The 57671-nt window shown below is 64.8% G+C and carries 49 protein-coding genes and 5 pseudogenes; 21 read left to right on the top strand and 33 right to left on the bottom strand.

The features are described from left to right. Window positions 1-107: 107 nt before the first annotated feature. Both ACZ6DL_RS19250 and ACZ6DL_RS19245 read right to left on the bottom strand, forming a co-directional pair. Entirely contained in the window at window positions 108-314 is a 207-nt protein-coding gene (locus tag ACZ6DL_RS19250) for a hypothetical protein (protein WP_466052785.1), read from the bottom strand. A 497-nt stretch (window positions 315-811) separates the two neighbouring features. Beyond that, window positions 812-1408: a TetR/AcrR family transcriptional regulator gene (locus ACZ6DL_RS19245; RefSeq protein WP_466052784.1), complete on the bottom strand. Its 597-nt coding sequence runs from the start codon at window positions 1406-1408 to the stop codon at window positions 812-814. Between the two features lie 91 nt (window positions 1409-1499). Here ACZ6DL_RS19245 and ACZ6DL_RS19240 point away from each other — a divergent pair, with 91 nt between their 5' ends. Then, window positions 1500-2702: an MFS transporter gene (locus tag ACZ6DL_RS19240; protein ID WP_466052782.1), complete on the top strand. Its 1203-nt coding sequence runs from the start codon at window positions 1500-1502 to the stop codon at window positions 2700-2702. 9 nt (window positions 2703-2711) lie between these two features. Here ACZ6DL_RS19240 and ACZ6DL_RS19235 read toward each other — a convergent pair whose 3' ends face one another. Next, a complete protein-coding gene (locus ACZ6DL_RS19235) occupies window positions 2712-3038 on the bottom strand; it encodes a hypothetical protein (RefSeq protein ID WP_466052780.1) in 327 nt (108 codons plus the stop codon). 394 nt (window positions 3039-3432) lie between these two features. Here ACZ6DL_RS19235 and ACZ6DL_RS19230 point away from each other — a divergent pair, with 394 nt between their 5' ends. The 5 genes from ACZ6DL_RS19230 (at window position 3433) to ACZ6DL_RS19210 (ending at window position 7559) form a co-directional block, all read left to right on the top strand. Further along, window positions 3433-4110, top strand: a complete 678-nt coding sequence (locus ACZ6DL_RS19230; RefSeq protein ID WP_466052778.1) for a hypothetical protein — start codon at window positions 3433-3435, stop codon at window positions 4108-4110. Window positions 4111-4508: 398 nt separating this feature from the next. Further along, entirely contained in the window at window positions 4509-4943 is a 435-nt protein-coding gene (locus ACZ6DL_RS19225) for an RDD family protein (protein ID WP_466053266.1), read from the top strand. Between the two features lie 297 nt (window positions 4944-5240). Continuing rightward, complete coding sequence (locus ACZ6DL_RS19220) at window positions 5241-6473, top strand: hypothetical protein (protein ID WP_466052776.1); 1233 nt, start codon at window positions 5241-5243, stop codon at window positions 6471-6473. Next, the gene (locus ACZ6DL_RS19215; RefSeq protein WP_466052774.1) at window positions 6470-6967 is read left to right on the top strand and encodes a hypothetical protein; all 498 of its coding nucleotides are present in this window, start codon (window positions 6470-6472) and stop codon (window positions 6965-6967) included. The genes ACZ6DL_RS19220 and ACZ6DL_RS19215 overlap by 4 nt, the downstream gene beginning before the upstream one ends. A 22-nt stretch (window positions 6968-6989) precedes the next feature. Next, window positions 6990-7559, top strand: coding sequence for a DUF3558 family protein (locus tag ACZ6DL_RS19210; RefSeq protein ID WP_466052772.1), 570 nt, complete (start codon window positions 6990-6992; stop codon window positions 7557-7559). A gap of 340 nt (window positions 7560-7899) precedes the next feature. Here the strand turns inward: ACZ6DL_RS19210 and ACZ6DL_RS19205 are convergent, their stop codons facing one another. Further along, window positions 7900-8376 (bottom strand): transposase family protein, encoded by a 477-nt coding sequence (locus ACZ6DL_RS19205; RefSeq protein WP_466052771.1) that lies wholly within the window; start codon window positions 8374-8376, stop codon window positions 7900-7902. A 6-nt stretch (window positions 8377-8382) separates the two neighbouring features. On the opposite strand from ACZ6DL_RS19205, the gene ACZ6DL_RS19200 reads away from it, so the two are divergent. The 3 genes from ACZ6DL_RS19200 to sigJ all read left to right on the top strand — a co-directional run bounded on the left by ACZ6DL_RS19200 (window position 8383) and on the right by sigJ (window position 11004). After that, the gene (locus tag ACZ6DL_RS19200; RefSeq protein WP_466052769.1) at window positions 8383-8640 is read left to right on the top strand and encodes a Tn3 family transposase; all 258 of its coding nucleotides are present in this window, start codon (window positions 8383-8385) and stop codon (window positions 8638-8640) included. A 253-nt stretch (window positions 8641-8893) separates the two neighbouring features. Beyond that, window positions 8894-10087 carry an NAD(P)/FAD-dependent oxidoreductase gene (locus ACZ6DL_RS19195; protein WP_466052767.1) on the top strand — a complete coding sequence of 398 codons (1194 nt, stop codon included), beginning with the start codon at window positions 8894-8896 and terminating at the stop codon, window positions 10085-10087. Then, window positions 10084-11004 carry an RNA polymerase sigma factor SigJ gene (gene sigJ / locus ACZ6DL_RS19190; protein WP_466052765.1) on the top strand — a complete coding sequence of 307 codons (921 nt, stop codon included), beginning with the start codon at window positions 10084-10086 and terminating at the stop codon, window positions 11002-11004. The genes ACZ6DL_RS19195 and sigJ overlap by 4 nt, the downstream gene beginning before the upstream one ends. A gap of 599 nt (window positions 11005-11603) precedes the next feature. Here the strand turns inward: sigJ and ACZ6DL_RS19185 are convergent. From ACZ6DL_RS19185 to ACZ6DL_RS19150, 8 genes and pseudogenes are all read right to left on the bottom strand, one after another. Further along, on the bottom strand, window positions 11604-12233 hold the full coding sequence (locus tag ACZ6DL_RS19185) for a TetR/AcrR family transcriptional regulator (RefSeq protein ID WP_466052764.1): 630 nt from the start codon (window positions 12231-12233) through the stop codon (window positions 11604-11606). Between the two features lie 72 nt (window positions 12234-12305). Next, on the bottom strand, window positions 12306-13043 hold the full coding sequence (locus tag ACZ6DL_RS19180; protein ID WP_466052762.1) for a hypothetical protein: 738 nt from the start codon (window positions 13041-13043) through the stop codon (window positions 12306-12308). A gap of 423 nt (window positions 13044-13466) precedes the next feature. Then, window positions 13467-14261 (bottom strand): hypothetical protein, encoded by a 795-nt coding sequence (locus ACZ6DL_RS19175; protein WP_466052760.1) that lies wholly within the window; start codon window positions 14259-14261, stop codon window positions 13467-13469. Window positions 14262-14460: 199 nt separating this feature from the next. After that, window positions 14461-15119, bottom strand: a pseudogene (locus tag ACZ6DL_RS19170) (CoA-transferase). 165 nt (window positions 15120-15284) lie between these two features. Beyond that, window positions 15285-15677 carry a hypothetical protein gene (locus ACZ6DL_RS19165; RefSeq protein ID WP_466052758.1) on the bottom strand — a complete coding sequence of 131 codons (393 nt, stop codon included), beginning with the start codon at window positions 15675-15677 and terminating at the stop codon, window positions 15285-15287. Between the two features lie 132 nt (window positions 15678-15809). Further along, window positions 15810-17081, bottom strand: a complete 1272-nt coding sequence (locus ACZ6DL_RS19160) for a PucR family transcriptional regulator (RefSeq protein WP_466053264.1) — start codon at window positions 17079-17081, stop codon at window positions 15810-15812. A 245-nt stretch (window positions 17082-17326) separates the two neighbouring features. Next, window positions 17327-17773 carry a MarR family winged helix-turn-helix transcriptional regulator gene (locus ACZ6DL_RS19155; protein WP_466052756.1) on the bottom strand — a complete coding sequence of 149 codons (447 nt, stop codon included), beginning with the start codon at window positions 17771-17773 and terminating at the stop codon, window positions 17327-17329. 303 nt (window positions 17774-18076) lie between these two features. After that, on the bottom strand, window positions 18077-18250 hold the full coding sequence (locus tag ACZ6DL_RS19150) for a hypothetical protein (protein WP_466052754.1): 174 nt from the start codon (window positions 18248-18250) through the stop codon (window positions 18077-18079). Window positions 18251-18833: 583 nt separating this feature from the next. On the opposite strand from ACZ6DL_RS19150, the gene ACZ6DL_RS19145 reads away from it, so the two are divergent. After that, entirely contained in the window at window positions 18834-21089 is a 2256-nt protein-coding gene (locus ACZ6DL_RS19145; protein ID WP_466052753.1) for a SulP family inorganic anion transporter, read from the top strand. Window positions 21090-21304: 215 nt separating this feature from the next. On the opposite strand, the gene ACZ6DL_RS19140 is transcribed toward ACZ6DL_RS19145, so the two are convergent. Continuing rightward, on the bottom strand, window positions 21305-22702 hold the full coding sequence (locus ACZ6DL_RS19140) for an ABC1 kinase family protein (protein ID WP_466053262.1): 1398 nt from the start codon (window positions 22700-22702) through the stop codon (window positions 21305-21307). Between the two features lie 175 nt (window positions 22703-22877). Between ACZ6DL_RS19140 and ACZ6DL_RS19135 the strand changes: the two genes are divergently transcribed. After that, window positions 22878-23540, top strand: a complete 663-nt coding sequence (locus tag ACZ6DL_RS19135; RefSeq protein ID WP_466052751.1) for a TetR/AcrR family transcriptional regulator — start codon at window positions 22878-22880, stop codon at window positions 23538-23540. 642 nt (window positions 23541-24182) lie between these two features. Continuing rightward, on the top strand, window positions 24183-25409 hold the full coding sequence (locus ACZ6DL_RS19130; protein WP_466052749.1) for a PucR family transcriptional regulator: 1227 nt from the start codon (window positions 24183-24185) through the stop codon (window positions 25407-25409). 136 nt (window positions 25410-25545) lie between these two features. Here ACZ6DL_RS19130 and ACZ6DL_RS19125 read toward each other — a convergent pair whose 3' ends face one another. The 4 genes and pseudogenes from ACZ6DL_RS19125 to ACZ6DL_RS19110 form a co-directional block, all read right to left on the bottom strand. Further along, complete coding sequence (locus ACZ6DL_RS19125) at window positions 25546-26178, bottom strand: TetR/AcrR family transcriptional regulator (RefSeq protein WP_466052747.1); 633 nt, start codon at window positions 26176-26178, stop codon at window positions 25546-25548. Window positions 26179-26260: 82 nt separating this feature from the next. Next, window positions 26261-26884 (bottom strand): TetR/AcrR family transcriptional regulator, encoded by a 624-nt coding sequence (locus ACZ6DL_RS19120; RefSeq protein WP_466052745.1) that lies wholly within the window; start codon window positions 26882-26884, stop codon window positions 26261-26263. Window positions 26885-27383: 499 nt separating this feature from the next. Then, window positions 27384-27953 (bottom strand): zinc-binding dehydrogenase, encoded by a 570-nt coding sequence (locus ACZ6DL_RS19115; RefSeq protein WP_466052743.1) that lies wholly within the window; start codon window positions 27951-27953, stop codon window positions 27384-27386. Window positions 27954-28023: 70 nt separating this feature from the next. After that, window positions 28024-28236: pseudogene (locus ACZ6DL_RS19110) on the bottom strand (alcohol dehydrogenase catalytic domain-containing protein); the annotation flags it as partial. 481 nt (window positions 28237-28717) lie between these two features. On the opposite strand from ACZ6DL_RS19110, the gene ACZ6DL_RS19105 reads away from it, so the two are divergent. The 4 genes and pseudogenes from ACZ6DL_RS19105 to ACZ6DL_RS19090 all read left to right on the top strand — a co-directional run bounded on the left by ACZ6DL_RS19105 (window position 28718) and on the right by ACZ6DL_RS19090 (window position 31070). Further along, window positions 28718-29014: a putative quinol monooxygenase gene (locus ACZ6DL_RS19105; RefSeq protein ID WP_355078074.1), complete on the top strand. Its 297-nt coding sequence runs from the start codon at window positions 28718-28720 to the stop codon at window positions 29012-29014. Between the two features lie 786 nt (window positions 29015-29800). After that, window positions 29801-29944, top strand: a pseudogene (locus ACZ6DL_RS19100) (general stress protein); the annotation flags it as partial. A 146-nt stretch (window positions 29945-30090) separates the two neighbouring features. After that, window positions 30091-30345: a hypothetical protein gene (locus ACZ6DL_RS19095; RefSeq protein WP_466052741.1), complete on the top strand. Its 255-nt coding sequence runs from the start codon at window positions 30091-30093 to the stop codon at window positions 30343-30345. Further along, entirely contained in the window at window positions 30345-31070 is a 726-nt protein-coding gene (locus ACZ6DL_RS19090; protein ID WP_466052739.1) for a hypothetical protein, read from the top strand. The genes ACZ6DL_RS19095 and ACZ6DL_RS19090 overlap by 1 nt, the downstream gene beginning before the upstream one ends. A gap of 241 nt (window positions 31071-31311) precedes the next feature. Here the strand turns inward: ACZ6DL_RS19090 and ACZ6DL_RS19085 are convergent, their stop codons facing one another. From ACZ6DL_RS19085 to ACZ6DL_RS19060, 6 genes are all read right to left on the bottom strand, one after another. Continuing rightward, entirely contained in the window at window positions 31312-32100 is a 789-nt protein-coding gene (locus ACZ6DL_RS19085; protein WP_466052737.1) for a hypothetical protein, read from the bottom strand. Window positions 32101-32367: 267 nt separating this feature from the next. Next, window positions 32368-33345 carry a porphobilinogen synthase gene (gene hemB, locus ACZ6DL_RS19080; RefSeq protein ID WP_466052736.1) on the bottom strand — a complete coding sequence of 326 codons (978 nt, stop codon included), beginning with the start codon at window positions 33343-33345 and terminating at the stop codon, window positions 32368-32370. After that, window positions 33342-34133: an aspartate/glutamate racemase family protein gene (locus ACZ6DL_RS19075; RefSeq protein ID WP_466052735.1), complete on the bottom strand. Its 792-nt coding sequence runs from the start codon at window positions 34131-34133 to the stop codon at window positions 33342-33344. The genes hemB and ACZ6DL_RS19075 overlap by 4 nt, the downstream gene beginning before the upstream one ends. A 10-nt stretch (window positions 34134-34143) precedes the next feature. Then, entirely contained in the window at window positions 34144-35280 is a 1137-nt protein-coding gene (locus ACZ6DL_RS19070; RefSeq protein WP_466052733.1) for an FAD-dependent oxidoreductase, read from the bottom strand. Further along, on the bottom strand, window positions 35277-35987 hold the full coding sequence (locus ACZ6DL_RS19065; RefSeq protein ID WP_466052731.1) for a maleate cis-trans isomerase family protein: 711 nt from the start codon (window positions 35985-35987) through the stop codon (window positions 35277-35279). Before ACZ6DL_RS19065 ends, ACZ6DL_RS19070 begins: the two co-directional genes overlap by 4 nt. Before the next feature lie 5 nt (window positions 35988-35992). Continuing rightward, window positions 35993-36340: a hypothetical protein gene (locus tag ACZ6DL_RS19060; RefSeq protein ID WP_396946193.1), complete on the bottom strand. Its 348-nt coding sequence runs from the start codon at window positions 36338-36340 to the stop codon at window positions 35993-35995. Between the two features lie 798 nt (window positions 36341-37138). Between ACZ6DL_RS19060 and ACZ6DL_RS19055 the strand changes: the two genes are divergently transcribed. Continuing rightward, window positions 37139-40075, top strand: coding sequence for a helix-turn-helix transcriptional regulator (locus ACZ6DL_RS19055; protein WP_466052729.1), 2937 nt, complete (start codon window positions 37139-37141; stop codon window positions 40073-40075). A gap of 283 nt (window positions 40076-40358) precedes the next feature. On the opposite strand, the gene ltrA is transcribed toward ACZ6DL_RS19055, so the two are convergent. The 5 genes and pseudogenes from ltrA to ACZ6DL_RS19030 form a co-directional block, all read right to left on the bottom strand. Further along, window positions 40359-41807 carry a group II intron reverse transcriptase/maturase gene (gene ltrA / locus ACZ6DL_RS19050; protein WP_466052727.1) on the bottom strand — a complete coding sequence of 483 codons (1449 nt, stop codon included), beginning with the start codon at window positions 41805-41807 and terminating at the stop codon, window positions 40359-40361. A 536-nt stretch (window positions 41808-42343) separates the two neighbouring features. Then, on the bottom strand, window positions 42344-42928 hold the full coding sequence (locus ACZ6DL_RS19045) for a transposase (protein ID WP_466053260.1): 585 nt from the start codon (window positions 42926-42928) through the stop codon (window positions 42344-42346). A gap of 332 nt (window positions 42929-43260) precedes the next feature. Then, window positions 43261-44491, bottom strand: a pseudogene (locus tag ACZ6DL_RS19040) (IS256 family transposase). A 301-nt stretch (window positions 44492-44792) separates the two neighbouring features. Beyond that, complete coding sequence (locus tag ACZ6DL_RS19035; protein WP_466052725.1) at window positions 44793-45449, bottom strand: response regulator; 657 nt, start codon at window positions 45447-45449, stop codon at window positions 44793-44795. A gap of 227 nt (window positions 45450-45676) precedes the next feature. After that, complete coding sequence (locus tag ACZ6DL_RS19030; protein ID WP_466052723.1) at window positions 45677-46225, bottom strand: flavodoxin family protein; 549 nt, start codon at window positions 46223-46225, stop codon at window positions 45677-45679. 358 nt (window positions 46226-46583) lie between these two features. On the opposite strand from ACZ6DL_RS19030, the gene ACZ6DL_RS19025 reads away from it, so the two are divergent. Together ACZ6DL_RS19025 and ACZ6DL_RS19020 are read left to right on the top strand one after the other, a co-directional pair. Continuing rightward, entirely contained in the window at window positions 46584-47366 is a 783-nt protein-coding gene (locus ACZ6DL_RS19025) for a sigma 54 modulation/S30EA ribosomal C-terminal domain-containing protein (protein WP_466052721.1), read from the top strand. Then, on the top strand, window positions 47363-47839 hold the full coding sequence (locus ACZ6DL_RS19020) for a pyridoxamine 5'-phosphate oxidase family protein (protein WP_466052719.1): 477 nt from the start codon (window positions 47363-47365) through the stop codon (window positions 47837-47839). Before ACZ6DL_RS19025 ends, ACZ6DL_RS19020 begins: the two co-directional genes overlap by 4 nt. Before the next feature lie 329 nt (window positions 47840-48168). Here ACZ6DL_RS19020 and ppsA read toward each other — a convergent pair whose 3' ends face one another. From ppsA to ACZ6DL_RS18995, 5 genes are all read right to left on the bottom strand, one after another. Further along, a complete protein-coding gene (gene ppsA / locus ACZ6DL_RS19015) occupies window positions 48169-50478 on the bottom strand; it encodes a phosphoenolpyruvate synthase (protein ID WP_466052718.1) in 2310 nt (769 codons plus the stop codon). Window positions 50479-50884: 406 nt separating this feature from the next. Continuing rightward, a complete protein-coding gene (locus tag ACZ6DL_RS19010) occupies window positions 50885-52639 on the bottom strand; it encodes a GAF domain-containing sensor histidine kinase (protein WP_466052716.1) in 1755 nt (584 codons plus the stop codon). A gap of 301 nt (window positions 52640-52940) precedes the next feature. After that, window positions 52941-53315 (bottom strand): spore germination protein GerW family protein, encoded by a 375-nt coding sequence (locus ACZ6DL_RS19005; protein ID WP_396987470.1) that lies wholly within the window; start codon window positions 53313-53315, stop codon window positions 52941-52943. Window positions 53316-53633: 318 nt separating this feature from the next. After that, window positions 53634-55364 (bottom strand): sensor histidine kinase, encoded by a 1731-nt coding sequence (locus ACZ6DL_RS19000; RefSeq protein ID WP_466052714.1) that lies wholly within the window; start codon window positions 55362-55364, stop codon window positions 53634-53636. A 171-nt stretch (window positions 55365-55535) separates the two neighbouring features. Further along, window positions 55536-56192 (bottom strand): response regulator, encoded by a 657-nt coding sequence (locus ACZ6DL_RS18995; RefSeq protein WP_466052712.1) that lies wholly within the window; start codon window positions 56190-56192, stop codon window positions 55536-55538. 299 nt (window positions 56193-56491) lie between these two features. Here ACZ6DL_RS18995 and ACZ6DL_RS18990 point away from each other — a divergent pair, with 299 nt between their 5' ends. Beyond that, the gene (locus tag ACZ6DL_RS18990; protein ID WP_466052711.1) at window positions 56492-57244 is read left to right on the top strand and encodes an SDR family NAD(P)-dependent oxidoreductase; all 753 of its coding nucleotides are present in this window, start codon (window positions 56492-56494) and stop codon (window positions 57242-57244) included. Window positions 57245-57254: 10 nt separating this feature from the next. After that, window positions 57255-57671, top strand: a pseudogene (locus tag ACZ6DL_RS18985) (Acg family FMN-binding oxidoreductase); the annotation flags it as partial.

Genomic DNA, 57671 nt, shown 5'->3' with positions numbered 1-57671 from the left:
ACAGCTACCAGCTGTAGTCGGTCACCGAGAGATCCCATCGGCCTCCTAGCGGGTGCGGCGGCATCGATCTCGTCGCGGGCGCGGAACCACCCCGATCCTGTATCCCCTTAGCGGCGAAACAGTTCGAACTGGTTACCGGTTTGACGGCAGAACCAGGTCTTACCCAGCCCTTCTTGACCGAATTCGGCCACTCCATTCGCGACACAAGCTCCGTGAGTGGAGTAGTAGTCAACGGTTTCATCAGCCGCCGCCGTACCAGCCGCGCCGAAGGAGAAGGCCGCGATCATCGCCCCACTGATCAGATACTTCGACATGGCGGGGAAGTCTATAGCGTCACACTACTGCGCCGCGCCTGAAATACGTTGTCTAGGAGCAGGTTCCGTCGGTGTCGAGGATAGGGCTGCCGAGGCAGGACTGGGTCGACCGTGACAGCACGGTCGGATTCGGAGTTGTGGCATTGATTGCCACGGAACTGATCAGCTCGTCCTGGCCAGCCGCACGCAGCTTCGCTCCCAGCTCGGAAATCACCGAGCTCGTCGACAGAACTGTCGAAGCACGACAACCCGCACACCACCGCCGCACTCGGAATCAACCCAGATCAGCACCCAGAATAGGTCCGGCCACGATCAGAGCCCCGATGGCCGAAGACGATCCCGGTTCGAGGTTGCGGCTGGGTGCGGGCGGCTGGTCGAGGTGAGCGTCGGCGGAGCTCCATCCGGCACCTGCATAAAAACCACCCGCACACGAACCGAGTCCGCAGCATCGGGTCGTTCGGTACCGGTAGCGACCATCCGTGCAGGAAGCCGCCTGCTCAGTGACCCGTCGGACCCAGGGCCCGGATCGCGACATCTATCGCGGTGGTCAGACGGTCGAGGTCGTGGCCGGCGCGTTCCCGCACACGGAGGCCGAGGACAGTGGTGAACAACAACTCCACTGCATCGTCGAGGTCGAGATCGGAGGACAGTTCCCCACGAGCGCGCCCCTCGGCCAGGGCCGAGCGCAGGGCCCGCCGGGTGACCTCGAAAGCGGCCTCGGTCCGCTGATGGATCTGGTCGTCGGTGGTGCCGAGTTCGGTGGCGGTGTTGACCACGAAGCATCCGCGACCGGGCTCGCCGTTGGCCGGGCAGGTGATCAGCCACAGCATCCATTCCCGCAGCACCGCACGCACCGGGCGGCCGCCGGTATCCAGCCGCCGCTCGGCCTCGGCGGAGTCGGTGGACCGGTAGTGGTCGAGTGCGCGCAGGAACAGGGTGTGCTTATCCGTGAACGTCCGATACAGGCTGCTCGGTGTGAGATTCAGCGCGACACCCAGATCGCGCACCGAGGTGGCGTAGTAACCGCCCCGCCAGAACAGTTCCGTCGCCGTGTTGACCGCATCCTGCTCATCGAACTGCCGGGGACGTCCCATGAGTCCATCCTACGCCACTTGTGTAGCGATCGCTCCCATATTAAGTTCTGGGATATGGGAGCGATCGCTCCCATATCGACAGGAGGCTCCGATGACGACCGCAGAACACAGCCCCGCTAGAGCGCGAGAACCGGAAGTTCCGGAGAGGAGTCACTGGACAGCGGTCGCCGGGGTGGCGCTGGGTACTTTCCTGCTGGTGACCGCCGAGCAGTTGCCGATCGGTCTGCTCACCTCGGTAGGGTCCGCGCTGTCGGTCTCCGAGGGAGCGGCGGGGCTGATGGTCACGGTGCCCAGCATCGTGGCCGCGTTGGCGGCAGTGCTGGTCCCGGTCGTCGTCGGTTCGCTGAACAGGCGCATCCTGCTGGTCGGACTGATGGCCTTGATGACCGTCGCCAACCTGGGCTCGGCCCTGGCGCCGAACTTCGCCGTCCTAGTGGGGTCTCGGGTGCTCGTCGGAATCGCGATCGGTGGATTCTGGGCCGTCGCCGGCGGCCTCGCCGTGCGCCTCGCAGTCCCCGAAGACGTACCACGGGCAACCGCGGTCATTTTCGGCGGTGTCGGAGCCGCAAACGTCTTCGGCGTGCCGCTCGGCGCCTTGGTCGGCGACCTCACGGACTGGCGGATCGCCTTCTCCTCGCTGAGCGTCTTGGCGCTGGTCACCCTGATCGCCCTGCTGGCGGTGCTGCCGGGACTGACTGCCGCGGAGGCTGTCCGGCCGAAGCTTCTATGGGCGCAGTTCAGCAGCCCAGGAGTGCGCGTCGGCATCATCGCGACGGTGCTCATTGTGTTCGGGCACTTCGCCGCCTACACGTTCGTGAGCCCGGCACTGCAGCAGCTGTCGGGTATCGACGAGCGCTACATCGGCCCGCTGCTGTTCGCATTCGGTGTGGCCGGCATGATCGGCAACTTCGTCGCCGGCTCGGCGCTCTCCCGCAGCACGTACCGAACTGTGCTGACCATCGCCGTGGCCTTGGCAGTCGCGATGCCGCTGTTCCAGCTTCTGGGCGGAACCACGGTCGGCGGTATCGTCCTGTTGATCGCTTGGGGTCTCTCCTACGGCGGTGCGTCCGTGGGCCTGCAGACTTGGATGATCAAGGCCGCCCCCCGCGCGGTGGAAGCGGCGTCGTCGCTGTGGGTGGCGGTGTTCAACCTGTCGATCGGTCTCGGCGCGCTGATCGGCGGCGTCATCGTCGATTCGCTCACCCTCCAGGGCGTGCTGTGGCTCGGCGGTGTCTGCGCCCTGCTGGCCGCCGTGGCGATCTGGACCGCCCGTACCGACGACGCCCTGCGATAACCGGGCCCTTCATTTGAGCTGCTCCACGACGCCAACGCCGTCAGCCGGTTCTCCGGCCGATGTGCAGTGGTCAGGCCAGGTCGGGGTCTCATCGAGCATCGACGAGAGTGCTGCGCTCACAGTGTTGGCCGCAGCGATCCGGGCATCGAGGGCGTCGAGCAGGGCGTCGAGCTCGTTCCCGGACAAGTGCGCGGCGGCGATCGCGGCAGCCGCGCCGGGGTACTGGAGTGCAGGGGTGCAGCCGCCCGACTCGACCGAGAACTCGGGATCGCCGTGACGCTGCGCGAATTTCTCACTACCCCGACGATCGCCGGACTCAGTAACAACCAACCGCACAACGCGCTCGACCTCTTGAACCCGTTGTTACCTGCCTTGCCGATCGACGAGCAGTTCCGGATCGTCTGGCGATGCCCCCGGCCGACCGGGGGAATACGAATTCGACGCGCGGGTCGGACGACCGAGTCTTCGCACGACGTCGAGCCGACAATTTGTCAGCGCATTCGAGCTCAGTCCGGGCGACAGAATCTACTGGCTGAGCCGCCATGGGAACGAACAGGGCCGGAACGTGTCGGCTGTCTGGGATTCCGAGGACAAACCTGGAACCGTCTGCGTTCTGTTCGATCAGCTGATGTTGGGAGACACTTTCTGGCCGGAGGAGTTGTTCGTCCGGAAGGTGTCCACGGAGCGGCGGTGATGGTGCAGCCGGCAGACTGTCTTGACTCGTCGTGGGATGATCTGCCTGCGCGTGATGACCTTCGCGGCCTCACTGCGCCGCAGCGAGGCCGCGGCGCTGTCCCTCGGGGACCTGTCGCTGGTCGACAGCCCCGAGCGTTCCGGGTATCAATCCCCGATACAGTTGCCGGAGACCCCCGGCCGCGCGGTCGATTCGTCACCCCGACGAAGATGTACCAGGGTGCGAGAGCGTCCGACCGATGCCGCCCTACCCCCCGGGTCCCTTACGGTGCGGCGCCTGCGTCGTTCACCCTGCGGAGCATTCAGTAAGGGCCTGGTACCCGCGTCCTGGCGAATCACTGTGCGCGGCAGGCTACTTGCGCCGCTCGCGCTTGTTCGGTGCGATGGCAAGATGTCCGATATGGGCAGCCCTACCAAGATCATGATCCGTGGCGAGCACGTCGAGATCACTGCCGACCAAGTCTTTCTTGCCACCCGCGACCAGACGCCGGACAAGCCTCACACCTATGGCGTGCTTGTCAACGGTGTCCTCTGGCCCCCGCTCCAGCTGATCGCACTGGCGACAGGTGTCCCGGGCAACTCCGGCGAGACGCGCAACTACAACTCGCACACGGCGTTGAAAGCCCTGAACGAGCTGGGATTCGCCACCTTCGAAGAAGTCACCTACTCGGGCAACGGCAACGTCGTGGTACGCGAGAACCGCAAGCGCGGGTAACCGGCCGCCGCGACCCCAGCTGTTCCAGCACGGGACTTCTTGGATCTTCGTTTCATCGAATCTTCAGCGCGGAATCGACGTCTCCTTGTGTAAAAGTGCCTGTACGACGGGCACTGGTGCGTCCCCGCCCGTCTGTATGACCATGGCGGGGGAGTCGCAGTACTCAGGAGGTTTCTTGTCGGCGACATCTCCCGGGGGCAGCTCGTGGGACCGAGGCTGCATGCATCGCTGGGCGGCCGGTGTGAAGCTGACGCAGCCTTGCGGCCAGCAGAGAAGGAACCAGATGGAGGTAAGTTGCGTCCAATCCTGTGTGACCACTCCGCAGCTACCAATCTCGATCAAACACAAGTTCTCCGGAGGATCGGATCGAAGCGATGACAGACTGTCGAGAGCTGTTGGTGGAGGACACCCCACCAGTTCAGAACTTCCGCGAGCAGGCTGGAGCGGCGCGCGCCGACACCGCCGAATTCATGACAGGGCAACGCCCACCCGGCCAGGACTGGACGCGGGTCGGATTCGTCGTCTTCGCTGCTGCGTTCGTTCTCGATATGCTGCTGCACGTCGTGGTGGGCGGACTGGTCTGGTACGCGATGGAGCGATCCCCGGATGCTGCCGTCTCCCCGATCGTGGCTGGCGTGGTAGCCGGTATCGCCGCCTCATTCATCCACCGGACGCTGCTGCAGCGGCTGTTCCGGACTACAGCGGGTAAAGCGGTGTTCGGGCTGCAACTGAGGCAGGCCGACGGCGGGTACCCAAGCCTGTGGCGACTGGTCGAGCAGTGGTTCCGAGGTGTCCTGGCCACGATCGGAGCGCCGTTGCAGCTTCTTGGCTGACCTGCCCGAACACCTCGGCGAGGACTCGAGCCGAAAGATCTTGAGGCGCAATGTGTTAGGTTCGGCTTCTCTAGATATCCGGTCGCGACGGGGGTGGGGTGAGCCAGATCGCAGAGGGCCGACATCGGCAGTAGGGCCCCTCGAGTGGTCACCAGCGACGATTGCGCCGTATCCGATCAGGAGGCGACAGCGGCCTGGATGCGTTCGCGGGCTGTCTCGCCGGGCCAGAATTCGGCGCGAGAAGGTTGCCGCTGCCGAGGGCCGCTGTGGGGGGATCTGTACACCGAATGAAGAGATGTGACATTGACCGAAGTATTGAAAGCGTCACCGGCCGAGATCGCGGGCATGTCGGCCCTCATGGGGACGATCGGGACTGACCTGCGGAATGCCTCCGCTTACGTCCACACCTATGCGAGCCCGTCCAACAAGCCAATGGGGCGGATCATCTCCGAGATCGTGCCCGCCTGTGGTGACCTGGTCGATTTCACGGTGCAGCGGTTCGCCGACTTCGCCTCGATCACCACCGTTTCGGGCACTAACCTCAACCGCGCGGCGTGGATCTACCACGAGCAGGATCAGAAGAACTACGAGGCACTGAACCAGGCGACCCTCGAATACCCTACGACTGCTCCGGCCGGTGCGAACGCCCCGGAGCAGGGTGTCACCGCCGCGTATGCGAATCCTGTGGCCTATTCCGCTCCGACGACGATCTCGCTCGGGCCTCCGGACACCATCGAAGAGGACCTGGTTCGCAAGATCGAAGAGAAGAGTGGCTGGCTGGGCGACTTCAACCAGGGCATCCGGCAGGCCACCAACAACGAGTGGAGCCCGCTCAACCAGCTCTTTGAACCCCTGAGCGGCAACTGGAACGAACTCAAACGCATCGGAGCCACCTACCGGATCGCTGGAGCCGCTGTCGAGGACAGCTCGAAGAACCTGTCGTGGGGAGTGAACAAACTCGGCTCCCATTGGGACGGCAAGGCGGCGATCTCGTTCGAGGACCACAGCCGAAACCTCAGCGCTGCCCTGGAATGGTGGGGACCGGTCGGCCGAACGGTCGACTTCGTGATGACCACGCTCGTCCAGCAGGTCACCGAGGCGTGCCTGGCCATCGCGAACAAGCTGAAAGAGATGCTCGAGGCCGAGGTCGACGTCTCCGACGGCAAAAACCTGGTCAAGGTGGCGCTGAAGAAGGTGCCTGTCGCCGGTACCGCCTACCAGGTGGCGAGTCTGGCGAACATCGTGCTGAGCGTCTGGAACACCATCAAACCGCTGCTGGAGAAGATCAAGAACCTGGTCACCTCGGCGAAGAACTTGCTGTCGAGCATCACCGGCAGCAAGAGCGGCGAACCAGGCAAGTTCGCTCGGCTCAACGAAAACCTGTCTCCGCTTACCCAGACTGCTGTTACTGCGCAACAGGCGGCGATCGTCAGCTCCGATGTCGCGCGAATCGCCGCAGGCGCCGAAACGCAGCAGAAGGCGCCCCAGCAGGGCTACGACGTCGGCGCCAACCCCTGGGAGAACGGATGATCGACCCCGATCTCGACCCCGAGGTCGAAACACAACTGCGAGCGTTCATGGCTTCGGCCGCGGACCTGTCCACCGCGACCATCCAGCTGGACAACGCATCCCTGGACGACATCGTGCAGCCGATCCGCGTCGAAGAAAAGTTCATGACGTGGCTGGCATCGGCACCCGACGCCTCGCCGCAGCTGCGCCAGTATGCCGCCCAGGTCCTCACCGGACACTGCAGGTGGCCAGAAATCGAAAAACACCTCGCCCCGGACCTGCCGCCCGAGGTGATGGCGTTGAAATCGTCGCCACACTACATATGGCCGTGGGAGGTGAGCCAGCCCGATCCGCCAGCGACCACGGTTTCGAGCGCCAGCCCGCCACCGCCCCGCCCGGACCGAACGATGCACAGCCCGAGCCGCCGCAGACAAGCGCCCGAGACGGTCGGGCCCAGCGATTGGCCGGACGACTTCGATGACCACCCCAACACGCAGAGGAGCTGGCTTGTCTGAGTTTGCTCGTATCTCCCTCGCAGTGATCGCACCGGCCGCGGCCGTTGTAGCCATCACGGGATGCTCTGAATCGAATCCCGATGCCGCACATACGCCTGCGTCGGCGACGTCCACAGCGAGCTCGCCGGTGTCCACCACACGTGCCGCGCCGAGCGTGAGCCCGATATCTGGCCTGGATGTGTGCGCCTTGCTGACCCCGAACGAAGTCTTCGACGCGGTCGGCAAGCAAGGGCTGGCTCCGCATCGAACAACCGACGAGAAAGACGGGCGAGTGGTAGCGGAATCCTGCAGCTGGGGTTCGGAAACAGAGGGACTGATCTCGGTGAGCTGGATGCGCGAACCGATCCCGGCGTGGGGCGAGAACGCACAGTCACGCGCCTTCACCGACACGGTCGGCCGTCGTGTCACGCTGAATGCTTGGGAGGGCAAGGGCTGCACGGCTTTCACCGAAGGTGCGAACGGTAACCTCGGAGTCAATATCGTTCCGTCCGATGCCTCCTTGACCGCTCGGCCATCGAGTCCCGGAGACGACGTCTGCGAACGGAACCGATCAGCGATAGCCGCAGCGTTCCAGCGAGCGCAGCCCGCATAACATCCGAGGACGCATTCACGAGCCTTTGCAGTCCCTCCGAATAATGGGTGACCCGCGGTGCTGTCGTCGTGCCGATGGCCGATGGTATCGACCGAAACCGTGACGTAAAGGCATCAGCCCTACAAACCATGTACCGCATGTGCGAAGGACTGAAGGTGTAGGCGGGTTCGGGGACGTATTCGGTCAGTGACTTGTTCCAAAGGCCCGGATGCAAGCGAGCACGCATTCCGCAGGATGGGTCGGCAACCGGCGTCCGTCGCGAACGCTCACGACCACGTGGCGACCCGCGCATTTCCGGACTCCTCGGCGTCGATGCGGTGCGAGCGCTCCACCTTCCCGTTCAGTCGCGGCGTGCGGGGCTTGATGTAGACGTGGTTGATGCCCTTGTCGAATACATGCCAGTGGAAGCCGGACTGGAACTCCGCCCCGTTGTCCGTTGGATGGTCTCGACCGCGAATGGCAGCTGCGAAAGCACGTAGTCGAGGAACTGGATCGCCGTCCTCTGGTTGTTGCGCGGGTAGATCCGCATCACCCGCAGCCGCGTGCGGTCGTCGATCGCGGTGAATCGGTAGAACTTCCCACGCCGGCCAGCCGGTTTCGCCGCCAAAGCAGCACCCGGTTTGCCGGGCAGAGGCTCGACGAACTTGACGTCAATCTGCACGTGATGGCCCGGTCGTTGCTTCTCGTACCGCTTCCAGCGGCGATCGTGCCGCTTGTACCGCTGCGACGCCGGCAACCGGCCAATGTCCAGGCGTTTGAGGATGCGCCACACTCCGGATTTGCTGATCTCGATGTCGTGGTAGCGCTGCGGGTACATCAGGCGATGATCGAACTCGGCCGGGCCCAGAAGACCGTCCGCCGCGACGAACAGGAGATGAGCGTGTTGTGCCTGCGGATCTGCCAGGCCGCCCTTGTCTATGTGAACGTGCTCATGATTCAGGACATCCTCGACGACCCCGACTGCCCCGTCGAGCTCACCGCCGAGGACGAACGCGGGCTGACCCCGCTGTTCTGGTCGCATGTGCTCCCTTACGGCGAGGTCAAGCTGAACATGAACAGCCGCCTGGCACTCGGCGGATAGGACTCGCGGTGTGCAGCCTTCCGTCTCGCAACCATGGTTTCGAGACGGAAGGCGGTCCCGCGCAGTGCAACCAGAAGTCCTGGTGATGCCCTGCGGAGGTGACAGGGCGGGCGAACGCACGCTACTCATGCCGATTTGCGTGCACCGCGTTTTGTCCCGGGTCTGTAATCCCAGCGGTGCGTGGCTGCGGGGCCGCGAACGTGACGGGTGTCACTTCGTGTCAGATCCGGGTGGTGTGGCGTGTCTCAAGGGCATGACTGATTTCAACGCCATCACCAAAGTGGTCGTCATCGGCGGCGGTTACGCCGGTGCCGTAGCGGCCAATCGGCTGCGGCTGCGTCGGGATATCGAGATCACGCTGGTCAATCCGCGCCCCCAGTTCGTCGAGCGCATGCGGTTGCACCAGTTCGTGGCCGGTACCCACGAGGCCGTTATCGGCTACGACACGCTGCTCGGCGCGGGTGTGCGGTTCGTCGTGGATCGCGCCGTCCGCATCGATACCGCCGCTCGCATGGTGGAACTGAGTTCTGGGCGCGCGCTTGGATACCACTATGTGGTCTACGCGGTCGGCAGCACCGCCACGGTGCCCGCGTCGGTACCTGGTGCGGCCGAGTTCGCCTATCCGATCGCCGAATACGAACCCGCCCAGCGGCTGCGCGCCGCGCTGGGGGAGGCACCCGTGGAGGCGCCGATCGTCGTGGTCGGCGGCGGGCTGACCGGAATCGAGACCGCCGCCGAACTCGTCGAGCAGGGCCGCACCGTCACGATCGTGAGTGGCGATAGGTTGGCGGCGAACTTCTCGAATCCGGCGCGGCGGTCGGTGGCGAAGTGGCTGGCCGGGAATGGAGGCGATGTGCGCGAGGAGGTGCGAGTGCGCGAGGTGCGACGCGACGGGGTCGTATTGGCCGACGGCGATGTGCTGCCCAGTGCGCTCACGATATGGACCGCCGGATTCGGGGTGCCCGAGCTGGCCTCGCGCAGCGGCCTGCGCACCGACGAGCTGGGCCGGTTGCTGACCGACGAGACGCTGACCAGTATCGACGACGATCGCATCGTCGCCGCCGGGGACGCGGTCGCGCCCTCGGGGCGGCCACTGCGGATGAGCTGCTATGCCGCCCAGCCTCTGGGCGCCCAGGCCGCCGACAATGTGCTGGCCCGCATCGCGGGATCCGAACCCAGCGTGCTGGACGTGGCGTTCGTGGCGTGCACCGTGGGCTTGGGCAGCCGCGCGGGTGTGATGCAGTTCAGCCGCCGTGACGACACACCTGTGCCGATGTACCTCGGCGGGCGCGTGGCCGGGCAGATCAAGGAGCGGGTGGGTCTCGCCGGCCCGATCGCGACCATCCGCAAGGAAGCCCGCAAGGCCGGCGCGATCCCCACCTTCATGGGCTTGGGCAGGCGCAAGGAACTGCGCGCAGCCGAACCGGAGAGGACCGTGCAGCCGTGACCCCCATCGATGAACGCACCGAGCGTTTCGTGCACCTGCGACCGCTGCTGTTCACCATCGCCTACGAAATCCTCGGCTCGGCGACCGAAGCCGACGATGTGCTGCAAGACAGCTATCTGCGGTGGCGAGGCGTGGACCTGACCACTGTCCGTGACACCAAATCCTATCTGGCCCAACTAGTTACCCGGCAGGCGTTGAATACGTTGCGGGCCGGTGCCAGCCGCCGCGAGGACTACGTCGGCCCGTGGTTGCCCGAGCCGCTGCTACTCACCGACGGTGACGCCTCGAGCGACGTTGTGCTGACCGAATCGGTCTCGATGGGGATGCTGGTGGTGTTGGAAACGCTCACCCCCATCGAGCGGGCGGTCTTCGTGCTGCGCGAGGTCTTCGGCTTCGACTACAACGAGATCGCATCCGCCACAGGTAAATCCATCGACGCCGTCCATCAGACGGCGCGCCGAGCCCGCAACCACGTGCAAGCCCGGCGCAAGCGATACGGCCCCGTCGACACCGCCCGGACCGCTGCGGTCACCGAACGTTTCATCACCGCTGCGACCACCGGAGACATGGAAGGCTTGCTGTCGATGCTCGCGCCAGATATCACCTGGACGACCGACAGCGGCGGCAAGGTCACCGCGCTGCCGGAACTGGTGATCGCCGGCGCCGAACGGGTGGGCGCGATTCTCATGGCGGTCTTCCGATACGCGCAACGGCGACCGCAGGTTCGAATCGAGACAGTGAATTGCAACAGCCAACCGGCACTCGCGTGCTATATCGGCGACAAACTGGAAGCCCTTCTCGTATTCGACATCGCCGACGACAGGATCATCAACGGTTACGGAATCCGTAACCCCGACAAACTGTCCGCCCTCGGAATCCCTCGCGCGATCAGTCGCACCGAAACACCCATGACGTAACCCCACCCCGCACGCGGTGCCGACCTCCCATAATGCCGCGACCAGCGCGGCCATTCGGCATGCTGAACGTCCACGGGCCGGGGGGATAGCCACCGCAAATGCCTTCATTCCGATGGAACATCAAGAGGAGTGATGTCAACCACTGCGCAACATGAGGGCCCAGCGAGTTCCCAAGAGGGCAGGGGGTCAGCATTGGCAATCTACGCGACTACGAGGGAGATCTGCCAGGTAGAGCACTTGGGGGACGGTGCCTCACCGCGTCGCCCGCGACATGCGTTTGTTCAGTGATGATAAAACAAATAGCGTTCACTGTTGGTGAAGTTGTTCGGTCGAGTGAACAGAGATGCGTTGATGCAGGACAAGATCGGGCCCGCGTTGAAGCGGGCACGCATGGACCGCGGCATCAGCCTGCGAAGCCTGGCAGCCGCGGCCGGTATTTCGGCCAGTCGGCTCTCCTGGTGGAAACCGCGCCGGGAGTCGGCGAAGCCGACGTGCGGGCAGCCACCGCGGCGAAACTCAGGACGGCGGTCGCCCCTGCTCGATGACGCTGTCGTGTGCGGCCTACGATCCCGTGGCGGCCGCACACGACAGCCACCGCATCAGCGCGTCGTGCCGTACAGGGTGAGAGTGTCGTCCACGCAGCGCGCGATGAAGGCCTCATCGATCGGCTCGTCACCGACGAGCAGCCGGAAATACAGTGGCGCGGACAGGGTTTCGAGCACGGCTCGCGGAACAACCGCCGCGGGCAGTTCACCACGCTCGATCGCCCTGCCAATCACCTGAGAGCCGAGTTCGAATCGATCACGCCAGAACCGGCGACGCGCGGCATCGACCTCCGGGTCGGCCGACAGAGCGACGGTGGTACCGATCAGCCGCGCGATCCCCGGCTGCAAGATCAGCTGCGAGACCTGCTCGGCGAGCAAACCCAGATCGCCGCGCAGGCTCCCGGTGTCCGGTACGGGATTACCGGCGGCGGCGAGTTCGGTGACGGCGTCGGCGATCAACGCCATTCGGGTGCCCCAGCGCCGATAGATCGTGGTCTCGGCGACACCGGCGCGGGCCGCGACATCACCGATCGTCAGTCCCTCGATGCCGTGCTCGGTGACCTGCTCCAAGGTCGCCGCGAGCACCGCCTCGCGGACCCGCGCCGAGCGCCCACCGGTCCGCTTGCGCGGAGCCGGGGGCATCGACTGCCGCGGATCATCGATATCGGGAGCGCGCTGGTCCATGGTCCCAGTTCTACGCGACACCGAGGTGCCGCCGTGCAGGTACGCCTTTGCGCTCGGTCTGGTCTTCACGTGTCAGCGCAGGTAGGCCTGGATCCAATTGCCGAATTCACAGGCCAGGTGCCACTTATGCTCGCTGACGTACAAACCGGGAACCGCGGCCGGGAACGCGACTTTGAGCTGGCTGCGGAACCCGCCGCCGGGTTCGTCGCGAAACTGATGACAGACCCCGCCGATGAGTTCACCATCGGCGAGGTAGGCGGCACCGGCAATCGCATGCGAGTAGGCCGGATCCGCGGGCACCACGACCTTGCCCGGGTCGGTGTACTCGATGAGGAACCTGCTGGCCAGCATCGCGCCGCCGGTCACTTCGACCACCTCCTGCCGCCCGTCGGGTTGAGTGGCGATGATGTAGTGATCAGGGCACGCATCGGTCCACACCGCGCGGTCGTTTCCCACCCGCGCGCGGTCGAACCAATCGACCATGCCTTGGGCGCTGCCGCGATTACTGACGATCTCGACGGCCCCCACCACCCACCGTCCACCCGACGCGGCCAGCGTCGCGCGGGTAGCGGCCTCGGAGGCGACCAGCTCGCCGGCGAGCAGCTCACGCAACCCATCGGGACCGATCAGCACGCGGGCCCGGGCCAGCGCTGCTCGCGCGCCGGGGACATCGTCGACGCTGGTCTCGAAGCGGGTGAGCAGCGAGTCGAGTTCACCGGTCAGCAGCCCGACATAGTCCTTACGCAACCGTGCCGCGACCACCGAGAGCCGCCGACGCTCCCATTCCAGAACCCTGAGGGGGTCGACCACAGTTCCGTCGATGACCGTGCGCAGCCCGCCGATATCTGGTCTCGCTGGGGACGCGAACGCGGTTCCTGCCTCGACAAAGGCCGTGGCAGCGGTAACGGCTGCTGTCGCACCCGCCGTACGCATCATGAAGCTTCTCCTGGTCAGCACCGACCATTCCTCTCGGGTCCTGATTCCGGCGGGTGGGGGCCACCCGTTAACGCAAGTCTTTATTGCGTTAACAGCTTCGGTTGCGAGAGTCACGATGTCAAGAGGTTGCGCATAATTAACGCCACTATTTATGGCGTTACCGTCAGCCTTGGCTGATTGCTCCCGCAGCGCAGTCGGATCGACCCTTCGCGCCACCGCGCTTGCATGCAAGGGAAGGCTCGTGGAGAGCTAGGCGACCACATCGCCGTAGCTACCGCAGGCTGGACGTCGTCAGGGTCACGAGCCAGACGCGGCGAACGGAGCCGAGGCGATCAGCCAGTTGCTGAACTCGCAGGCCAGATGCCACTCGTGCTGGTGAATCATCCGGTTGGGCAGCGAGCCGGGAAACTGCGCGGTCACCAGCGCCTCCAGGCCACCGGCGCGGTCACGGAATTGGTGCCGGACGCCACCGATGACCAAGCCGTCATCGAGCAGGGCGGTGCCCGCGATCTGGATCGGGTAATTGGGGTCGATCGGAACCGTGACAGCGTCGGTTCGGTTGTAGTCGACCAGAAACCGCGAGGCCGCCGGGGCACCGCCGGTCGTCTCGACAACTTCCTGACGGCCGTCGGGCAGGCCGCGCACCAGATAGTGGTCAGGGCAGGCCACGTCCATGGCGAGTTCATCGTTCACCACGACAAGGTTGCCGAACCACTCCGCGAAGCGATCCGCCGACAGGCCGGGGGCGGTGAGCCGGGTAACCGAGTACTTGACCTTGCCCCGGCTGACTCGGGCACCGATCCGGGCCATGCGCTCCGACAATGCCAGTTCGCGTTTGAGCACGGCGTACACACCGGCGTGCCCGAGCCGAAGCTTCAAGGCGGCCAACGCTTCCCTGCGAGTATCGAGCGGAGCGCCGCGTAGCTCGCTGATCGTCGGGCCGGCCTGAAGTTCCTCAGCTCCCCGAGCGCCGAGTCGTGCCGCGAATTTGGCGAGAACCATGTCGGCACGCCGCGACTCCCACGCCAGTACGTCCTGCCGCGAAACTTCCCTCCGGCCGACGATCGTGCGGATGTCGTTCGAATCGACCATGACGTCTCCCATCTCTCCGTATTGCTGCAACCACTGAGCCGCACCAACCTTAACGCCAGGAAATATAGCCTTAAGCGGAGTGGTCGCGGGCACACTTTCGCGATCCGCGCATTTTGAGGAGCTCGGACGGAGCCCGCCGGCCTCAGGGCGGGAGCAAGACCGCAGCCGCTCGAGGCGGGCCCGCAGTTCCGGCAGCCGCTCATCGACCTCGCACGGGTACATCCAACCGGCTGGCGAGTTCGGAAGCGTGATGCCGAAGGTGTCGCGGACGACGACCGCGCCGGGTTCGATATCGAAGATCGCGAGGTCGGTGTAGACCCGGGACACGCAGCCGATCCGGATAAGAGGGTAGGTGCATGACGGGACCAACTTCGCAGCGCCGTCCTTGCTGAAGAGCGTCATCATCACGAAGATCTGCTTGGCTCCGGTGGCGAGGTCCATCGCGCCGCCCACCGCGGGGATGGCGTCGGGCGCGCCGGTGTGCCAGTTCGCCAGATCACCGGTCGCGGAGACCTGAAAGGCGCCCAGCACGCACACGTCGAGGTGCCCGCCGCGCATCATCGCGAACGAGTCCGCGTGGTGGAAGTAGGCCCTGCCGAGTAGCTCGGTGACCGGGATCTTGCCCGCGTTGGTCAGGTCGGGATCGATGTCGTCACCGACCGCCGCCGGGCCCATGGTCAGCATGCCGTTCTCGACCTGCTGCAGGTCGCCGACGGCAGTAGACGACAGCCAAGTCGAGGTGCCGCCGACTCCGCCGATGACAGTGCGCGCGGGGGAGGGGGAAACGATCGGCACGGCCAGAGTCGTGCCGGCGGCGATGCGCCGGTGCAGCGCCCAGTAGACGCTGGCCGCGAGCACGGCGGCAGCGCCGAGCGCGGTGACGATCGCGGGAACCGTCATAACCAGCCACAACGGTGTGAGACACGGTCTGAGACCCCTGGCCCTTCAGGCTGCGTCGCTGCTACCCGCGGTGGTCGTCTGTTGGCTGCCTGATGTGCACGCATCAGTGCCGTGGCGTCGAGATCACCTCCATCGCAATTGTCGACACCGTGGTTGCGGTGGAATGATTTTGCTCCAGAAGTCGTGGCGTACTGCATCCCACAACTTGGCCATTTCCGGAAGGAGTTCTCGCGCTTGTGCCAGATCCGGAAAGTCCTCGGGGCCGAAGGATACGATCGGCGTGGCACCGGATGTCTCGTGGACTGCCACGATGGAGATCAGGTGGTTCTGGAACGGGCGCCATGTCGCGCGCAATCCGCCGACTTCGGTTCGTCGCATATCATCCATTTCTATTTCCAACTCGTCGACTTTGTTCGAGAGTGATCCCCGACCGTTGTCGAGGTCGACCTTCTGTTGATTCTGTTGCGCGATTTTCCATCGGCCGGCTCCGGTGCGGTAACAGGGCAGAACACGCAAAATCCCCTCGTTCACAAAGCGTAGAAGTACCGGGTCGTGAAATCCTTCGATCGGCGGCGCTCTCCAGCGCGTGCGATGCCGTTCCGCGGCGCGAGCGGTCGACGCTGATCGACCAGAGTAATCCGCGCCTGCTTACCTTCGGTAAGTGCGGGCAACCAATGCCGAGCGGAGACGCCATAGCCCGCTCGCCATGGTGGGATCGAATCCGGTTAGCTGATCGATCCGCTTGAGCCGGTAATCCACGGTGTTGGTGTGTACGTGCAGTAGCCGCGCGGTGCGCCTGCGGTTCAGGTTGTGCGCTATATGGATTTGCAGAGTCTCCAGCAATTCCGGATATTCATCCAGTGGATCGAGCAGCGACCCGAGCTGTTCGCGGGCGGGGCCGGGCCGGGTGAGCTGGTATTCCAGAGCCAACTCGTCGAAGTGATACAGGCCCGGCACCGACCCGAGCCGGGTGACCATGTCGAGCAGTTCGTGGGCTTGATCCGCGGCAGTGGGCACGGTGTCGGTAGCGGCAGTGACCTCGGTCGCGGTGATGTGCACGCGGGCCGCCCGCGACAGATGCCCGATCAGTTCCTTCAGGCTGCCCTTGGTGATGTGATCGGCGGGAATGAGCAGGGTGCCGCCGTCGACCGAGAGCAGCGACAGCACGGTGTCGTCGCAGCGGGTGGCCAATTCCGCCTGCACACGCCGGAGTTTGCGACGGGCAACGACTTTCGCGTCCAGCATCGGGTTGGACTCGTCCGGGTGAGACGGGATGGCGAGCGCTATGACCCGATAGCGGTCGGAGATGTCGATTCCACACTCTCGGGCCATGGTGGAGGTGGGGTGTCCGCCGAGCAGCGCCGAGGTGAGCGTGTGCACCGCCGTGTGGTGCTCCGACACGACCGCGCGCAGTTCACGCACATAGGCCGCCGAGACCGCCGTGGTCATGGTGTCGAGCATTTCGACGACGAGTTTGGCGCCGTCGAGGATGCTTCGATAATCGGCCGTGCTGACGGTGGGCATCGGCTCGGTGTCAGCTGAGCCGGAGGCACGCTGCTCGGCGAAGGCCGTGGACACCACCAGGTCGAAGCCGATCTTGAAGCCCTCATGGATAGCGTGGTGAATGGTACCGATGGGCACGCCTTCACGAGCCCATTGCGCTGCAGCCTCTTCGAGTTGCCCGGTCTTCTCTGAAATATTGCTGCCGTCCAGCATGCTGACTGCCAGCTCCAAGCACACGCGGGTGATGATGGTGATGTCGCCATGGATCGCGTCACCAGGCAAGGTGCCGCAGGGGGCGACGGTTTCGACAAAATGCCCGACCATCTGCCGCGACAAGGCGCGCACGTCTTTCAGCGGCAGGGACATGGGCCGACCGGATACAGTGAGTCCTTGCCGTCCGGCGAAGGTGAGAGACATGGTGGAGCTTCCTTCCACCCCCGTTAACTGTGCTATTGCACCAGCGTAACTAGAGCAAGAACGTAGAGAACGGTTTACTCCGAGTAACGTGAATATCGGGAGAGCCGTCAGGCAGCGATGGTGATAGTTCACAATGACAGTTGGCTAGAGCCTCGACCTGATGTGCCGAGAGGCTGGTGAGCTGCGCAGCGCACTCTATCGGCTGTGCGCTCGCCTGCCGCAGGGGAGCGCACAGCGTCGGTGGATCACCCGTAGGCGATCTTCTCCAGCAGATCCAGCGCTTCGTGCACCTTGTTCAGTTCGTCGGACGGCAAGCTCTCCGACAGAAGCCGCGCGAAAGCATCGTGCAGTGCTCCCTGTTGCCCCCGTGCCCAGGCAAGGCCGTCGTCGGTGAGCATCAGGTTCACGCGGCGTCTGTCGATCGGGTCGCGTACGCCGACGAGCAGCCCTTGATCTCGTAACCCGTCGATGACATTGCGCATCGTCTGCGGGCGCAACATCTCCAGGCGAGCCAGATCGACAGCGGACATGGCTCCGCATCGATGCAAGCGCCCCAGCACCGCCCACTGCGTCGCGGACAATCGGCAGTCATTCGGATCCCTCCGGACGCGGCGCAAAATCACGGTCAATGCAATGCGCAGGCGCGCCCCCGTGGCGGCCAGCGCTCTGGCATCCGCGGCATCAACGGCCAACATGCAACTCCTGACTCCCCTGACCGGAAGCGAATTATGGGTGGCGTTCGGTCTCGACGCCGCCTGTCGGATGCTTGGTCACGTGGAGGGTCGATGCGCCGCCCAGGCAGCCCTCATCGCGCTTGGTGACCGTGCCGGTGTGCGGGCTGTTCGCCTGATCCTGGCGCCGGCCCGGTTTTTCAGTACCCGATTATCGATCTTTTGCGCAGGCTGCGCGGCGGTGACGACTTCGAACCGGAAAGCGCGCCGTTGCGCTCACCCGGGACCATGTCGGCACCGCCGCGTGCCACTCGAGCTAGCCGGCTACAGGCAGAGGCTCAGCTCGACAGGGCCGACCGGGATGGGTACGCACACCTCCACCGAGCCCGCGACCGGGGTGGCTACGGGGGTATCTGCCGAGGCCGTGCCGACACCGAGGGCGGTGGCGGACAGCGCGAATGCGACGACGGCGAGCGGGCGAATAATTCTCGAGTTCATACAGTCATCCTCAGTCGTGTTCATGGAGAAATTACCGGTTCGGGACGGAACGATCAGATCATGAAACCGAGGGTCGTTGCACGTCGTTTTCCAGACTTTGTATTTCTAGATCAACTATTTACCGAGTGGTGGTAGATCATCACAGCAAGCAGTAGCATCACTACTAACTGTGACCCGAATGTACACGATAGTTCAGCTAATTACTTGTGGCATTTCGTCACCGGCATCGAATATGCCATGTCGACCATGATGCCTGCGGTGCTACACCCGGTGCCTGCGCTGCCAGGCAAAACCTCTGTACAGCGGCGCGCTTACCGTCACATGTAGACCAGTTTCTGAATCCAGATTTTGTCGGTGGCCCGTTGTGACGCCGGAGGAGGCGCTGCCCCTCGGAATAGTGCCGGTCACAAAAATTTGTTTGGGCCGTTTTCGCTGCGCTATCGCCAGTACGTTGATACTGGAAAACTCCTGATGCTGGAGAGGCTGCCGGACACTGATATCTCGGAACCGTCGTCCCGCAACTGCTTTCGATGCCTGATGTTCGACCGACCGGCCCGGCCCGTAGGCCTGGCGAAGGAGAAATATGTCCACGGATACCGATGCTTGCCGTATATCGGCCGCTCCATCGGGGAGCCCCTGGTTCGATCGGCTTTCGTCGATCGCCCGCCATGATCTGCCCGCCTCGATCGTGGTGTTCCTTGTCGCCTTGCCGTTGTCGCTGGGCATTGCCATCGCCTCCGACGCCCCGATTGCCGCCGGCCTGATCGCGGCCGCTGTGGGTGGCATCGCGGTCGGCTTCCTCGGTGGGAGCCCGCTGCAGGTCAGTGGTCCGGCGGCCGGCCTCACCGTGGTCGTCGCCGAGACGATCCACCAGTTCGGCTGGAAGACAACCTGTTTCATCACCGCCGCAGCCGGCCTGTTGCAGATCATGTTCGGTTTGAGCCGGATCGCGCGTGCCGCGCTGGCGATCGCGCCGGTCGTCGTGCATGGCATGCTCGCCGGTATCGGTGTCACAATCGCGCTGCAGCAGGTGCACGTGCTGCTGGGCTCGGCGTCGCGCAGCTCGGCCTCCGAGAACATCACCGAACTCCCCGGTCAGCTGCTGAACGCGCACGGTGACGACTTCGTCATCGGCGTGATCGTCATCGGCATCATTGTCGCCTGGCGCCGGGTACCCGAGAAGGTTCGCTTGATCCCAGGCCCGTTGCCCGCGGTGCTGATGGGTACGATGCTGTCGCTCGTGCTGCCTGGCGATCCGGACCGCATCAAGATCGACAGCTCGCTGTTCGACGCCATCGGCCTGCCCGCCGCGCCCAGTGGCAACTGGGGCGGGGTGGTGCCGGCGGTGCTCACCATCGCCTTGATCGCCAGTGTGGAAAGCCTCCTATCGGCGGTGGCCGTGGACAAGCTGCACACTGGCAGGCGTACCGACTTCGACCGCGAGCTGGTGGCTCAGGGCGCGGCCAACATGACCTCCGGCATGCTCGGTGGACTTCCGGTCACGGGCGTGATCGTGCGGAGTTCCACCAATGTGGCCGCCGGTGCCCGCACCCGGGCCTCGGCGATTCTGCACGGAGTGTGGATTCTGGTGTTCTCCATCGCGCTCGTCGGCGTCGTGCAGCAGGTCCCGAAGTCGGCGTTGGCCGGGTTGCTCGTCGTGGTGGGCGTCCAGCTGGTGAAGCTGGCCCATATCCGGCTCGCCCATCGCACCGGCGAGCTGGCGGTATACGCGGTGACCATGGTCAGCGTGGTGTTTCTGAACCTGCTCGAGGGCGTGCTGATCGGCTTGGCTATGGCGTTCGCGATGCTGCTGTGGCGAGTGGTGAAGGTATCGGTGCAGGTCACGCCGGTGGCGGGCACCGACCGCTGGATCGTCCGCGTCGAGGGCACGTGCACGTTCCTGGCGCTGCCGAAGCTGACCCAGAAGCTGGCCATGGTGCCGACCGGTACGGACGTGCTTGTCGAGCTGACCGTCGACTTCCTCGACCACGCCGGCTACGAGGCCATCCACGATTGGGTCCGTCAGCACGAAAGTACTGGTGGAAAGGTGGAATTCGTCGAGATCGGCACCGTGCGCATGGAGCACGCCATGACCGGCCCGCCTCGGCGCGGCCGGGCGCGCGGCATGCTCGACGAGGTGCTCGGCCCGTGGCGAGACCGAAACGGTGACGCGGTCGCCGCCGGCGTCGTCGCCTACCATCGCAGCCACGCCCACGTGATCCGGCCGCACCTCGACCAGCTGCGTGACCAGCAGAATCCGCACTCGCTGTTTCTCACCTGTGCCGACTCGCGCATCGTGCCCAATGTGATCACCAACAGCGGTCCTGGTGACTTGTTCACCATCCGCAATGTCGGCAACCTGTACCCTGCGGACGGCTCGGACGCGTCGGTCGAGGCTGCCCTGTCCTTCGCGGTGGACAACTTGAAGGTGCACAACGTGGTGGTCTGCGGCCATTCCTCCTGCGGTGCCATGACGGCCCTGCTGGCCGGCGCCTCCACCGGACCGGGACTGGACAACTGGCTCGCGCATGCCCGCCCGAGCCTGGATGCCTACCGTGCTGGGCACCCGGTGCGGGCGGCCGCGGCGGCCGCGGGTTATGACGAAACCGCCCAGCTGAGCATGGTCAACGTCGCCGTTCAGCTCCAGAGCCTGCAACACCACCCGGTGATCGGCCAGGCCGCCGCTGCCCGCGGCCTGACGGTATCGGGCCTGTTCTTCGACATCTCCACCGCCGGCATGCTCGAAGTCACCACCGACGGCGTCAGCGAATTCACTGATCAGGTCGACGAACCGGTCATGGTGACTGGCAGGGGGCGAGTTCGCTGGTCTGGCCGATGAACTCGCGTCCATGGTGATGGCAACACGTGCTCCGGCCAACGCGGTGCCCTTCGGAGTCCGGCTGGACTCCTATGCGTGACCATCTCCCCACTGCCCGCGCTGTTGTGATACACCGCGAGGGCGTGGCACCGCCACCCGTCGTCTGCCGACCGGGAACATCGGTGAAGATGTGTCGAGACGCGGCTCAACCTCTCCGCAGTTCGATGAGGGCCGGGTCAGCGGCGGGAAGGTGGGCCCGACAGTCGCCCGGCTCGCCACCGTGCCGTCGCCCGCCCGATCTCGGTTGCTGGAGGCTCGCCGTAGAGCCACTCCCGGGCCAGTCGATGCCAGTTGTTGGTCGTCTCGAGCTGACCGAGTGCAGCGAAGGTGAACAACTCCGCACGCTTGGAGAACACGTGCTCGGCCGGAAGCAGTTGATGCCGCATACCGCGGAATTCGTCCGCCCTCGGGTCGACGGCGAGCACCACTGCCGCGGTGGCGAGTTCGGGGGTGATCGTGATCTCCTCGTCGAGCAACTGCCAGCCCGAGGCGGCCCACACGTACTCCAGGCAATCCTGTGGTGTAACGCTCGCGTCCGGGTCGATGATGCCGCGGCCGATCCACGCCTGGTACAGATCCTCGGCCCGGTGTTCCCCGGCGGCGAGCAGGGACGCGCGCTCGAATTCGGCGTCCGTGGGGTTCATCCGGTGATAGAGCCCGAAATCCACGAAGGCGAGGCGACCGCTCCCGTCCAGAAGGATGTTGCCGGGATGCGGGTCACCGCAGAACTCGTAGTCGGAGAACAGCGAACCGATGTAGAAGCGGTAGATCAGTTCACCGATCCGATCTCGGTCGGCTCCAGGCAGAGCTTGCATCTCTTGGAAGGACCTACCTTCGACGAACTCTGTCACAAGGACGTGGTGCGTGCAGTGTTCTCCGACGCTGTCGGGGACGGTGATGAAAGGATGTTCGTGGAAGCGCGACGCGACTGCATGCTGAGTCCGCGTTTCGCGCAGGTAGTCGAGTTCACCGCCGATGTTGCGTGCGATCTCGTCCAGGACGGCGGCGTCGGCTGCGCTCGGCAACACGGATCTCCACAATTTGGCGAACAACTGCAAGTTGCGCATGTCCGCGTGGACGGCCTCGTCCACACCGGGGTATTTCACCTTCACCGCGACCATGCGTCCGTCATGCAACTTCGCCCGATACACCTGGCCGATCGAGGCTGCGGCCACCGGCGTCTCCTCGAAATCGGCGAACACTCGGGACATCGGCCCGAGATCACCCTCGATGACCTTCCGCATCGCCCTGAACGGAACCTCCGGTGCGCGATCTCGAAGTTCGGCGAGCTTCACCCGAAACAGTTCACGGTGGGATTCGGGGACGAGGTCGACATCGAGAACCGACAGCATCTGGCCCAGCTTCATCGCCGCACCTTTCATGCCGCCGAGCACTGTAACCATTTGCTGCGCGGCTTGCAGAGCGGACCGTTCGGCGAGTATCTGCCGGGCTTCGTCCGGCCGGCCGATCATGGACAACCGGGTCCCGACTCCACGCGCCGCCTGCGCCGCGACCAGTCGGCCCAGCCGAGTGCCCCGCGCCAGTCGACCTCTGGACAGCTGACCGTCCGCCATCAGCACCTCCGTGGGCCAGCCCATGACCAATATCGCGTGCCGCTGAGGTCGGCCGTTCCCGCGACGTCGGCCGTCGATTCAACGGTCTAACAACTTACAAGACGCGGCAGTGATAATCGACAGCTGAAGGTGAAGTGAGCACAGCTCTTTTTCAGTCCGAAACCAGGGAAGTGTGATGCCGCACAGAGCCGCCCGACAGCGCCGCCGTCCGACCCAGCGGCGCGCGAAGGAGACGAGGGAGCGGATACTCGACACCGCGGCGCGGTTGTTCGGTGAGTGTGGAATCGCTGAAATCTCGACGAACCGGATCGCGGCGGAGGCCGGGTTGAGTATCGGCACGGTCTATCGGTACTTCCCCGATCGGACCGCGATCGTCGATGAGCTGCTCGCGCGCCTTCTCGAAACCGCGGAGCGGCGCTTCACACACTGGGTGTCCGACTTGTCGCAGCGCCGGATTACCCAGCTGCACCCCTCGGTTCCGAGAATATCCACGGAGATATCGGATCTGTTGGCCGAAGAGTTGGTCGCCAACGCGCATCTGGTGCGCGCGCTGGGCGGCGAAATGCAATCCAATGGCAGCCGGATTCCCGAGTTCGAACTGCGTCTGCGTCCGCTGGTCAAGGTGCTGTTGATCCAGCTCCTCGGTCCGGGAGACGATCACAAGCATGATGTGATGGCGTACGTGCTGATCAATATCGGCTTCGCGGCGGTGCTGCGCACAACGGCCCAGGAGGTCGACGACCACAAACGCCGCGAGGCCATCGCGATGACCGCTCAGATGATTGGCGCATGGCTCGAAACTGAAGTACGGGCAGCTCGACTGACGTCGCTACCCTGAGCCCTGCTGCCAGGACTGTTTCGGCGCGTCCTGCGAGTAACCCCGGGAGTGTGTGCCGATCGGCCAGGAATCGAAGGTGGCCGGGTTGGCCAACTCGTCCGGCCGCACTCGCAGGTTCGGTGTGCAACCAGTTCACCGCTCTTCGAGCGCCCCGTCCGCGCTCGTAGGGTGGCAACAAATCCGTCCAACGGCGTTCATCGCCAACCGCTCGATCTTCTGCGATCTGATGGACGATCTGTGGTCGGCACCGAATCCGTCGTTCCGCCCTGCTCGGACTGCGACGACTGGCGTCCACAGCTGGATCCAGTGGCAGCAGGATCGCCCAACTCCTGGCCGACGCGCGCTACGCGCTCGACCTGTGAGCGCTACCGCAAAAAGTGAGCAAACGTCTCGCATGATCGCCGCAGAATTTCTTCGACTGCCGGGACCAACGGTGCTACGCCGCAGGTTAATGCCGTTATTCACCGATGTCGAGGGGTGGGGCAAAGAAGAGTGGAAGGTGAGTTCGACATCCTCTTATCGTTGGACCAACCGATCAAGGGCCGCAGGTCGAATGCGTGCGGCGTGGGAGTTTTTCGGCGCGGCGGCCGAACGCACCATCGGCCAGTAGAGCCGCAGCAACTGGGCGGAAGGGAGTCGACGATGACAACCAACGGGGCACTTCGGAATGGATCGACCGTCTCGGGCGAACCGATGCCAATACCCACACGGGGCGTGCAGGGGGCGTCTCGGCAGCTGGCCAGGCACTCCATCGACAACGTGTCGACCGCCATGCTGCCCGGTGACGACGTTGCCCGGTTCTGCCTCGAGCTGTCGGTCAGCATGCTGGACGGGCAGGATATTCCGGCGAAGACTGGTCGGCTGTCCGATGCGGCGGCCGATTGGGCCCGGGAGGGCGTCCCGATCGACACGATCCTGCATTCCATCCATGAAGGATTGAAGCTGGGTATGGATCTCGTCTTCTCGAACGGGACGGTGAAGGACTACACCAGTCTGGTGGACGGCATGAAACTGGTTGTGGAAATGCTCGACATCATGAGCGCCACTGTCGCCCGTGTTTATGTCCGTGAGTCCAAGGCGGCGGTCAGTGAACATCACACCGCCGTTCACACTCTGACCTCCGCACTGCTGGGGGGATACACCACCGCCGCGATGGTCCGCGCAGATGGAGTAGGCATCGCCGAGGAGTATTCGGTTCTGGCAGTGGAGGTTCCGAACCACCCGGATGAGCAGCATCCGATGCTCGACGGCAAGGTCGTCGCCCGCCGTAAGCTGCGCCGCCTGCAGGCCGAACTCGCTACCCGTTGCGGCGAGCATGCACTCGCGCTGCTCAGTGTGGACGGCGGGACGATCCTGATCCCGACTGTGACGCTGAGCGACGAGCGCCTCGACGAACTGCTCGCCCAGCTGTCGGCGGCCGCGCGGGTACCGGTGACAGCGGTTGTTGTCACCGCGTCGGCCACTGGAGTCCCCGGTGCGGCCGATCGCGCTCACGAGCTGCTCGACATGGTGCGACGGCTGCAATGTGCCCCCGCCCTGTATCGTTTCGCCGATATGGCGCTGGAATACCAGCTGACCAGGCCGGGGCCGGGTCGTGAAGCTCTAGGGTCGCTGCTGGACTCCCTCGACGATCATCCCGAGCTGTTCCAAACCTTGCGGAGTTACATCAGCAACAACCTCATTCGCCAACGCACCGCCCGCTCGTTGCAGATCCACGCCAACACTGTCGACTATCGGCTCAGGCGCATCAGCCAGGTCACCGGACTCGATCCCACCACCACGTCGGGTGTGTGGCAGCTACGTTCGGCGCTCATCGCCCGCACGTTCAGCAAGCGCAGCCATCCCGATATCCATGTCGACGCCGTGTGAACAGCCAGGCGGACATATTCGCCCTCTTCATCTGCCTGCCTCTTGTTGTGAGCAGGTTTGCGCACGAGCTGTCAGTCGTTGAATATGACCGCAACGCAGCCGAGCGGCCAGCTCCGGAGCCTAATTGTGGTGGTGGTTATCCGAAGCTTGACAACGCCGCGATTTCGGCTTCGGCTCCTGCCGCGATCAGGCGGGCGGTCATGACGATGACTTCCCGGCGCTCGCCGATATCGGCGTCGAGTAGCGCGGCGCGGACTGCCGCCGCGAAACCGACGTTGATCAGAACGAACGCTATTGCGTCATGGCCATTTTCATTTCCGGGGCCGAGCACCCGGATCAGCAGAACTTCCAGTAGCGCGCGCAGGCGTGGTTCGAATTCCGGGAGACCACTGTTGTAGTAGGCCAGCCCTCCCGCCAGCGCCCGCACCAGCGAGGCGTTGGCCACCAGTTCGTCGGTTATGGACTCGAGAATGCGGACGGCCAGCTCGAGAACGGTACTGCCGACGGAATCGGGCACGCTGCGAATGAGGTGCTGTTCGATACTTTCCAGCAGCCTTTCCAGCAGTTCGTCCACCATGACCGCGCGGTCGGCGAAGTGTCGGTAGACGGTATTGACGCTCACCCCGGCCTCGGCGGCGATCCGGTTGGTCGAGGTATTGGCGATCCCGTGTTCCCCGAACAGGCGTGCGGCACAATCGAGGATATGCTCCCTGGTGGCTTTCGCGCGTTCCTGTGTCGGACGACGAGTCGCCTTCTTCGCCGGGGTCACGTACCCGCTCCTGTCTGCCGGCGCAGGAGGCCCGGTGTAGTGCGACCTGACGGTGCGCCGATTGTTCCGCGTTCAACCTGCGTCATACCGAGTCCTGCGTGCGTTCGGACTCGACCCACGCCGCGACCGCACGCGCGGTGATGCTGAGAGCCTGTTGACGTTGCGGGGTGTCGATCTCGAGCACCGACGCGCGGAGCGCTGCCGCGATCCCGGTATTGATCAACACGATGCTCATGATGTCGTACTTGTGGTCGTCGCCCGGTCCGAGGAGCTGGATAACCAGCACCTTGGCGAAAAGCCGTAGACGCAGTTCGAGTTCGGGGATGCCGGTGTCATAGAACGAGACGCCGACCGAGAGCGCACGTATCAACTGGGCGTTGTCCCTCAACTCGTCGGTGATGACCTCCAAGATGGAAACCATCAGCTCTGCGGTGGTTTGCCCAGCGAGGCCGAAGACATGCTGAGTGAAGCGTTGTTCGGCATTTTCCAGTAGCCGCTCGATCAGCTTGTCCACCATGACCGTGCGATCGGTGAAGTAGCGGTAGACGGTGCCGACGCTCACTCCGGCCTCGGTGGCGATCCGGTTGATGGAAGTGTTGGCGATCCCGTGTTCTCCGAACAGGCGTGCGGCGCTATCGAGGATATGCTCGCGGGTTGCCTTCGCACGTTCCTGTGTCGGACGACGGGTCCCACTGTTCGGCGGCATTAGATACTCCTGCCTGCTGTCGCCGGGAAGATCACCGTCGCCAACTCTACGGTCTGTACCAGCGGCCGCAGCCCGGAACTGCCGCAACGAAGCGACGACTGGGGCAGGCGCTCCTACTCCGTGACGGCAAGTCCAACCGAAGGGCACCTAGGTAGGCCCAGTAATTGCATGAGTCACATTTTCGCGACGGGCGACCGCCGCCTACACTGGTCAGCCAGTCCCAGGCCAGCCACCCGAAGACTCACAGCGAGCGTGGGGGCATAGCCACTCGGTATGGCGCCGTGGCGTTCGGGGCGGGGCGGGTGTAGGCCCACAAGCCTGGCTACGGTTGGCTCCCGGGGCCCGAATTCGACCGGCCTGGTACCGAGTCGTCGCCAAAGAATATCCGCCGGAGGCCCGATCGGAGGTGAAGATCGAGTTAATTACATTGCGAAATCAGAAGTCTGACCGCACTTCAAGATCCAAATGCGGCCTATATAACGATTCCGATTCCGGATATCTATCCGTCATTGGCCCCGGTGGTCGTGAGTTTGGGGTTGAAGATCCGTCGGGGGCAGTAATTTTGTCGTACTCTTCGGCTGTGCGTGAGTGTTTGGATCAGGTCACGAAGCTGGCGGTTGTAGTGCTTGACGTTGGCCTGCCCGGTTCCGGCCTTTTGACCCTTGAACCAGAACTTGCCCATGTCGAAGGCGATCTTGCCCTTCTTCTCCAGCTTGTCGGGCGCGTTGGGGTCTTGCGGCAAGAAGATGCCCACCACGCCGATGTGCCCGGTGAACCGCACCGAATCGACCAGCCGGTTCATGGTCATCGCCGAATCCTCATTTCCCTGCGGGTCATGAGCCTGATAGCCGACGCACACACAACCTTTGTCGGCGCCGTGCCCGTTGGTCTGCTCCAGCACCTGCTCGACCGGGTCGCCCTTCGAGTCGTCGATCGGTATGACGCCGATCTGCTCGGCCAGGCGCAACCGGTCTGGATGCCGGTCCACTATCATCACCTTGCTCGCGCCCTGGATCATCGCCGAATATGCCGCCATCAAGCCCACCGGGCCGGCCCCGTAGACCACCATCGAATCGCCACCGCAAATACTCGGCCTGTCCGCCCCAGAACGGTCCCATCCCGGCGAAACCATACGCGGCGCCCGCCATCTTCGGATCCGGATGCACCGTCAGGCAGAACGCGGTCAATCCTTCCTTGCAGTTTCGGCAGAAACCGCAACCGATGTTGAACGGCAGGCACACCCGGTCCCCGGCGGTGACCTTTACCACCGCATTGCCCACCTCGGCGACGATCCCCAAGTTCTCGTGACCGAGGACCATCCCGGGCTCCAGATCGGTGCGGCCCTCGTACATGTGTAGGTCCGACCCGCAAATGTTGGTGCTGGTGATCTTTACCAGCACATCGGTCGGCTGCTCGATCCTCGCATCGGGCACATCCTTCACATGAACCTCACGGGGCCCGTCGTACACAAGCGCTTTCATCTCGCTACTCCCTTACATGCGGCGTTTCCGGTTGCCGCCCGGCGGCCACAGGCGGTTACGTGTGACCGACCGAACGAACGAACCGTTCTGCTAGGGCAGCCGACGCGACAGCGCACGCAACGGAAAGAACACACCAAAACTAAGGCACACCACCATGTTTCGCGTCATCGACAACAAGCAGTGGGTGCATTCCAGGCGTCGTCATTCTCTCCACCCTGGAGTCTCCTCTTTCGACTCCGCGATCGCTAGGGGTTGACATCGGTCTCATTGATTTGTGGGCTCGGCTCCTTCTCTTCATCGGTCGACGGTGTGATGCTGGATCATGTCCACCACCTCGAACAGGAGACCCGACATGGCCACCAAGGCGCTGCTGGTCCGACTCGAAGCCAAACCCGGCAAGGAAAACGCGGTCGTGGAATTCCTGCGATCGGCGCTGCCACTCGTCGAGCAGGAGCCCGGCACGAAGCCCTGGCTCGCGGTACGGTTCGGCCCCTCGACGTTCGGCATCATCGACGCATTCCCAGACCAGGCCGCCCGCGAAACACATCTCAATGGGCCGGTCGGCAAGGCCCTCGGCGAACGCGCCGACGAACTCTTCGCTGCGCCGCCCGAAATCAGCAACCTCGACGTGCTCGCCAACAAGCTCTGAACCCCCGCTGGAAACAGCCCGCCCGCAAGCTCGACAGAACCCGCGTCACCCACCCGACCGCGAACTTCGGCACGCGAGTCCGCCGAACCTGTCGGATTCTCGGTGCGCAACGACGAGGTGAGCGCAGCCTGATGGTCACCGGGCCGCCACCAAAGTTCCGCGCAACTCGGGACATCCTCCACGACCACCATGCTCACCAGGCCAAAGCAACTCAAATCGGCGTGGGTTCGGTCCGGAGTTGGTGCCGGGTGGGCGTAGGAGCACAGCATGTGTCCGATGGGGCGTCTCAGGCGTCGGGGGCGGCCTCGCCAGGTGGTGTCGACGACAACGGCGTTGGCCATGCGCAGGATGACGATGCCTCGGCGGTGGAGTCCTCGCGCTGGTGGCCGCCGTTCCTGGCGCGAGCGGACATGGAGCCCGTGACTCCCGGTGCTCCCGTGGCTACACTGTGTGGCGTAGTTGGCTTCCCACTTTCGACCTGCTGGGACCTTGTCACACCGCTCAGCAGTCCCGATCTTTCGTATCGGAGTTCTACTCGTGGAAGCACCGGAGTAGTGGCTGATGCCCGGAGTGCGCGCACCGGCCGCCTCGAGCGGGTTCCGGCACTTCTATGCCCCAGCCGGGTTGGGAACGCCACCGCCTCCCGTTCTGTCGACGCCTACAGGCGGATGAAGAACTTTCAGCGGTTGAGCCGCCCGTGAGTTCAAGCGGTTGACCGACCGGCCACACGCCGAACTGGTTCGCGCCGGCTCGGCGAACACCGAATCATCGACGCCCAGGGGCGCGATGGCAGAGTCCAATCGTGGAACCTCGCCGATACGTCCGAACCAACCTGCCCGCCAGGCAATAGCAACGTTCGACAACTACGCCGACGCTGAAAGCGCCGTCGACTACCTCTCCGACCACCATTTCACGGGCGACCGAGCAGCGACTGCCGCATCCATGCGAACCCTCATTTCGAGCTCACGTAATTTCGAAACTCAACTCGCATGCTCCCACCGCTATCCACTGAACCTCAGCACACTCCCACACAACTGAAACTACCCATTACCAGTCTCCGCTCTGTCCTGCCGCGCATGGACGCAAAGGCCGGTGAGATGGTTACCGCAGCGCAAATGCGGGCGTTATTCGGTCACTGCCTACATTCGAATGCCGAGGCGATGATCGCCGCCGGAGTAGAAGCACTCGCCGCGGAGGGCATCGACTTCGGTGAGACTCCCAAAGTTGGACCACTTCGATTGTGCCGCGACCCCCATTTCTGGGAAATTTCCTCTGCGGTTCTTGTGAGATGCTATTTATACGATCTCAATCGTCGGCACAAGGTGGCTTGATGGATATCAACTCGTCGAAGGGCAAAACAGGTCCCACGCCCTCACCATCCCCGGGGCCGTCGCCTATAGCACCCCCCAAGGGCTGGCAGGTGCCGCTCGACCCTCCACCCCGGGCATCCAAGGCTCTCGCCGACTACATAGTCGCCGCCCGGCGAGTATTCCAGGATCTGGTTGATACGCTGGGCACTCCGCGATACGCGGTACCGCCACCAGTGGTTCCACCCGCCGCTCCCCCCTTGCTGCAGGCCGGAGCTACCAGTCCGAACGGGTCGGCCGCCGCATCGTACGCGAGCTCCCAGGATGTTCTCCGAAGTCGCTCAGCGGCGTGGCGCGGCACGGACGGCACGGTCATCACCACCGCTCGAGAGGTCGCCACGATAGGTTCGGCGGCGCTGAAGCAAATTCAAGACCTGGTCCATCGGTTGCAAGACGTGTTGAACGCGGCCAGCCTCGAGCGAACAGTGCCTGCCGCTTACATCGAACGCCCTTCCACTGATGTTCTGGCTTCTTACGCGGAATATCAACTTGTCCTCGCCGTCGAGCGAACGCTCCAGCGAGCAATCGATGTCCTCGAGCGCGCACAAAAAGACCTGGGCGATAAATACGTGTTCGGTCCAATTACGCCGGCGATTCCGCTGGTTCCCAAGGGGACGGTGCTGCCCGAGCCCGTCCCTATGCCCCAGCTACAGCGGAATCCGCGGAATCAGGGGACGATGGCGGTATGAACCCCGGCCGGATCCCGAATCGCCGGGCTAGCCGGCAAGCTCCTTACCGTAGCGCCGGGCATCAATCGACCGTCGTGGCGATCCATGCGATGAAATCGGCCTGCTGCGAGACGACGAATTTCTTGCGATCTGCCGTAACGCGCTGATTTCAATCGTCGCCACACCGAGTTCGCCGCGGTCGACCGCAGCTGTCGTGTCATCAGGTATATGAAGAGCCGGACCGAGAACGCCAGGGCTTTGCTCACGTTGCCAGAAATGTTCGGATGGCTTCGTCGGTGGTGAGGCGGTTGGAGCCGACGGTGACATCGATCGTCGGGTAGTTTCTGCGCACGGCTTCGGCGATGCCGGTCAGGCGATCGGCGACTATCGCGGGGTCACGTAGCGAATCCTGCCCAAGGCCGTCGAAGCCGGGGAACCCGTCGGCGACCAGGTTTACCTCGGGGTTGGTGATGATGTCGTCGTAGGTTTGGAATTTCACGCTGACGATCTTGGAGGTGTCGACGCGGCCCGGGGTGGTGAATACGCGGTCGCTGACACCTTCGATGAAGTTGGCTGCCGAATGCCCTTCTTCGAGCATCGGATTCAGCCGGATACGGTTGGCGTCGATACCCAGTACCATGCCCGCGGGGTGGAACCGCATCGTGCCGTCACGGACATCGGTCCAGCTCGTGATCGTTCCGTACACGCCGGCGATGTCGGTGCCGTCGGTCAGATAGACAACGTCTCCGGCGGTGCTGTGTGACGCTGTGCGAATATAGCCTTCCTCGGCTGCGGTTTCGTCTCTGCGAAAAGCCCTGGGAAACACTTGATCGACTTGCCACAGCCGTGCTCCGTTGTAGAAGCGATCCGGCGAGGTGGATCCCGAGTGCGACAGCGGACCCGGGAGCGACGGGTCGCCGGTATCGAAAGCGTGCCGAAGACCTCTGTCGGCGTCGGAAAGCACCCTGGCCGCACCCGAGGCTTCCTTGGCGAAGGGTCTGACGCCGTGTTCGGCATCCGCCCTTGCCAGTCTTTCGATTTCGTTGCTCAAGTGCTGGGCGAATCGGGCGTATGCCCGTGCAATCCAGTCGGATCTAACCAGCAAGACAAACCCCTCGGTCTGGCCGCCGCAGCTTCCTCATCTTCTCCTGGCACCCGTCGCCCGATGTCTGTGTGTCGATGTGGTCTCTGGCCTGGAAACGGCCGAGTCCAGCCGAAAGCTGCCGTCGGGGATCTTGTCCTTGCGTATCTGTCGGTGCGGGTTGCTGCGGTAGCGGTGTCACTTCGAGCCGTGCCACCGCTGCGACTCTCCTTGTAGCTATCCATGAAGTCGTTGCGCGACCTCGGTGGCCCAATAGGTGATGACGATGCGTGCCCCGGCACGGCGGATCGCGGTGAGACTCTCCTCGATCGCCCGCTCACGGTGCAGCATCCCCTGCCTGGCAGCGGCCTCGATCGCGGCGTACTCGCCCGAAACCTGGTAGGCGGCAACGGGCACATCCACCGTGTCGGCCACCCGGCGGACAACGTCGAGGTAGAGTCCAGCGGGTTTGACCATGACCAGGTCAGCGCCCTCCTCGACGTCCAGCCGCACCTCACGCAGTGCCTCGCGGAGGTTGGCCGGGTCCTGTTGGTGGGTGGACCTACCGCCGACCAACGAGGATTCGACGGCCGTACGGAAAGGCCCGTAGAAGGCTGAGTCGTATTTGGCGGCATAGGCGAGAATGGGTACGCGCTCATGTCCCGCGCCGTCGAGTCCGGCGCGAATGGCGGCGACTTGACCGTCCATCATGCCGCTCGGTGCCACCAAGTGAGCTCCGGCTTCGGCCTGTGCCAGTGCTGTTCGGGTGTACGCCCGCAGCGTGGCGTCGTTGTCCACGTCGCCGTCGGCCCCGAGCAGGCCGACATGACCATGGTCGGTGTATTCGTCGAGATTGATGTCGCCTATCACCACGGCCGCGTCACCGACTTCAGCCACGACATCGGCAATCGCCAGTTGGGCGATGCCGCGCTCGTCCCAGGCGCCACGGCCGTCCGGATGCTTCGCATCGGGTATGCCGAAGATCATGACGCCGCCCACGCCCGCCTGGACCGCGGTCGCTGCCGCCTTGCGGAGGCTTTCGCGTGTGTGCTGCATCTGGCCGGGCATCGCGGGGATGGGCCGTGGCTCTGTGATGCCTTCACGCACGAACAGGGGCTGGACAAAATCGGAGGGGTGCAGCCTGTTCTCGGCCACCAACCTCCGAAGCGCGGCGGTGCGACGCAGCCGCCGTGGTCGGACCACGGGAAAGTTCATGACGTAGCCTCCAGTGACCGCTCGACGTGCTCCACGACGCCCCGGGATGGCTGCCGGTACCAGTATCCGGACGCGGCCTTGGCGGTTATGCCGAGATCACGTAAGCCGGCCAGGTGTTCGGCGGTCTTGACCGCCAGCCCACCGGGGTCGATCACCGGCAGCCCACACAGCTGCCGGATCTGCAAGTGGACGAGCAGCTCGTTGGGGATGCCCTCCGCGGGCACCAGCCACTGCGCGCCTGCCTTCGCTGCCCGTTCGGCGGCGGCAGTGTACGCCCGTACGAACGGATCGAAATCCTCGGCCAGCGCTCGGGAAACGACTACAGCACCGTCATCTATCACCTGGTAGGAGGCCAAAGTCGCGCCGGCAGAGGAGATGTTGTCTGTGATCGGCTCGGCCAGATGCGGAATGAAGCCGATCACGCCGAGCCGGTGCCGCTCTTGCCGGGCGGCATGCCAGGTCGCGTCTCCGTAACCAACGACGGGGATGGTGGTCCGGATGCGCGCGGCGGCGAGTCCAGGGTCCTGGCCGGCACCGCTGATCCACGCGGCGCAGCCATCCCGTTCGGCGGAAACGGCCGTGCGCGCGAAGTAGTCGCCGAACATCAGACCGAGTGAACCGTAGCCGACCAACTCCTCGGGCAGCTCGGTCGCATACGTCAGTGGGGGCAGGGTGCGGATTTCGACCGTAGTGCCCGGAGCCGAGACTCTCGTCAGATGGCTGGTGTAGAGCTTGTCGAGCAGCGGCGTGCGCCCCTCGACCGCGTGTTTTTGGAACCGTATTCGCATGTCAGTTCGCCTATTCGAAGGAGTTTGTGTCGAGCATGGAGGCTTCGGCCAGGTAGGCCCTCGTCGCTTCATCGTCGGCGGCGATGGCCTGCACAGTGGCGACGGCGGCGGGCAATCGGGCGGCCTCACCGTCTTGCACGCCCACAACCCTCGCTTCGCTGGCCGGGACGACGTGGTCGATCAGGACCGCGTGACGGCGCCGCGCCCACCTTGCCAAGGCCGACGATGATGCGGGCCCGGCGAGCACACCGGCCAGTGTTCTGCCGAGATCGACAGCGTCGTGGAGGCCGGCGTTCATGTTGAGACCGCCTGCGGTCGATGTGACGTGCGCGGCGTCACCCGCGAACAGCACCCGGCCGTGATGGAAGGCGTCGAGGACCCCCGCGGCCAGGTGGTAGCGGTGCACGCCGATGACGTCCAGGTCACTGAGTTCCAGTCCGGCCACACGCTGCGGTAGAGGCTCGCCGCGGGCCAGCCTGAGAATGATCCGCCAGTGGTCGGGCAATCGCAACAGGCTGCAGGACTGGACCGGGTCGCGGATGTAGGTCACCGGCGCAAGCCCCGGAAGCAGTTCATCGAGTGGGGACCGGGTGAAGACTCGCAGTGCGTGCGTCGGATAGACCGACCGCCGTAACGACAGACCGAGCGAGGTCCTGACGGTGCTGTGTGCGCCGTCTGCCGCGACGAGATACTGAGCCCGCTCTCGTCCGCTCGAGGTCCGAGCCTCTACGGCCGGGCCCGTGTCGGTGACGGATTCGATCCGAGCGCCGAACCGGACAACCACCTCCGGGTATGGTTCGAGAGCATCGAGCAACAACCGGGTGAGCACTGCCTGCTCCACGTGCAATCGGAAGGGATGGCCGGTTAGGCCATTCAGCGCGGCCATCGTCATTTCGGCGAATACGGTTCCCGAAAGGTCGCGCCATTGCATGCGATCCACGATCACGCCGTGCGCCACCAGCTCCGCGGCCACCTCCAGGTCATCGAGAAGGTCGAGCGTGGCGGGGTGGATCGTGGCGGCACGCGAGCCGGTTCTCAGCGCGGCCTCGCATTCGAGGACCAGCACCGACACCCCGGCCCTGGCGAGGGTGAGCGCCGCGGCCAGCCCAACCGGCCCGGCGCCCGCCACGATGACATCGGCAGTCATGGCGCGGCCTGTCCGGCCCAGGCGTTCCGCTCGGTGCCGTCGAGTATGGCGCATTGGCGCGTGCTGGTCAGCGCCCACCAGGCACCGCAGAGGTTCGAGGTCAGGATGATTCGCGCGTTGTTCTCCGCCAGCCGAGCAATGGCGCGCAGCGTCGGCATGCCGGTGCCGGTCAGCAACAGCACCGCGTCCCGCGCCACCCCGGCTTGCTCGATCTGCGTGACGAGCTGATCCGTGGTTATCTCGTAGGGCGCGAAGCGCCGGCTTGCCTTCACCGGCACAAGCTGGGCGATCCGCACGCCCGCCGCCGTCCAGAATTCTTCGGCGCGGGCGGTCAGCCACGGCTGATAGGGCGAGATCAGCGTGACAGCCCCGGCGCCGAGATGTTCCAACGCCCGCCTGGTGGCCTCGGTAGCGGAAGCGACGGGCAGCCCGAACTCTGCGCTCAAATCGGCACAGCGGCGCCGGTCCTCCGCCGGGCCCAGCAGATAGCGTGAACCACTGCAGGCCATAACAAGGGCATCGAGCGGAAGACTGCCGAACGAGCGGATCATGTCGGGCAGTGCACCGTTGTAGGCGTCCAAGCGCTCGGCCAGCGAGAGGCCGGGCTGTACGGGGAAGCGGGTGACGTAGAGGTCCGCGCGCGTAGCCAGGAGACGTGCGAATTCAGGCTCCACGGCCGGGTTGGCCGGTGGCACCACGACACCCACTCTGGTCATCGTTTGCCTCCTGAGATGTCGAGTGGGAAGAGCACGTGGATCGCATCGACGAGAGCGGCGTCGCGGGCCAACCGAGATCCGAGATCGCCGAACAGACCCTCTACAACCCGTTGAATGGCTCGCTCGACCTCTTTGCGGGCGCCGGCGTCGAGTCCAGGCACCCGGTTGTCCAAGCGTCGCAACTCTGCCTCACGAACGGCCGCCGCCCAGTTCCACAGCGACGACAGAATTTCCGGCGCGCCGACGGCCGCAGCCTGATCGGAATCGGTGCCCGCGTCCCGCTCGAACGCTCTCATCCAGACGCTCCGTGCTGCGGCGGTGGAAGACAGCACCGCCGTGCTCATCGGTGGCCCGGCCACGTGGCGCCCGTCGCGGCCTGTCGCGCCTCCTTGCCGAGAACTTCGCAAACCGCGCGGGCCGGCATCGCTGCCAACTCGTCCTGGGGCTGGTGGGCCGCCCTCACGTCGGGCTCGATTGCTACGAGGAGTCTTCGCTCGCGCCAGGCCTGGTTCGCGACGCGTTGGCGAGGCCGACAGGAATCAACGTGCATCCGGCGCTCCTAAAGAGTATCGGCGCTGGGCAGCAGGATGCTGGCCAGACGTTCACAGGCGACCAGCGGAGTCCGGTGCGAGGACACGCCGTGGATGCCGAAACTTGTCGAGCCTTGGCAGGTCCAGGGATTCGGCCGTATCGCCACAACAAGGATCGGGCACCGACGGCAGTCGGACGTAGTAGGGAAAACCCTATTTGCGGGCGGGGGAAGCCTGGGCGCGGGACAGTCGCACACCCACATCGATCCGAGGAATCTACGATGTGGCGTCAAGCTTGCCCGCAGAGCGCCTGAACCCCTCGAGTCCTTCATCGGCGTTGCATCGACCCACACTTTCACCCGCCATCCAGACGCGATCGGCACAGCGGCCGCACACGCGACCAACCCTTTGTGACGACCGTGTTTCCGTACAGGGCACTGCATACCCGGTGTGGACGCCGGCATTGCGATAGATCAGTGGCAGCCGGGCTCGACGTTCCATCCCTGCGAATACTTACGGTGCGACAGCGGAACTCGGTCCGATTACGATGCACCGGCATAGCTCGGATGGTTAGGCGAACCGAGCTGTCGATCGCCCGGAGGTGAGATATCGGTGGGCTTGCCGGAACGAGATGTCCGGCCACTGGTGGGTCGTGCGGCGGAGATCCGCAGCCTCCACGCGGCCCTCCGTGCCGTGCGAGAGGGAGGGACATCGGTGATCTCGGTGACCGGCGAACCCGGCATCGGCAAGACGCGGCTGCTCCGTGAAGCGTCGGTGCAAGCGGAAGCCCTCGGTTTCCAGGTACTCGACGGACAAGGCGCCGAGCTGGAACCCGAGATTCCCTACGCCATGATGATCGATGCCCTCGATCAGCCCTTCGGCGAGTTGCGCCGGACGGAGTTGCGAATTCTCTGTGCCGAAGAGCTCGCGGAACTGGGATGGCTGCTTCCGTCGCTGAGCGCATTGGTGTCCCCCCTGTCGACGCCATTGCAAATCGAGCGGCACCGCTGCCACCGTGCCGTGCGGAGGGTCCTACACCATCTGGCGGCATGGCGACCAGTGCTGCTCGTGCTGGACGACGTGCACTGCGCCGACTACGCCTCGCTGGAGGTGATCGCGCATCTCCTGCGCCATCGGGTACCCCGGCTGGCATTGCTGTTGGCCCATCGTTCCCGGCGACTGCCGGACACGCACGGCTCGGTCCTGGCCTGCGCTGCCCGCAACGGCACCATGGCCGTGCTCGAACTCGGTCCGCTGTCCCTGGAAGAAGCCGCTGAACTGCTCGCCGGCAACCCTCTCGACGACATCGAATTGGCGCAGTTGTATCGCTCTTGTGGCGGCAACCCGTTCTATCTCCAAGAATTGGCGCACGCCCACGACGGACGCAGCGGGTTCATGGGCGGCCCTGGCGATGCTGTCGACCCGTCGGGTGTGCCCCCTGCGATCCAGTTCGCGCTGGAGCAGGAAGTTCGAACCCTCTCGCCGAATGCGCGTTTGCTGCTGCAATCCGCAGCTGTGACGGGCGAACTCTCCGACCTCGAGCTGGCCATCGAGGTCGCCGATCTGGACGAGGCCGAGGCACACTGCGCCACAGACGAATTGGTTCGTGTGGGGCTGATGAACGAGACAGGAGCGCCTGGACGGCTCGCGTTCCGCCATCCCATCGTGCACCTAGCGATCTACCAGCGCAGCGGATACGCCTGGCGGAGGCGAGCGCATCACCGGGCCGCAGCGGCGCTGGCCCGGCGGGGCGCGGCGGTGTCCGTACGCGCTCTCCACCTCGAACATTGCGGGGAGGTAGGAGACGAGCATGTCATCCATTTGCTGACCGAAGCAGGGATGGCTGCTGCGCCGCGCGCACCACTCGCGGCAGAGCGCTGGTTCCGCGCAGCGTTGCGTCTGCTACCTGACGACGCCCCGGCGCGGCGGCGGCTTTCGCTGACCATGGCGCTCGCCGATGCACTCAGCGCGACCGGCCGTCTGGACGAATGCAGCGATGTGCTGCGGCAGGCGCTGGAACTCGTTCCATCGGACGAAGCCGGCGATCGCGTCCGGGTCCTGGCACAGATCGCTTTGACCGAGCAGGGGCTGGGCAATGCCACAGAGGGACGGCGGCTACTCACCGCGGCACTGTCGCTCAGCGTGCCGGGGAGTCTCGAGGCTGCCCGCCTCCGATTGCAATTGGCGAAGAGCCACCTGATGATGCATGACTGGTGTGAGGCGGCCCGGCTCACGGCGGAGGTACAGCAGTCGACCACGGCGCGCGACGACCGGTGGCTGTATCTCGTGGCAACGGCGGCCAGCGCGTTCATGGGTACCCTGCATTGTGGACAGTCACTGAGCGACGGTGGCCGGTATCTGGACGAGGCGGTCTCGGCGCTAGACTCCCTCACCGACACCGAGATCGCGCCGGCGCTGCTGGACGGGCTCACCGACGTGGCTTACGCCGAGATTTCCATGGAGCGGTGGGGTAATGCGGTCGCGCATTCGGATCGGGGCATCCGGCTGTGCCGCGACACCGGACACGGCAGGCATCTGGTCGAGCTCCAGCATCTGCGGGCGCTGGGACTTCTGCTCCAGGGTCGACTCGACATCGGCCTTTCCGCCGCGACGAACGCCGCCAAAACCGCATCATTGCTGCACAATTCGCCGCTGATGGCGCTGACCGAGGCGACCCGCGGCTGGGTGCTGACACTAATGGGCCGCACCACCGAAGCCTTGGCGTCCGGCGCGCTCAGCATGCGCCTCAACGCCCAGAGGCCCGATGCCCTATACGCCTGGCACGCACCGCTGGTCTACGGCTCCACGTTGATCGAGGCCGGCCGCTATCGCCGCGGGCGCCAGGAACTCATCAAGATCGTCAGCGAGGTACCCGGGGAGATATACCCGACCCTCATGCCACATTTCTATCGGTATCTGGTCGATGCCGAACTCGCTCTCGGACGGATCGACGCCGCGGAGAAGACGACTCGACGCGTCGAAACGATCGTCGACGGCATGCCGATGATGCATATGCGGCTCGGCGACGCACGATACTGCCGCGCGCACGTACAACTGACCCGCGAGGAGGTACGGGCGGCCGCCGACAACGCCGAGCAGGCCGTCACCGAGTACACCACCAGCGGCACTGCTCTGGATGCGGCCCGTGCTCGTCTGTTGTTCGGACACGCGCTCGCCGATCTGCACGACCTCACCGCGGCGAAAGCCCAATTCGACGCAGCGCTCCTGGCATTCGAACTCTGTGGCGCGGAACGGCTCGCCGAGCGTGCTCGCCTGGCTCTACACCGGGTAGGCGAGCGGCAGACGTCAGGACCACGAAGCCGTTCCCGCGCGACCACGGTGCGGCTCGGCAATCTGACCGAGCGGCAATCCGAGATCGTCGACCGCGTCGTACTCGGCCGGACGAACCGCCAGATCTCACAGGAACTCTACGTGAGCGAGAAGACTATCGAGGCCCATCTGACCCGCCTTTATACCAAGCTCGGCGTCTCCTCACGGGCGGAACTCGCCGCCCTGGCGGCCAGCGAACGCATTCAGCCTCGGACATGACCTGCAGCGCCGGCCATGTGGTCCGATGCTCGGGTCCGCGCGGCTACTCGGCTGGTGTTCCGCGCCTGAAATTCCTTGTAGATATCGTGCGAGGGAGCGCAACATGACGAATCCGGTCGCGCGCTCGACAAGCGTGCCGATGGCGGAGCAGTTCCCGGCCCCGGTGATGGTGGGTCGGTCCGGGGCGCGGTGCCAGGATTGCTCCCGGTCCGTTTCCCCGGACCGCCCGCCGCACCGGACGTGCATGTCTCCATGCATCCGGCGCTCCACGGGTTCCCGCGGTTCAGACAGCAACCGGAGTTGTTGCCGTGCTCGTGTTCCATGGTGTGGGGATGTTGCTCGCTCTCCACCGGTATCGAGTGAGCTCGACGGTGGTGGTGTCGAACATGATGACCCCGTTCTCCGCCGGGCGGTTCCCGGGCCTGCCGGTCAGGAACCGTCGGTAGAGCTGCTTCCAGTTGATCCGTTTGTGGCGTTTGCGAAGCCAGCTGGCTACCCGCCTCCAGGTGAAAGCGTCGAGGTAGCCGAACGTGGTTTTGGAGACGCCGTGCCGGAAGTATTGACACCATCCCCGCAGCACCGGATTGAGCTGGCGCAGCAGGGCTTCGAGCGTTCGATGTCGTGTCCTGGCCGTGAGCGACCGGACCTTACCCATCACCGAGAGCAGTGACTTCTTCGACGGATAGGTATAGATCGCCCACGTGTTCGTTCCCTTCCTGCGTCGCCGTTGGATGCGGAATCCCAGGAAGTCGAATCCCTCGTCGACGTGGCAGACCCGGGATTTCGATTCCGACAGGCGCAGCCCCAAAGGGGCCAGCACTTGCCTCACCTCGTCCCAGAGCGCGTCCGCGTGTTCGCGGGAGCCGCATACCATGATGACGAAATCGTCCGCGTAGCGGACGATTCGGTAGAACGCCCCTCCGCGTTTGCGGTGCGTTTCGCGTCGCCATCGCGTGCCGTGATCGTCCTTGGCGTAGAAATGTTCATCCAGTGCCGAGAGGGCGATGTTGGCTAGCAGCGGTGACGCGATGCCACCTTGGGGCGTGCCCGATGCTGTTCCCCGGAGTTGCCCGGACTCCGGCAGGATGCCTGCCCTGAGGAAGGACTTCACCAGGGCCAGAACCCGCTTGTCACCGATTCGCCGACGCAGCCCGGCCATGACGGCCGAGTGCGACAGTTCGTCGAAACACGCAGCGATATCAGCTTCGAACACCCACTGGTAGTTCCGGGTGCCCAGCGCATGAATCTCTGCGATCGCGTCCTGAGCGCGCCGTTTCGGGCGGAAGCCGTAGGACACCGGCTTGAAATCCGCCTCGAAAATCGGCTCCAGCACGAGGGCCGCTTGCACCAGCCGGTCCCGTGCTGACGGGATACCCAGCCTCCGCAATTTCCCCGGCTGCCCGGGCTTCGGAATCAGACGTTCCCGCGCCGGCAGCGGGGTGAACGACCGCGATCGCAACTGCTCCCGCGTCTCGCTCAGGAAGGCTGCGGTGTCGGCCTGATCGGAGATGAACGCCGGGATCACCCGGTCCACCCCCGGCGTGCGCGCGCCCTTGTTGGCCACGACCCGGTCCCAAGCCACGGCGAGGAAGTCCGGGTGACAGACGAGATTGAACAGATCATCGAACCTGCGGCCGGGATCATCGGCCGCCCATTGGTGCAGCTTGGTCTGCATCCGTCGTACCCGCAGCCACGCCAGATCGGCGTCAGGCCACGGCTCACCGGTATTCACCAGCGTCTCCATCCCTTGCAGTACGTCGCGTGCGTGAACCCGCTGGACCCCTTCGCCATGTGGACGGCTTTCCCGCCCTCGGACTACTACGGGTCCTCCGCCCCACCACCGAACCGTCGACGGACGACGCGTCTATCCGGAAGGCGACCACCTGGCCGGCGGACGGGTCCCGGAGGCTCGGGGTGGTTCCCACGTTCACCATGAACCGATCGACGGGTGAGGTGCCCAGCTATACCCCTGCGGTATCGCCACGGCTACGCCGCAGACATTCACCGTGGCCTCCGGAACGAACGACCTCGATGCCGCTCCGAAGTTCCCCACCGTTGTGGCGGGTGTGCACCGCAATCCAGCCCAAATCCACCGGGTTTCGAGCTGGCGGGAGACTTGAGGGGCGTTAGACCACTGGTTCCTCGCGTACACCTTCCCGTCTTGCTTGCCGGACCCGAGCCATCCGGTAGTGCTGGCCCGTCCCGGCGTTGTCGGGGCTGCTTACCGCCCTCACCGGCGTCTCCCGGTTCGGGCTGCCCCCAGCTTCGTTATGCTGCTGCGACAGCACAAAGGTGCAGGTCTTCCACCTCCACTCGGTTACATGGCGCCTCGTGGCGCTCGGGATCTCCTTCCCAGTGGCCCGGCACTGTCCGGTCCTCGACTTCGGCGGGACGTTGACTGATCGAGACCGCACCGGCAGGCCGACTTCGACGTTCGTCGGCCTTGCGGTGCGGCTTGCGTAGCGCACGTCCGGTTCGCAGACACTGCGCCAATTCACGTTTGAGCGCTTCTCGTCTTCGAACGTGGAGCGACTGATAGATCGTCTCGTGGGAGACACACATACACGGATCGTCGGGAAATCGACCAGCAGCCGCTGGCTGATCTGCTCGGGGCTGTGCTTCAACAGCAATTGCCGCTCGACAGAGGCGCCCAGTCGGGAATCGCGGCGGAGCAACGCGATTTTGGGGACGGAGGGCGCGCTTGTCGGCGAGCGCCTGAGCAACAGTCACCCGATATCCCGTCTTCGGTCGGCGAGTGCCACGCGGGATCTCGCGGCTGACGGTCGAGGCAGACCTTCCGATCGACCTGGCGATCGCACTGATACCCTCGCCCGCCCCGGCCGGGGTGTCGATGATCTCGCCCTCACGGATCCACGCTCAGAACGAACGCTGAACCTCAACCGATATCGCAGGACGCCCCAACTCGAACCCCTCGTCAACAAGGGTGTTGCGTTGCGTTGACCCCTTGAACCTAGCCTGGTTCGTTCTGCGCGGAGCCTCCAGCCGCAGCCCGGACCAATGCGGCGACGGCAACAATGCCGGGCGAGGCTTCGGGTTTCCGTTGGGCCAGCATCAGGTCGACGGTTTGCGGGTGTCGGAGATGGCGGTAGGTGATGCCGTCCAGTCCCGAGGGGGTCTGTCCAGTCTTCGGTGTAGCCCGCTCTCCTTTCGGTTGTTGACTCGGGTTAGTTGCGGCCGGCGGACAGGCGTCCGTCGAAGGTGATCTCGAATGCGTTCAGGGCGGCTTTCCAGCGGTTGGACCAGCGTTGGCGGGCGGTGCCGGTGGGGTCGAGGCTCATGATGGCCAGGTAGACGCATTTCAGGGCGGCGGCCTCGGTCGGGAAGTGGCCGCGGGCCTTGACCGCGCGGCGGATGCGGGCGTTGACCGACTCGATGGCGTTGGTGGTGTAGATGACCTGGCGAATTGCGTTGTCGAACTGGAGGAAGGGCACGAACTCCGCCCACGCGTTGGTCCACAACCGGATGATGGCTGGGTAGCGTTTCTCCCATTTCTCGCTGAACTCGGCGAACCGATCCAGCGCGGCCTGCTCCGAGGGTGCGGTGTAGACCGGTTTGAGGTCTTTGGCCAGCTCCGGCCAGTCCTTGCGGGAGGCGTAGGCGAACGAGTTGCGCAGCAGATGCACCACGCAGCCCTGCACCAGCGCTTGCGGCCAGACCTGGCCGATCGCATCGGGCAGCCCCTTCAAGCCGTCGCAGACGACGATGCACACATCTGCGACGCCACGGTTTTTCAGCTCCGAGAGCACCCGCAGCCAGTACTTGGCGCCCTCGCCGTCGCCGTGCTCACCCGCCCACAACCCGAGGATGTCGCGGGTGCCCTCGCACGGTCACACCCATCGCGACATAGATGGGCCGATTCGCCACGTTTCCGTCGCGGATCTTGACATCCACGCAGTCGATGAACAGCACCGGATACACCGGATCCAGGGGCCGGTTCTGCCACTCGGCCATGCCCTCCATCACCCGGTCGGTGATCGTGGAGATCGTCTGTTTCGACACTTCTGCCCCGTAGATCTCGCGCAGGTGCGCCGAGATCTCTCCGGTGGTCAATCCCTTGGCCGACAACGAGATCACCATGTTCTCCACACCATTCAATCGCCGCTGCCGCTTCTTGACGATCTGCGGCTCGAAACTCGCCTCCCGGTCCCTGGGCACCGTAATTTCCACCGGCCCGGCCTCGGTCTCGATCGTCTTGGACCGCTTGCCGTTTCGGGAGTTACCCCCGTCACGACCGGCCGGGTCGTGCTTGGCGTAACCGAGATGATCGTCCATCTCGCCCTCGAGCGCGGACTCCACCACCAACTTGGTCATCCGCGCCAGCAGACCGCCCTCACCGACCAACTGCAGCCCGTCGCGGCGAGCCTCAGCAGCCCACTGCCGGATCTGCTCGTCCATCGACCTCGCCGACACCGGCTGGGCAGCCTCGCCGACCTTCTCATCAGTCACAGGTGCATCCATCTTGCCCAGGAGTTACACCGAAGAAATTACAGTCCCTATCGACCGTGCCGCTCGGCGAATGCGTCCATGAGTGTCGATGCCGGAGGCGCCATGGAACTCGAAGTTCCCCAGCGAGGCGGGCAGCCCGTCCGCACTTTCCGATTGATCGCACCGCCGGACTCGGTGAGTTCGCGCAGATCGCGGACCGGTACCCGGTTTTCCGGATTGACCCCGCAGGGCTAGTTCGGGCCGACGCCGGCTACGGCCGGGTCTGTCCAACTTGTCCTTCTGGCTGTTGCAGCCTGGAGGCGAGTACCGCTGCTTGGGTGCGGCGTTCGACGCCGAGTTTGGTAAGCAGTCTCGAGACGTAGTTCTTGACGGTCTTCTCTGCCAGGAACATTCGGCCGGCGATCTGCCGGTTGGTCAATCCTTCCGCGAGTAACGCGAGAAGGGTGTGTTCCTGGACGGTGAGGCCGGCGAGCGGGCTGGTCTCCGCTTCGGCACGGAGCTTGGCCGTGAGCGCGGCGGCCGCCCGATTGTCCAGCAGCGATCGACCGTCTCCGAGGACACGGATGGCATCGATGAGCTCGAGGCTCTTGATGTCTTTGACGACGTACCCGCTTGCCCCGGCCAGGATGGCATCGAGCTTGGCCTGTTCGTCGGTGAAGGAGGTGAGGATCAGGCAGCGCAGGCCCGGATCGTCTGCGAGCAGTTCACGGCATAGTTCGATGCCGTTTCCGTCGGGCAACCGCACGTCCAGCACCGCTACGTCGGGGCGGAGCGCGGGAATGCGGGCCATTGCTTGCGAGTAGCTGCCTGCTTCACCGACGACATCCAGATCGGGCTCGAGGTCGACGAGGTCCGCAACACCACGGCGGACGATCTCGTGGTCGTCGACCAGGAATACCTTGATCATGGATAACCCCTTCGTATGGTCACCCACAGATTACGGAGTCCCCGGCCGGCGCACCTGGATGTTGGTACCTCGGATCGGGGACCGAGGTCCCTTGACAGAGTTGCCGCGCGCGTCGGCGAATCCGCCCGGGTAGGGACGGCCACCGCTATAGGTCCGGAACCGTGGTGACTGTGCGACTCCGACATCGGGCTCGCGAGAGCGCGACGTACATGATCGAGTGATTGATATCAGGGGCGGGACGCGGCTCGTTGCAGTTCCGCGGCTGCCAGCCGTTCCGCCCACGCGCGGGCTCGTTCGAGTTCGCCGTTGGCGAGGGGGCCGATGACATCAGTGACAAGGAAATCCATCGGATCGGCGGCAAGCTCGTAGCCCGCCCGGCGCAGCCGTCTAGCCACGCCGCGTGCGGCTGACCCGGGCAGCCAGGACGGAGTGGCGGCTTTGGTGCCGAACGCCGCAGCCCTGCTGCCCGCTGGGACCGCGAATGCCGCATCGAGCCATTCCCTGACACCGATATCGACCGCGACCGGTGCTGTGGTCCGCTTGGCGGCGTCGCGTCGGGTACGTTGTCTGCTCAGGCCGAAGGCGTGGGTGGGCGCACCGACGATCAGTAGATCCACCTGCGGCGCCGCCGCGTCGGCAGCGGTAGCGACGTCCAGTACTTCCACCGTGCCGTATCCATCGAGGCCCTGGGCGATGGCCCTGGCGACGGCGGCAGTGTTGCCGAACATTGATTCATAGACGACCCGGGCGAGCATCTCGATCTCCTCTGCGCTCATATCTGCATGGTGTTGCCACCGCCGACGTTACGGATGGGGACAGCAGCCACGGCAGTGCTGAAGCGACTCTTGCCGAGGGACTTTCGACCGTGGGCCGCGCGAATGGAGGCAAACCGGCAGCGGCTGGTGGATACCAACACACGGCCGCGGTGCACGAAGAGAGTGACTTTACTGAGTAGGGGTCGAATTGTGCGGCATTGCAATATATTCCAGTATGTCCATCTAATCCGGAAGCGTCGGCTGAACGGGATTCGGGGATATGTGCCCCCGCTTCATGGACTTTTGGCCCTATGTGCCGATCGGTTGCCTTGGTGGCATGAGAAGTCAGTTTGTTCGCCCGAGGAAGTGAGGCCGGTCCGTGTCAGTGATCGAGCGGCTGTCGCCACCGGTGGATCCGGTGATGGCGATCGAGACGCGTGGGAAGGCGGTGGATTGCGAAACGGCTCGGTTGTCGCGCGTGCTGGCCCGGGTGTTGCGCCGCCACCACATCACCGCAACGGCGCGAGTTCGTCTGTCCGTGCCAGGCGCAGACGAGCCGGCTCTCGTGCAGGCCAACGTCCGGTTTCTCGATGCGCCGACCCGGGTTCAGATCAGCGGCCCGCGCGGATTCGTCGCCAGCTTCGCAGCTGAGCGACTCGATCGGCAGTTGACCCGGCTGACCGGGCGAGGAGAGCCGCGCTGCTGGCCCGACCCCGCTCGTCCGCCACTGGGGTGGGTGTCGCACGAGCGGCCGATCGTGCGGCGCAAGGTATGCGACCCCATTGTCACCAACCTGGCCGAGGCCGCAAGGATTATGGACGCGATGGACTACGACGCTCATCTGTTCGTGGACGACCACACCGGCGAGGACGCCATCGTGTTCTGGGCAGGTCCGGCCGGAGTACGGCTGGCCCGGCAACATCAGGTACTGCCTGGAGTGCCCGCCTCAGCGACGACGTTCACCGTGCAGCCGCGACCGGCACCGCACCTGGCCGATCATGAAGCCGCCGCTCGGCTGTGCCGATACGGCCTTCCGTTTCTGTTCTACACCGATCCTCGCGGCCGCCGTGGGCGGCTGATGTACCGCAGGTACGACGGGGATGTGGCGGTTGTGATACCTGCGGGGTCCGAATCTCGCGGTGCGGCGAAAGGGCTATCGTGATCGAAGAGGAGATCGAAGGCGACGCGTTGCGTGATGTCGTGGATCTCGGCCGCGTCGAGGCGCTACGGCTGTTGGCGTCCGCTCCGCTCGGCCGAGTCGTCTACACGCGCAACGCATTGCCCGCGATACGTCCGGTGAATCACCTGGTCGACGGCGGGCTGATCGTGATACGCACTCGTCTGACCTCCCGGCTGGCGGGCGCCGTGCGCGGCAACTCTCCGGTGGTCGTCACATACGCCGCCGACGACATCGACCCCAGCCGACGCGTCGGCTGGTCGGTCTCGGTGACGGGGTTGGCGCATACGGTGACCGATGTGGAGCGCATCGCGCGATACGAGCAGTTGCTTCGGCCGTGGGTCGAAGGGGTGATGGACAGCGTCATCACCATCGAGCCCGACATCGTCTCCGGCATCAGACTCATCGAAAAACGATCCACCGCGATCGACGTCTCTTCATCTGAGCGCACCGCGTGAACCAGGCCGAGGCAGGACTCGGGCACGGACTCCTTGGCTGACACCGATTGGTGGACATGGTAACTGCCTGCGGCTGTGTCGCAGCGGGATCCCGAGGTCGATTCGATGTCCTCGTCTGGTGCGACGTGTCGGTCGCTCGGCAGCCGGGGGTCGGATTGTTGGCTCGTTCTGCTGCCGGTGGCGGCCAGAGCGGCGACCCTTTCTCGATCCATTCGCATTTGGCCCAGGGTGTGGACCATCCCGCTCCGGCTTCGGTTCCCGGCGTGCCCCATGCGGGTGACTATTGGTCCGATTGCTCGCACCCCTCGAGACCCACCAACGGCGTGGGATCAGTGATCGGGAGTGTGGCGGGCTGTGTCCCCGCGGTCGGCGAGGGCGTGCTCGAGGATCAGTCGGCGTTCGGCGGCGGCCACGGCGCGCCGAGCGGCAGGAGCTGCGTCGGGTGTGACCGAGATGGAGGTGATACCCGATCGGACGAGGTGTTCGGCGAACTCTGGATGGTTGGAGGGGGCTTGGCCGCATAGAGACGAGGTGATGCCGAGGCGGCGGGCGGTGCTGATGATGCGGGTGATGGCGTCCAACACGGCGGGGTCGGATTCATCGAAGAGTTCTGCGCATTGCTCGGAGTCGCGGTCGACACCGAGCATCAGCTGGGTGAGGTCGTTGCTGCCGATGGAGACGCCGTCGATGCCGAGACCGACGTATTCGGGAAGCCAATGGACGACCGATGGTACCTCGGCCATCACCCACCGATGTAGGCCGCGTTGCCGGCCCAACGGGCTGCCATCGATAATATGCAGACAGGCCTCCAGCTCCCAGCGCGTACGCACGAACGGAATCATCAAGTGCAGATTCGGGGTTCGTTCGCGTACGCGCGCCAGAGCGGTCAGCTCGAGGGCGAAGATCTCGGGTTCGCGGATATAGCGGTAGCAGCCACGGTAGCCGATCATCGGATTGTGTTCCACCGGTTCGTATTCGGCACCTCCGGTAAGAGCGCGGAACTCGTTGCTACGTAGGTCGGTCGCACGGTAGATCACCGGGCGTGGCGCGAAGGCGGTGGTGATGCGCAGCAGGGAGTCTGTCATCTTCTCGATGAATCGGTTCTCCTCGCCACGTGCGATCAGATCGCGCGGATGTCTGCCGTCCAGCGCCTGGGTCAGGAGGGTTTCCGCACGCAGCAGGCCGACGCCGTCGACATCTGTTTCCGCGACGCGCTCGGCGGCCTCGGGAATGGCGAGATTGACGTAGACATGAGTCCCGGTCGGTTCGTTCGCGTTGACGGTTTGCGCAGCGACTGGAAGCCGAATCGCGGGTGCTTCCGGTCGCCCCGCGCGGACTTCGCCTGTCGACCCGTCGACGGTGACGACGGCTCCGTCGGTGAGTGCGGTAGTCGCGGTACGTGCACCGACCACGCAAGGTACGCCGAGTTCACGGGCAACTATCGCGGCATGGCAGGTCATGCCGCCGCTGTCGGTGACGACGGCGGCGGCGCGAGTGAGGGTGGGCAGCCAGTCCGGGTTGGTCATGGGAGCCACCAGGATCTCACCGTCGCGCAGCGTGTGCCCTTCAGCGGGGGAGGACAGGACACGCACCGCCCCGGTCGCCGAGCCGGGCGCGGCGGCCAGCCCGCGCACCAGCGCCCTCTGCGGTGTGGCGACCGCCGCGGGTTGATCGGCGGGTTGATCGGCCAGCACAGTGATCGGGCGAGCCTGCACCAACCATAGATTCTCGTCGTCGAAGGTCCATTCCACGTCCTGGGGTTTGCCGCCGTGGTGTTGTTGTACGGCGAGCGCTAGCCGGGCCACCGCCATCGCCTGCTCCTCGTCGAGCACCGCAGTTCCGGCCGCGTCGGCGGGCAGTTCGACTTTCCGGTCGCCGTCCGGGCCGGCCACGATCGCGAAACCTTGTTTGCCCGTGTGCGTTTCCAACAGCGTGGGGCCGGCCGAGTCGAACAGATAGGTGTCGGGCTCGGTGCTGCCGGATACAACCACCTCTCCTTGGCCGCGCGCGGCGTCGATCACGACACGATCCCGGCGCCCGGTCGCGGGGTCGGCGGTGAACGCGACACCCGCGCTCTTGGAGGTGACCATGCGCTGCACCACGACGGCCATCACCGGACGGCCGTGCATGCCGCGCCGTGCGCGATAGGTCACCACTCGAGGTGTGAACAGCGACGCCCAGCAGTCGATGACGGTCTCGAGCAGTTTCTCGTCACCGTGCACATTGGTGCGGGAGATATTCATGCCGGCGAACGACGAGGTGGCGCTGTCCTCTCCGATCGCGGAGGAGCGTACGGCCACCGGCACTTGGTCGCCGAGTGCGTGATAGGCGTTCAGGATCGCGGCGCGGGCCCCGTTGTCCAGCCGGGCTTCATGGACCAGGCTGCGCATCCGATCACACAATTCGGCTACCCGCGTGTTGTCGGTGGCCGCATGAAGCGCCTGGTCGTGTAGCCGATCCAACTGCGGACCGTTGGGGCCGGCGGCTATCACCTGCTCATAGCAGGCACGCAGGATCACGAATCCCGGGGGGACCGGGAGTTTCGCCGCCACCAGTTCGCCCAGGTTCGCGCCCTTGCCGCCGGCGCGGTCCGCATCCGCCAGACGCAATTCCTCGAATCCCGCCACGTAGTCGCCCATATGTCGGCTCCCATTCCTTTTTCCAATTCGAGCGTCTTCGTCTCATGGTCGTTCGCCTCCGGCGCCGGCCGCTACGGCCGAAGTGCCCGCCCTGGTCCGTCATTGGTCCCTGACGCGAGACCGGCTCCGATGTGGTGTCGCGGCTGGAGCGAACGCGACTACTACTATTTTTTGGTCGAAATGTAGGTGGACACGATCACCATCACAGCGAAGGCGATGGCGATGATGACGGCGGCGGTAGGCCAGTCCATGACGGCTCCCTCTATCGGATGAGTGCTACATCCACTTTCGGTTGTTCGCCAGGACGGGTGTAGGGGAATAGGTCCTGTAACCGTGGCTTCGGGAGGAATAGTGCGCATGCGGGCAAGACCGTCGCCCGAGGGAGCGGTTCAGTCGCGTGATGACTTTACGGCAGTGGCGCCGACCAACGCAGCACCGTGCCGCCTCCGGGCCGGTTCGCGAGGCTGAAAATGCCGCCGGCGTTCTGTGCCCGCGCCGCCAGGTTCGCCAGTCCGCTACGACGTGCGTTGTCTTCCGGAACGCCCTCGCCGTCGTCGGTCACTTCGATCGTGACATCGTCCTTGATCTGTAATTCGACCGCCACGGTGTTCGCGCCCGCATGCCGGACCACGTTGCTCACCGCCTCGCGTAGTACTGCCTCGACGTCGTCGGACAGGGGTGGCGCCAGCACGGTGACCGGCCCGGCGAGCCGGATGGTGGTCCGAAGGCCGGTATCGGCGGTCATATCGACCACGATGCCATGCAGATATTTCCGATACTTGGTCGAGTCCGCCGCCGAATTACTCTGCAGATCGAAGATCGAGTGGCGGATGTCCTGAACGATGCTTTGCACGTCGTCGATGGTGTCCATCAACCGGGATTTGACCTCGGGGGCGCGTGCTCGCTGCGCTGTGCCCTGCAGGGAGAGGCCCACCGCGAACAGCCGCTGGATCACGTGGTCGTGCAGGCCGCGGGCGATGCGGTCTCGGTCGGAGAGGACGTCGAGTTCCCGCATCCGTCGCTGGGTGTCGGCCAATTGCAGCGCCACGGCCGCTTGATCGGCGAAGGCCGCCATCATCGTCTGGGTGGCGGTATCGAGCGGGGGCGCTCCCGCCGGTCGCAAGGAGGCGAGTACCCCGATCACCGAACCACGCGCACGCAGCGGCAGGATCAAGACCGGTCCTGTCTCGGCCGCCGTCTCGGCGAACGTCTCATCGAGGAGTTCATCGGCAGAGACCGGCTGTCCTGTTCGGAATGCGTTGCCCGCATGCGACCGGTCGACACGCACGAATAGACCGTTCAGCGCTTCCGAACTCGGCCCGGCGGCGGCGGTGACCAAGAGTTCGGTCACTTCGTCGTGGGGGATGTCCGGGTCCTCGGGCAGAGCGAGGAATGTGATCGCGGAGTCGGTCAGTGTCAGTGCGCGTTCGGCGACGAGCCGCAGGACCTCCTCGGGTTCGCCCCCGGCCAGGAGCTCGGTCGCTACGTCGCGAATGGCTTCGAGCCATTGTTGCCGGATTCGGGATTGTTCGTAGAGACGGGCGTTTTCGATGGCGATACCCGCCGCGGCGGCCAATGCCTGGACCACGACCTCGTCGTCATCGGTGAACTCCTGTCCGTCCGCCTTTTCGGTCAGGTAGAGGTTGCCGAAGACCTCCTCGCGCACTTTGACCGGTACACCGAGGAAGGTGTGCATGGGCGGGTGGTGTGCGGGAAAGCCGACCGAGGCGGGGTGGTCGGCGATTCTGGTCAGTCGTAGGGGTTTGGGTTCTTCGATGAGCAGTCCGAGTACGCCGTGCCCGCGTGGGAGGTCGCCGATCATGACGCGGGTGCGGTCATCGATCCCTTCGTAGACGAATTCGGCGAGTTGATTGCTTGTTTCGTCGGTTTCGCGGACACCGAGGGCGCCGTATCCGGCGTCGACGAGTTCGATCGCGGCGTGCACGATGGTGCGCAAGGTGTTGTCGAGGTCGAGACCTGCGGTGATCACCAGCATGGCTTCGATGAGCCGATCCATACGGTCGCGGACATCGACGATCTGGGCGATCCGGTCCTGCACCTCGATGAGCAGTTCACGAAGTCGCAACTGCGACAGAGTCTCCGTCACCGAAGCCCGGCCGTTCGATCTGGGCGTATACCGCTGGCCCTCCATGGACTGCATTCTTCCATGATCGAGCCACCCGTTCCGCTGCGTGCGATCATCGAACCCGGCCGTTCTGTCGGGGCGTTCCCGGGGCGCTGACGGGACCTCGACGCTCGAGTTCGACCACCAACCGCGAACTGCTGTCTTCTCGGATTACGGCGTGCCCGTGAACTGCTCCTCCGAGTTGGACCTCGGATTGGTGACCGAGGTCCCTTGACAAAGGCCCGTTCCATGCCCACGCGCGGCGGTTACGAGTCGCTCGGTCCGAACAGTCGCGTGCGGTCCGGCCCTTGACCGAGGCCCGGTCATCTGCCTGCGATCACGATCGAGGTCGACGGAAAACCTGCTTCCGCGATGGCTGACCCGCCTGCAGTTTCGCGATGCGGGCGCCGACGACGAGCGCGGTCACGGCTACTATCCCCACCACCGTGATCAGCCGGTTGATGTCGACGGCGGGCAGCCAACGCACTTGGCCATCCTTCACGACAAGGGCCCCCACCGGTTTGGCGCCTACGCCGAAACCGCCACCGGAACCCTCCTGTCCCGATTTGTCGGTACCTTCTCCCGAGCCACCGCCACCAGAGATTGCGGCGGCTGCGATCACCGTGAGCCCATCTCGCTCCACCGGCTCCGCATACACTCGCGTGACCGTCATGGAGTCTTTCGCCGTGGCGAGAACATCTGCGAGCTTCATGTATTGGCCTCCGTACTTCTGATCCGAAACAGCCGCTGCTCCGGCTTCTCTCCCGAGTATCGATCGCGATTCGACCTGAATTGAGGGTCGTTAGGCCCCTATGGGAAGGCGGAATGACAGCAGGCCGGCGGCGTTTCGTTTGAGCTTCAACGACGGGGTGATATATCCGTTGGTTTCGGTGAGGTGGGTGTGCCGTTGATCTGCTTCCCAGCCTCTCTCACCCCGTTACAAGGCGGGAAGCCGGTCGTCCGACGCGCTCGGCCGGTGCCGGACGGCGACGGCGTGCTGCATTCACTCGTTCGTTGTCCGATGTGCGGTTCAGCGCAGTGGGACTGTCCAGCACAATCGGGTGCCCGCTGTGTTGCCGTCCGGGCCGGTAGCGGCGGTGATGGTGAAGGTTCCGGCGGCTTGTTCGGCGCGCTGGGCGAGGTTGGTCAGTCCGCTCGGGGTGACGTCGGTGGGTATTCCGTGTCCGTTGTCTTCGATGACGATGGTCAGGTCGTCGGCCACGGTGATCTCGATCGCGACCGCGTCGGCGCCGGAGTGCCGGACGGTGTTGCTGACTGCTTCGCGGATTACGGCTTCGGCGTGGTCGGCCAGTTCGGGGTCGATCACCGAGAGGGGTCCGGTGATGCGCACGGAAGTGCGGATATCGCTGGGGGCGGTCTGTTGGCGGATGGCTTCCTCGATGCGTTGGCGTACTCGGGCGCTGTCGTTGTTGCCGCTGTGCAGGTCGAAGATGGAGGTGCGGATTTCCTGGACGACGTCTTGCAGGTCGTTGATGGCGTCGGTGATGCGTTCGCGTACGTCGGGGACGCGGGTGCGGGGTACGGTGCCCTGCAGGCTCAGTCCGACGGCGAATAGGCGTTGGATGACGTGGTCGTGTAGGTCGCGGGCGATGCGGTCGCGGTCGGAGAGGATGTCGAGTTCTCGCATGCGTTGTTGGGCGTGGGCCAATTGCATCGCCAGCGCCGCTTGGTCGGTGAAGGCGGCGGTCAGCTCGAGGGTCTCGTCGTTGTAGGGTGCGGCTTCCGCGGCCCGCAGCGCCACCAGCACGCCCACCGTGGAGTCGGAGGTCTGCATGGGCAGCACGAGGGCGGGTCCGGCGTCGGGGAAGATCTTGGCGAGATCGGCGCGGCGGCAGTCGCCGAGGCGTTGGGGGGTGTGCAGTTGCAGCGCGGTGGCGATGGTGGTGTCACCGGAGGGCAGCTTGGCGGGCGGTTTGTTGTCCTGAGCGCCTGCTGTGTGGGTGATGAGGAGTTCGGTGATCTCTTCAGGGTTGGTGTCGGGGTGCGGAACGACGGCGAGGTATGCCCGTTGCGAGCCGGTGAGGCGGCGGGTGGCTTCGACGAGTTGGGTGAGGACTCGGTCGGGTGCGGTGCCTGCGAGGAATTCGGTGGTGATGTCGCGGGTGGCTTCGATCCAGGCTTGGCGGGTGCGGGCGGATTCGTAGAGGTGTGCGTTGTCGATGGCGATGCCCGCCGCGGCGGCGAGGGCTCGCACGATGACTTCGTCGTCTTCGGTGAAGGGCTGGCCGCCGGCTTTTTCGGTGAGGTAGAGGTTGCCGAACACTTGGTCGCGGATGCGGACGGGTACGCCGAGGAAGGTGTGCATGGGTGGGTGGTGGGCGGGGAAGCCGACCGAGCAGGGGTGTTCGGCGAGGTTGTCCAGCCGGATGGGTTTGGGTTGGTTGAACAGTAGTCCCAGGACGCCGTGGCCTTGGGGGAGGTCGCCGATTCGTTGGCGGGTGGGTTGGTCGATGCCTTCGTAGATGAACTGGGTGAGTTGCTGGTCGTGGCCGCGGACGCCGAGTGCGCCGTAGCGGGCCTCGACCAGGGAGATGGCGGTGTGCACGATGGTGCGCAGGGTGCGGTCCAGATCCAGGCCGGAGGTGATGGTGAGCATGGCCTCGATCAGGCCGTCCATCCGGTCGCGGGCGTCGATGATCTGCTCGATGCGATCTTTGACCTCGCCGAGCAGTTCGCGCAGCCGCAGTTGCGAGAGCGTGTCACGCACCGAATACGCGTCAGATGGCGTGTCATCGGTCATCGCGGCTGCTCCCGGGTACCGATCTGTCCTTGGCAGACGGCCATACCGCAACAGTAGTTCACCTGTCTGCGCAAGGTGTATGTCCAGCGCTTCGGAGGGAGAGTCGCGGCTGCTTCCGGTGATCTACGGGGCGAGTATCGGATTTTCGCGGGGTGTCGCGATAGGCGAGCCTCAATATCCTGCGTCGGGCCCGGACCGCTGTGAGCGGAGTTTCGACACGTAGACGGCCGCCTGGGTGCGGCGTTCGAGACCGAGTTTGGCGAGCAGTCGGGAGACGTAGTTTTTGACCGTTTTCTCGGCCAGGAACATGCGCTGCGCGATCTGCCGGTTGGTCAGTCCTTCGCCGAGGAGGTCGAGTAGTTTGCGCTCTTGGTCTGTGAGGCCGGCCAGGGGTCCGTCTTGCTGGGTGTTCGTGCGCAGTCGTTGCATGAGGGCGGCTGCGGCGCGGTTGTCCAGCAGGGAGCGGCCTGCGCCGACTTCTTTGATGGCTTTGGCCAGTTCCATGCCCTTGATGTCTTTGACGACGTATCCGCTGGCTCCGGCCAGGATGGCGTCGAGCATGGCTTGTTCGTCGGTGAAGGAGGTGAGGATCAGGCAGCGCAGGTCGTCGAGTTTGGACAGCAGGTCGCGGCACAGTTCGATGCCGTTGCCGTCAGGCAGGCGTACGTCGAGCACGGCGACGTCGGGGCGCAGTGCGGGGATGCGGGCGAGTGCCTGGGCGACGTCGCCGGCTTCGCCGATCACCGACAGTTCCGGGTCGTCGGAGAGCAGGTCGGCCAGGCCGCGGCGGACGATCTCGTGATCGTCGACCAGAAACACCGTGATCATCGATAGTCCAATCCGGTAAGGGTTTTGCGTCGAGATTACGCAACGGGGGAGTTCCGGTGAGGACCAGTCTCCATTCCCGGCGACCGTTCATGACTTCACCCGTCTCTGCGGGACTCGGGTCGGGGGCGCCAGGGCGCACATGTAGCCACCGGCCTCTGAAGCGGCTGGGCACGGCCGGGGCCTGTGTGGCCAGAGGACCCGCTGTTCGGTGACCTTCGGCCGTCACGCATGCCGCCGGTTCGCGCGATGCTGAATCACGAAGGGAGCGGGCACGCCAGCTGAAAGGGTGATTGATTGTCATGGCCGAACTCGAAGGGAGAAGCGCGGTTGTCACCGGCGGTGCGCGTGGCATCGGCGCCGCCGTCGTGGCCGCTCTCGCGAAGGAGAACATCTCCGTCGTTGTCGGCGATCTACTCGAAAACGAGGGTGCCAGGTTGGCGGAGTCGCTCGGATCCGGCGCGGTGTTCCGCCGACTGGATGTGACCGACGAGGTTCAGTGGCACTCGGTGCTGGATGACGCCGAGGCGGAGTTCGGTCCGTTGGCGGTGTTGATCAACAATGCAGGCATCGTCGACTTCGGGGACATCGAGTCCGAACCTCCGGCGATGTTCCGGCATGTCGTCGATGTCAACCTCTATGGCGCCTGGCTGGGCATGCATCTGGCGGCGCCGCGGCTGCGGGCCGCGGGCGGCGGGGTGATCATCAACATCTCGTCCACCGCCGGCCTCATCGGATATGCGGGTATCGGCGCCTACGTCGCCAGCAAATGGGGGTTGCGGGGCCTGACCAAGGCGGCCGCCCTCGAGTTGGGGCCCGCGAACGTGCGGGTGTGTTCGATACATCCGGGCCCCATACACACGCCGATGACCGCGGCCATGGACGAATCCGTCGCCGCGAATCAGCCGCTGGCCCGTTTCGGTGAGCCGGAGGAGGTCGCTGCGATGGTGCGATTCCTGGTCACCGAGGCCACCTACTCGACCGGCTCTGAGTTCGTGCTCGATGGTGGCGCCACCGCCGGTCAGGTCTTGGGCCTGCCGGACGAATCTCGATGAGAGGCAAGCGATGCCGAAAACACATCCCGATCTCGATACGCTGCGATCAGTGTTGGCGCTGGCGGTGCGTGCGCCGTCGGTGCACAACAGCCAGCCGTGGCTGTGGCGGATCGGGCACGAGACCGTGCATCTGTATGCCGATGAGAGCCGAAGGCTGCCGCACACCGACCCGGATGGTCGCGACCTGCTGCTGAGTTGTGGAGCGGTGTTGCATCATTTGCGGGTCGCGGCCCGTGCGGAGGGATGGGAGACGACTGTTCATCGGCTTCCGGACCCGGCCGCGCCCGAGCATCTCGCGTCCGTCGAATTCCATTCCACCGCATTCACTCCCGTGGACGTCGAGTTGGCACGTGCGATCGGCAGGCGCGGCACCGATCGTCGCCGGTTCAGTTCCTGGGAGGTGCCGGCCGCGCACATCGCGGCCATC

Source organism: Nocardia sp. NPDC041819 (assembly GCF_055590505.1).
Note: the sequence above shows the minus strand (reverse complement) of the source record. Positions and strands in the feature narration are given on the sequence as shown.

What these genes read in the sequence shown, in the direction of transcription:
- ACZ6DL_RS19010 (WP_466052716.1), bottom strand. Translation starts at nt 52,639, where the DNA reads ATGCAGTCCATGGAGGGCCAGCGGTATACGCCCAGATCGAACGGCCGG.
- ACZ6DL_RS19115 (WP_466052743.1), bottom strand. Translation starts at nt 27,953, where the DNA reads ATGGTGGTCTACGGGGCCGGCCCGGTGGGCTTGATGGCGGCATATTCG.
- ACZ6DL_RS19200 (WP_466052769.1), top strand. Translation starts at nt 8,383, where the DNA reads ATGATCGAACTCGGCCGGGCCCAGAAGACCGTCCGCCGCGACGAACAG.
- ACZ6DL_RS19030 (WP_466052723.1), bottom strand. Translation starts at nt 46,225, where the DNA reads ATGAGCGCAGAGGAGATCGAGATGCTCGCCCGGGTCGTCTATGAATCA.
- ACZ6DL_RS19095 (WP_466052741.1), top strand. Translation starts at nt 30,091, where the DNA reads ATGGACGCAAAGGCCGGTGAGATGGTTACCGCAGCGCAAATGCGGGCG.
- hemB (WP_466052736.1), bottom strand. Translation starts at nt 33,345, where the DNA reads ATGAACTTTCCCGTGGTCCGACCACGGCGGCTGCGTCGCACCGCCGCG.
- ACZ6DL_RS19035 (WP_466052725.1), bottom strand. Translation starts at nt 45,449, where the DNA reads ATGATCAAGGTATTCCTGGTCGACGACCACGAGATCGTCCGCCGTGGT.
- ACZ6DL_RS19135 (WP_466052751.1), top strand. Translation starts at nt 22,878, where the DNA reads ATGCCGCACAGAGCCGCCCGACAGCGCCGCCGTCCGACCCAGCGGCGC.
- ACZ6DL_RS19215 (WP_466052774.1), top strand. Translation starts at nt 6,470, where the DNA reads ATGATCGACCCCGATCTCGACCCCGAGGTCGAAACACAACTGCGAGCG.
- ACZ6DL_RS19070 (WP_466052733.1), bottom strand. Translation starts at nt 35,280, where the DNA reads ATGACTGCCGATGTCATCGTGGCGGGCGCCGGGCCGGTTGGGCTGGCC.
- ACZ6DL_RS19140 (WP_466053262.1), bottom strand. Translation starts at nt 22,702, where the DNA reads ATGGCGGACGGTCAGCTGTCCAGAGGTCGACTGGCGCGGGGCACTCGG.
- ACZ6DL_RS19205 (WP_466052771.1), bottom strand. Translation starts at nt 8,376, where the DNA reads ATGTACCCGCAGCGCTACCACGACATCGAGATCAGCAAATCCGGAGTG.
- ACZ6DL_RS18995 (WP_466052712.1), bottom strand. Translation starts at nt 56,192, where the DNA reads ATGATCACGGTGTTTCTGGTCGACGATCACGAGATCGTCCGCCGCGGC.
- ACZ6DL_RS19150 (WP_466052754.1), bottom strand. Translation starts at nt 18,250, where the DNA reads ATGAACTCGAGAATTATTCGCCCGCTCGCCGTCGTCGCATTCGCGCTG.
- ACZ6DL_RS19090 (WP_466052739.1), top strand. Translation starts at nt 30,345, where the DNA reads ATGGATATCAACTCGTCGAAGGGCAAAACAGGTCCCACGCCCTCACCA.
- ACZ6DL_RS19185 (WP_466052764.1), bottom strand. Translation starts at nt 12,233, where the DNA reads ATGGACCAGCGCGCTCCCGATATCGATGATCCGCGGCAGTCGATGCCC.
- ACZ6DL_RS19160 (WP_466053264.1), bottom strand. Translation starts at nt 17,081, where the DNA reads ATGTCTCTCACCTTCGCCGGACGGCAAGGACTCACTGTATCCGGTCGG.
- ACZ6DL_RS19240 (WP_466052782.1), top strand. Translation starts at nt 1,500, where the DNA reads ATGACGACCGCAGAACACAGCCCCGCTAGAGCGCGAGAACCGGAAGTT.
- ACZ6DL_RS19250 (WP_466052785.1), bottom strand. Translation starts at nt 314, where the DNA reads ATGTCGAAGTATCTGATCAGTGGGGCGATGATCGCGGCCTTCTCCTTC.
- ACZ6DL_RS19245 (WP_466052784.1), bottom strand. Translation starts at nt 1,408, where the DNA reads ATGGGACGTCCCCGGCAGTTCGATGAGCAGGATGCGGTCAACACGGCG.
- ACZ6DL_RS19230 (WP_466052778.1), top strand. Translation starts at nt 3,433, where the DNA reads ATGATCTGCCTGCGCGTGATGACCTTCGCGGCCTCACTGCGCCGCAGC.
- ACZ6DL_RS19195 (WP_466052767.1), top strand. Translation starts at nt 8,894, where the DNA reads ATGACTGATTTCAACGCCATCACCAAAGTGGTCGTCATCGGCGGCGGT.
- ACZ6DL_RS19000 (WP_466052714.1), bottom strand. Translation starts at nt 55,364, where the DNA reads ATGACCGATGACACGCCATCTGACGCGTATTCGGTGCGTGACACGCTC.
- ACZ6DL_RS19005 (WP_396987470.1), bottom strand. Translation starts at nt 53,315, where the DNA reads ATGAAGCTCGCAGATGTTCTCGCCACGGCGAAAGACTCCATGACGGTC.
- ACZ6DL_RS19120 (WP_466052745.1), bottom strand. Translation starts at nt 26,884, where the DNA reads ATGCCGCCGAACAGTGGGACCCGTCGTCCGACACAGGAACGTGCGAAG.
- ACZ6DL_RS18990 (WP_466052711.1), top strand. Translation starts at nt 56,492, where the DNA reads ATGGCCGAACTCGAAGGGAGAAGCGCGGTTGTCACCGGCGGTGCGCGT.
- ACZ6DL_RS19105 (WP_355078074.1), top strand. Translation starts at nt 28,718, where the DNA reads ATGGCCACCAAGGCGCTGCTGGTCCGACTCGAAGCCAAACCCGGCAAG.
- ACZ6DL_RS19060 (WP_396946193.1), bottom strand. Translation starts at nt 36,340, where the DNA reads ATGAGCACGGCGGTGCTGTCTTCCACCGCCGCAGCACGGAGCGTCTGG.
- ppsA (WP_466052718.1), bottom strand. Translation starts at nt 50,478, where the DNA reads ATGGGCGACTACGTGGCGGGATTCGAGGAATTGCGTCTGGCGGATGCG.
- ACZ6DL_RS19130 (WP_466052749.1), top strand. Translation starts at nt 24,183, where the DNA reads ATGACAACCAACGGGGCACTTCGGAATGGATCGACCGTCTCGGGCGAA.
- ACZ6DL_RS19175 (WP_466052760.1), bottom strand. Translation starts at nt 14,261, where the DNA reads ATGGTCGATTCGAACGACATCCGCACGATCGTCGGCCGGAGGGAAGTT.
- ACZ6DL_RS19075 (WP_466052735.1), bottom strand. Translation starts at nt 34,133, where the DNA reads ATGCGAATACGGTTCCAAAAACACGCGGTCGAGGGGCGCACGCCGCTG.
- ACZ6DL_RS19145 (WP_466052753.1), top strand. Translation starts at nt 18,834, where the DNA reads ATGTCCACGGATACCGATGCTTGCCGTATATCGGCCGCTCCATCGGGG.